This is a genomic window from Providencia sp. UF-224, assembly GCF_058245955.1.
In genome coordinates this window covers 229,523-286,643 of the sequence record NZ_JBSICC010000001.1, presented here as the reverse complement: position 1 = coordinate 286,643, position 57,121 = coordinate 229,523, and the positions used below count along the sequence as shown (strand labels likewise).

At 41.7% G+C, this 57,121-nt stretch carries 62 protein-coding genes and 1 tRNA gene (2 of these 63 cut by a window edge); 48 read left to right on the top strand and 15 right to left on the bottom strand.

The genetic code is table 11. The features are described 5' to 3' along the window. The 13 genes from AC4IFO_RS01450 to lysC all read left to right on the top strand — a co-directional run. On the top strand, positions 1-1,071 hold the 3' portion of the coding sequence (locus AC4IFO_RS01450) for a phage N-6-adenine-methyltransferase (RefSeq protein ID WP_490731236.1). It extends 1,005 nt beyond the left edge of the window; only the last 1,071 of its 2,076 coding nucleotides appear in the window; its start codon lies beyond the left edge, outside the window; it ends in the stop codon at positions 1,069-1,071. Then, complete coding sequence (locus tag AC4IFO_RS01445; protein WP_490731234.1) at positions 1,068-1,250, top strand: hypothetical protein; 183 nt, start codon at positions 1,068-1,070, stop codon at positions 1,248-1,250. The genes AC4IFO_RS01450 and AC4IFO_RS01445 overlap by 4 nt, the downstream gene beginning before the upstream one ends. Beyond that, positions 1,243-1,626 (top strand): hypothetical protein, encoded by a 384-nt coding sequence (locus AC4IFO_RS01440; protein WP_490731232.1) that lies wholly within the window; start codon positions 1,243-1,245, stop codon positions 1,624-1,626. Before AC4IFO_RS01445 ends, AC4IFO_RS01440 begins: the two co-directional genes overlap by 8 nt. After that, on the top strand, positions 1,611-1,997 hold the full coding sequence (locus tag AC4IFO_RS01435; protein ID WP_490731230.1) for a RusA family crossover junction endodeoxyribonuclease: 387 nt from the start codon (positions 1,611-1,613) through the stop codon (positions 1,995-1,997). The genes AC4IFO_RS01440 and AC4IFO_RS01435 overlap by 16 nt, the downstream gene beginning before the upstream one ends. Continuing rightward, positions 1,994-2,533 (top strand): DUF968 domain-containing protein, encoded by a 540-nt coding sequence (locus AC4IFO_RS01430; protein ID WP_490731228.1) that lies wholly within the window; start codon positions 1,994-1,996, stop codon positions 2,531-2,533. The genes AC4IFO_RS01435 and AC4IFO_RS01430 overlap by 4 nt, the downstream gene beginning before the upstream one ends. A gap of 31 nt (positions 2,534-2,564) precedes the next feature. Then, positions 2,565-3,116: a DUF1133 family protein gene (locus tag AC4IFO_RS01425; protein ID WP_490731226.1), complete on the top strand. Its 552-nt coding sequence runs from the start codon at positions 2,565-2,567 to the stop codon at positions 3,114-3,116. 948 nt (positions 3,117-4,064) lie between these two features. Then, positions 4,065-4,385, top strand: a complete 321-nt coding sequence (locus tag AC4IFO_RS01420; protein WP_490731224.1) for a hypothetical protein — start codon at positions 4,065-4,067, stop codon at positions 4,383-4,385. Positions 4,386-4,514: 129 nt separating this feature from the next. Continuing rightward, positions 4,515-5,123 (top strand): hypothetical protein, encoded by a 609-nt coding sequence (locus AC4IFO_RS01415; protein WP_490731222.1) that lies wholly within the window; start codon positions 4,515-4,517, stop codon positions 5,121-5,123. Beyond that, positions 5,120-6,268 (top strand): helix-turn-helix domain-containing protein, encoded by a 1,149-nt coding sequence (locus tag AC4IFO_RS01410; RefSeq protein WP_490731220.1) that lies wholly within the window; start codon positions 5,120-5,122, stop codon positions 6,266-6,268. The genes AC4IFO_RS01415 and AC4IFO_RS01410 overlap by 4 nt, the downstream gene beginning before the upstream one ends. 150 nt (positions 6,269-6,418) lie before the next feature. Then, on the top strand, positions 6,419-6,643 hold the full coding sequence (locus AC4IFO_RS01405) for a class II holin family protein (RefSeq protein WP_004911666.1): 225 nt from the start codon (positions 6,419-6,421) through the stop codon (positions 6,641-6,643). Continuing rightward, the gene (locus tag AC4IFO_RS01400) at positions 6,624-7,196 is read left to right on the top strand and encodes a lysozyme (protein ID WP_490731217.1); all 573 of its coding nucleotides are present in this window, start codon (positions 6,624-6,626) and stop codon (positions 7,194-7,196) included. The genes AC4IFO_RS01405 and AC4IFO_RS01400 overlap by 20 nt, the downstream gene beginning before the upstream one ends. Before the next feature lie 48 nt (positions 7,197-7,244). Beyond that, the gene (locus AC4IFO_RS01395; RefSeq protein ID WP_068907537.1) at positions 7,245-7,622 is read left to right on the top strand and encodes a hypothetical protein; all 378 of its coding nucleotides are present in this window, start codon (positions 7,245-7,247) and stop codon (positions 7,620-7,622) included. After that, complete coding sequence (gene lysC / locus AC4IFO_RS01390) at positions 7,528-7,773, top strand: Rz1-like lysis system protein LysC (protein ID WP_446000162.1); 246 nt, start codon at positions 7,528-7,530, stop codon at positions 7,771-7,773. The genes AC4IFO_RS01395 and lysC overlap by 95 nt, the downstream gene beginning before the upstream one ends. A 20-nt stretch (positions 7,774-7,793) precedes the next feature. Here the strand turns inward: lysC and AC4IFO_RS01385 are convergent, their stop codons facing one another. Next, complete coding sequence (locus AC4IFO_RS01385; RefSeq protein WP_068907535.1) at positions 7,794-8,006, bottom strand: HEAT repeat domain-containing protein; 213 nt, start codon at positions 8,004-8,006, stop codon at positions 7,794-7,796. Positions 8,007-8,816: 810 nt separating this feature from the next. Here AC4IFO_RS01385 and AC4IFO_RS01380 point away from each other — a divergent pair. From AC4IFO_RS01380 to AC4IFO_RS01275, 22 genes are all read left to right on the top strand, one after another. Then, the gene (locus AC4IFO_RS01380) at positions 8,817-9,386 is read left to right on the top strand and encodes a hypothetical protein (RefSeq protein ID WP_068907534.1); all 570 of its coding nucleotides are present in this window, start codon (positions 8,817-8,819) and stop codon (positions 9,384-9,386) included. Next, the gene (locus tag AC4IFO_RS01375) at positions 9,374-9,721 is read left to right on the top strand and encodes an HNH endonuclease signature motif containing protein (RefSeq protein ID WP_197713308.1); all 348 of its coding nucleotides are present in this window, start codon (positions 9,374-9,376) and stop codon (positions 9,719-9,721) included. The genes AC4IFO_RS01380 and AC4IFO_RS01375 overlap by 13 nt, the downstream gene beginning before the upstream one ends. Before the next feature lie 321 nt (positions 9,722-10,042). Further along, positions 10,043-10,510: a phage terminase small subunit P27 family gene (locus AC4IFO_RS01370; RefSeq protein WP_226693991.1), complete on the top strand. Its 468-nt coding sequence runs from the start codon at positions 10,043-10,045 to the stop codon at positions 10,508-10,510. Continuing rightward, positions 10,464-12,206: a terminase large subunit gene (locus AC4IFO_RS01365; RefSeq protein ID WP_490731213.1), complete on the top strand. Its 1,743-nt coding sequence runs from the start codon at positions 10,464-10,466 to the stop codon at positions 12,204-12,206. The genes AC4IFO_RS01370 and AC4IFO_RS01365 overlap by 47 nt, the downstream gene beginning before the upstream one ends. After that, a complete protein-coding gene (locus AC4IFO_RS01360) occupies positions 12,206-13,543 on the top strand; it encodes a phage portal protein (protein ID WP_490731211.1) in 1,338 nt (445 codons plus the stop codon). Before AC4IFO_RS01365 ends, AC4IFO_RS01360 begins: the two co-directional genes overlap by 1 nt. A 5-nt stretch (positions 13,544-13,548) precedes the next feature. Then, on the top strand, positions 13,549-14,403 hold the full coding sequence (locus AC4IFO_RS01355; RefSeq protein ID WP_272686087.1) for a head maturation protease, ClpP-related: 855 nt from the start codon (positions 13,549-13,551) through the stop codon (positions 14,401-14,403). Positions 14,404-14,414: 11 nt separating this feature from the next. Next, positions 14,415-15,629, top strand: coding sequence for a phage major capsid protein (locus AC4IFO_RS01350; RefSeq protein ID WP_210846983.1), 1,215 nt, complete (start codon positions 14,415-14,417; stop codon positions 15,627-15,629). 46 nt (positions 15,630-15,675) lie between these two features. Further along, complete coding sequence (locus AC4IFO_RS01345; RefSeq protein WP_490731208.1) at positions 15,676-15,933, top strand: DUF7210 family protein; 258 nt, start codon at positions 15,676-15,678, stop codon at positions 15,931-15,933. Then, the gene (locus tag AC4IFO_RS01340) at positions 15,933-16,259 is read left to right on the top strand and encodes a head-tail connector protein (RefSeq protein ID WP_490731206.1); all 327 of its coding nucleotides are present in this window, start codon (positions 15,933-15,935) and stop codon (positions 16,257-16,259) included. The genes AC4IFO_RS01345 and AC4IFO_RS01340 overlap by 1 nt, the downstream gene beginning before the upstream one ends. A 9-nt stretch (positions 16,260-16,268) precedes the next feature. Further along, positions 16,269-16,595, top strand: a complete 327-nt coding sequence (locus AC4IFO_RS01335) for a phage head closure protein (RefSeq protein ID WP_490731204.1) — start codon at positions 16,269-16,271, stop codon at positions 16,593-16,595. Continuing rightward, positions 16,588-17,037 carry an HK97-gp10 family putative phage morphogenesis protein gene (locus AC4IFO_RS01330; RefSeq protein WP_490731202.1) on the top strand — a complete coding sequence of 150 codons (450 nt, stop codon included), beginning with the start codon at positions 16,588-16,590 and terminating at the stop codon, positions 17,035-17,037. The genes AC4IFO_RS01335 and AC4IFO_RS01330 overlap by 8 nt, the downstream gene beginning before the upstream one ends. Continuing rightward, entirely contained in the window at positions 17,034-17,369 is a 336-nt protein-coding gene (locus AC4IFO_RS01325; RefSeq protein WP_490731200.1) for a hypothetical protein, read from the top strand. The genes AC4IFO_RS01330 and AC4IFO_RS01325 overlap by 4 nt, the downstream gene beginning before the upstream one ends. Positions 17,370-17,429: 60 nt before the next feature. After that, the gene (locus AC4IFO_RS01320) at positions 17,430-17,924 is read left to right on the top strand and encodes a phage tail tube protein (RefSeq protein WP_490731198.1); all 495 of its coding nucleotides are present in this window, start codon (positions 17,430-17,432) and stop codon (positions 17,922-17,924) included. Next, entirely contained in the window at positions 17,924-18,295 is a 372-nt protein-coding gene (locus AC4IFO_RS01315) for a phage tail assembly chaperone (RefSeq protein WP_490731196.1), read from the top strand. Before AC4IFO_RS01320 ends, AC4IFO_RS01315 begins: the two co-directional genes overlap by 1 nt. 23 nt (positions 18,296-18,318) lie before the next feature. Then, positions 18,319-18,597 carry a phage tail assembly protein T gene (locus AC4IFO_RS01310; protein WP_221078601.1) on the top strand — a complete coding sequence of 93 codons (279 nt, stop codon included), beginning with the start codon at positions 18,319-18,321 and terminating at the stop codon, positions 18,595-18,597. Positions 18,598-18,637: 40 nt separating this feature from the next. Beyond that, positions 18,638-19,069, top strand: a complete 432-nt coding sequence (locus AC4IFO_RS01305; protein WP_490731193.1) for a hypothetical protein — start codon at positions 18,638-18,640, stop codon at positions 19,067-19,069. A 39-nt stretch (positions 19,070-19,108) separates the two neighbouring features. After that, positions 19,109-22,543, top strand: coding sequence for a tape measure protein (locus AC4IFO_RS01300; RefSeq protein WP_490731191.1), 3,435 nt, complete (start codon positions 19,109-19,111; stop codon positions 22,541-22,543). Then, positions 22,540-23,007, top strand: a complete 468-nt coding sequence (locus tag AC4IFO_RS01295; RefSeq protein ID WP_490731189.1) for a hypothetical protein — start codon at positions 22,540-22,542, stop codon at positions 23,005-23,007. Before AC4IFO_RS01300 ends, AC4IFO_RS01295 begins: the two co-directional genes overlap by 4 nt. Beyond that, entirely contained in the window at positions 23,004-23,504 is a 501-nt protein-coding gene (locus AC4IFO_RS01290) for a DUF1833 family protein (protein ID WP_490731187.1), read from the top strand. The genes AC4IFO_RS01295 and AC4IFO_RS01290 overlap by 4 nt, the downstream gene beginning before the upstream one ends. Before the next feature lie 9 nt (positions 23,505-23,513). Then, positions 23,514-23,894 (top strand): nitrite transporter, encoded by a 381-nt coding sequence (locus AC4IFO_RS01285; protein ID WP_490731185.1) that lies wholly within the window; start codon positions 23,514-23,516, stop codon positions 23,892-23,894. Further along, positions 23,891-26,983 (top strand): host specificity factor TipJ family phage tail protein, encoded by a 3,093-nt coding sequence (locus AC4IFO_RS01280; RefSeq protein WP_490731183.1) that lies wholly within the window; start codon positions 23,891-23,893, stop codon positions 26,981-26,983. The genes AC4IFO_RS01285 and AC4IFO_RS01280 overlap by 4 nt, the downstream gene beginning before the upstream one ends. Positions 26,984-27,049: 66 nt before the next feature. Next, a complete protein-coding gene (locus AC4IFO_RS01275) occupies positions 27,050-29,446 on the top strand; it encodes an SGNH/GDSL hydrolase family protein (protein ID WP_490731181.1) in 2,397 nt (798 codons plus the stop codon). Between the two features lie 263 nt (positions 29,447-29,709). Here AC4IFO_RS01275 and AC4IFO_RS01270 read toward each other — a convergent pair. From AC4IFO_RS01270 to AC4IFO_RS01260, 3 genes are all read right to left on the bottom strand, one after another. Further along, positions 29,710-29,786, bottom strand: a tRNA-Pro gene (locus AC4IFO_RS01270). Between the two features lie 73 nt (positions 29,787-29,859). Continuing rightward, entirely contained in the window at positions 29,860-31,575 is a 1,716-nt protein-coding gene (gene yejM / locus AC4IFO_RS01265) for an LPS biosynthesis-modulating metalloenzyme YejM (protein ID WP_490731179.1), read from the bottom strand. Positions 31,576-31,596: 21 nt separating this feature from the next. Further along, entirely contained in the window at positions 31,597-31,824 is a 228-nt protein-coding gene (locus tag AC4IFO_RS01260; protein ID WP_219247299.1) for a YejL family protein, read from the bottom strand. Between the two features lie 241 nt (positions 31,825-32,065). Here AC4IFO_RS01260 and yejK point away from each other — a divergent pair, with 241 nt between their 5' ends. Next, positions 32,066-33,067, top strand: coding sequence for a nucleoid-associated protein YejK (gene yejK / locus AC4IFO_RS01255; RefSeq protein ID WP_490731177.1), 1,002 nt, complete (start codon positions 32,066-32,068; stop codon positions 33,065-33,067). 141 nt (positions 33,068-33,208) lie between these two features. Here the strand turns inward: yejK and rplY are convergent, their stop codons facing one another. Together rplY and radD are read right to left on the bottom strand one after the other, a co-directional pair. Then, complete coding sequence (gene rplY / locus AC4IFO_RS01250; RefSeq protein ID WP_219247303.1) at positions 33,209-33,490, bottom strand: 50S ribosomal protein L25; 282 nt, start codon at positions 33,488-33,490, stop codon at positions 33,209-33,211. A 166-nt stretch (positions 33,491-33,656) separates the two neighbouring features. Next, positions 33,657-35,414: a DNA repair helicase RadD gene (radD, locus tag AC4IFO_RS01245; RefSeq protein ID WP_490731174.1), complete on the bottom strand. Its 1,758-nt coding sequence runs from the start codon at positions 35,412-35,414 to the stop codon at positions 33,657-33,659. A gap of 222 nt (positions 35,415-35,636) precedes the next feature. Between radD and rsuA the strand changes: the two genes are divergently transcribed. From rsuA to AC4IFO_RS01230, 3 genes are all read left to right on the top strand, one after another. Further along, complete coding sequence (gene rsuA / locus AC4IFO_RS01240) at positions 35,637-36,344, top strand: 16S rRNA pseudouridine(516) synthase RsuA (protein WP_490731172.1); 708 nt, start codon at positions 35,637-35,639, stop codon at positions 36,342-36,344. A gap of 17 nt (positions 36,345-36,361) precedes the next feature. Next, entirely contained in the window at positions 36,362-37,546 is a 1,185-nt protein-coding gene (locus AC4IFO_RS01235) for a Bcr/CflA family multidrug efflux MFS transporter (RefSeq protein ID WP_490731170.1), read from the top strand. A gap of 664 nt (positions 37,547-38,210) precedes the next feature. Continuing rightward, positions 38,211-38,552: a YejG family protein gene (locus tag AC4IFO_RS01230; protein WP_490731168.1), complete on the top strand. Its 342-nt coding sequence runs from the start codon at positions 38,211-38,213 to the stop codon at positions 38,550-38,552. Between the two features lie 209 nt (positions 38,553-38,761). On the opposite strand, the gene mepS is transcribed toward AC4IFO_RS01230, so the two are convergent. Further along, a complete protein-coding gene (mepS, locus tag AC4IFO_RS01225) occupies positions 38,762-39,346 on the bottom strand; it encodes a bifunctional murein DD-endopeptidase/murein LD-carboxypeptidase (RefSeq protein ID WP_206082285.1) in 585 nt (194 codons plus the stop codon). Positions 39,347-40,098: 752 nt separating this feature from the next. Next, complete coding sequence (locus tag AC4IFO_RS01220; RefSeq protein ID WP_490731166.1) at positions 40,099-40,698, bottom strand: YrbL family protein; 600 nt, start codon at positions 40,696-40,698, stop codon at positions 40,099-40,101. Positions 40,699-41,029: 331 nt separating this feature from the next. Here AC4IFO_RS01220 and AC4IFO_RS01215 point away from each other — a divergent pair, with 331 nt between their 5' ends. Continuing rightward, entirely contained in the window at positions 41,030-41,374 is a 345-nt protein-coding gene (locus AC4IFO_RS01215) for a YmdA family protein (RefSeq protein ID WP_490731164.1), read from the top strand. A gap of 125 nt (positions 41,375-41,499) precedes the next feature. On the opposite strand, the gene yeiP is transcribed toward AC4IFO_RS01215, so the two are convergent. The 3 genes from yeiP to AC4IFO_RS01200 form a co-directional block, all read right to left on the bottom strand. Then, complete coding sequence (gene yeiP, locus AC4IFO_RS01210; RefSeq protein WP_219247317.1) at positions 41,500-42,072, bottom strand: elongation factor P-like protein YeiP; 573 nt, start codon at positions 42,070-42,072, stop codon at positions 41,500-41,502. A gap of 157 nt (positions 42,073-42,229) precedes the next feature. Further along, entirely contained in the window at positions 42,230-43,474 is a 1,245-nt protein-coding gene (gene mtr / locus AC4IFO_RS01205) for a tryptophan permease (protein ID WP_490731162.1), read from the bottom strand. Between the two features lie 152 nt (positions 43,475-43,626). Beyond that, positions 43,627-44,064, bottom strand: coding sequence for a nucleotide triphosphate diphosphatase NUDT15 (locus tag AC4IFO_RS01200; protein ID WP_490731160.1), 438 nt, complete (start codon positions 44,062-44,064; stop codon positions 43,627-43,629). Positions 44,065-44,229: 165 nt separating this feature from the next. Here AC4IFO_RS01200 and fruK point away from each other — a divergent pair, with 165 nt between their 5' ends. Next, entirely contained in the window at positions 44,230-45,165 is a 936-nt protein-coding gene (fruK, locus tag AC4IFO_RS01195; RefSeq protein ID WP_219249385.1) for a 1-phosphofructokinase, read from the top strand. Positions 45,166-45,218: 53 nt separating this feature from the next. Here the strand turns inward: fruK and AC4IFO_RS01190 are convergent, their stop codons facing one another. From AC4IFO_RS01190 to AC4IFO_RS01175, 4 genes are all read right to left on the bottom strand, one after another. Next, positions 45,219-45,533 carry a HigA family addiction module antitoxin gene (locus AC4IFO_RS01190; RefSeq protein WP_490731157.1) on the bottom strand — a complete coding sequence of 105 codons (315 nt, stop codon included), beginning with the start codon at positions 45,531-45,533 and terminating at the stop codon, positions 45,219-45,221. After that, on the bottom strand, positions 45,533-45,811 hold the full coding sequence (locus AC4IFO_RS01185) for a type II toxin-antitoxin system RelE/ParE family toxin (RefSeq protein ID WP_490731155.1): 279 nt from the start codon (positions 45,809-45,811) through the stop codon (positions 45,533-45,535). The genes AC4IFO_RS01190 and AC4IFO_RS01185 overlap by 1 nt, the downstream gene beginning before the upstream one ends. Before the next feature lie 116 nt (positions 45,812-45,927). Beyond that, positions 45,928-46,773 carry a deoxyribonuclease IV gene (gene nfo, locus AC4IFO_RS01180; protein WP_490731153.1) on the bottom strand — a complete coding sequence of 282 codons (846 nt, stop codon included), beginning with the start codon at positions 46,771-46,773 and terminating at the stop codon, positions 45,928-45,930. A gap of 97 nt (positions 46,774-46,870) precedes the next feature. Further along, a complete protein-coding gene (locus AC4IFO_RS01175) occupies positions 46,871-47,950 on the bottom strand; it encodes a YeiH family putative sulfate export transporter (protein ID WP_490731151.1) in 1,080 nt (359 codons plus the stop codon). Positions 47,951-48,141: 191 nt separating this feature from the next. Between AC4IFO_RS01175 and yieE the strand changes: the two genes are divergently transcribed. The 7 genes from yieE to AC4IFO_RS01140 form a co-directional block, all read left to right on the top strand. Beyond that, the gene (yieE, locus tag AC4IFO_RS01170; protein ID WP_490731149.1) at positions 48,142-49,005 is read left to right on the top strand and encodes a DNA-binding transcriptional regulator YeiE; all 864 of its coding nucleotides are present in this window, start codon (positions 48,142-48,144) and stop codon (positions 49,003-49,005) included. Positions 49,006-49,241: 236 nt separating this feature from the next. Then, a complete protein-coding gene (locus tag AC4IFO_RS01165) occupies positions 49,242-50,732 on the top strand; it encodes an amino acid permease (RefSeq protein WP_206082275.1) in 1,491 nt (496 codons plus the stop codon). Between the two features lie 246 nt (positions 50,733-50,978). Continuing rightward, positions 50,979-52,115: an ABC transporter substrate-binding protein gene (locus tag AC4IFO_RS01160; RefSeq protein ID WP_490731147.1), complete on the top strand. Its 1,137-nt coding sequence runs from the start codon at positions 50,979-50,981 to the stop codon at positions 52,113-52,115. A 19-nt stretch (positions 52,116-52,134) separates the two neighbouring features. Beyond that, positions 52,135-53,229 (top strand): FecCD family ABC transporter permease, encoded by a 1,095-nt coding sequence (locus AC4IFO_RS01155; protein ID WP_490731145.1) that lies wholly within the window; start codon positions 52,135-52,137, stop codon positions 53,227-53,229. Next, positions 53,223-54,011 carry an ABC transporter ATP-binding protein gene (locus tag AC4IFO_RS01150; protein WP_219249386.1) on the top strand — a complete coding sequence of 263 codons (789 nt, stop codon included), beginning with the start codon at positions 53,223-53,225 and terminating at the stop codon, positions 54,009-54,011. Before AC4IFO_RS01155 ends, AC4IFO_RS01150 begins: the two co-directional genes overlap by 7 nt. A 286-nt stretch (positions 54,012-54,297) precedes the next feature. After that, positions 54,298-56,319 (top strand): ligand-gated channel protein, encoded by a 2,022-nt coding sequence (locus tag AC4IFO_RS01145; protein ID WP_490731143.1) that lies wholly within the window; start codon positions 54,298-54,300, stop codon positions 56,317-56,319. Between the two features lie 601 nt (positions 56,320-56,920). Then, on the top strand, positions 56,921-57,121 hold the beginning of the coding sequence (locus AC4IFO_RS01140) for an APC family permease (RefSeq protein ID WP_219247338.1). It continues 1,182 nt past the right edge of the window; the window shows 201 of its 1,383 coding nt (coding positions 1-201); the start codon lies at positions 56,921-56,923; the stop codon falls past the right edge of the window.

The window sequence follows — 57,121 nt, the reverse complement described above, 5'->3', positions numbered from 1 at the left end:
AATAATCGAGGAGAAATTAGACTAACTAATGGCGATGGTCAAATAACTGGCCCATTAGCTTGTGGAGGTGGAAAGCCAGGGCAGGGGTATCCTGCTATAGCATTAGCTGGCAATACAATTGGTCGCAAGCCTGAAAATGGTGGCAATGGAAATGGCTACAATGAAGGCGATATATCATACACATTAACAAAAGTAGATCGCCATGGTGTTAGCATTAATAACATCGTACGTAGATTAACTCCCATTGAATGCGAACGTTTGCAAGGCTTTCCTGATAATCACACTAAAGTACCTTTTAAAGACAAATCTATTGATGATTGCCCTGATGGTCACCGTTATCGCGCCTTGGGTAATAGCATGGCAGTACCGGTTATGCGCTGGATCGGTGAGCGTATTTGCGATGCTGTAGAAAAAGCCACTCCAAAAATTGAGTATGTTAAAAAACTTAATGCGCTAAAAGCAAAGCAAGCACATGAGTTAAAAGAAGTTGGTGATCAGTGGCGTACTCCTGATGAGTTGTTTTGGGGTATTAACGCTAAATTCGGTCCACTCACAATTGATCTGTTTACGGATGGCGAAAACAGTAAGGTGCCACATTTCTACACCGTAGAAGATAATGCACTTACTCAAGACTGGTCGGAAAAGCTGAAAGAGATTGGTGGTGGCGCTGCATTTGCTAATCCACCTTACTCCCGTAGTTCTTATCACGAAAAACAAGCAGTCACTGGTGTTGGTCACATAATTAATCATGCTTTAGCGATGAGAGAAAAAGGTGGTCGATACGTCTTTTTATTGAAAGTAGCAACGAGCGAAACATGGTGGCCTGACCACGCAGATCACATTTGTTACATCAAAGGACGAATTGGTTTTGACGTTCCGAAATGGTTTAACCCAGCAGATGAAAAACAAAAGCCATCAGGTGCAATGTTTGCCGGTGCAATAATTGTTTTTGATAAAGAGTGGGGCGGCGAGAAAACAGGCAACATTCAACGTAAAGAATTAGAGCAAATAGGCAAGTTAGCTATCGAACAGGCGCAGTGGTTAGCTAAAAAAATGGGGGTGGCAGCGTGAATAACGCAATGATTGAGATTCACCCTTGCAAATGTGGCAGTGAAGATCTGCACATTTTAACTCTCGAATACCGTACTTGGTTTTATGTTTATTGTCATAGCTGTGGGGCGAAAGGCCCTGCAGTAAATGATAAGCCATCAGCAGTAGCAATTTGGAATAAGGTGGTGACAAATGGCTAGCAACAAATGCATGTTCTGTGGTGGCAATGCTGATTTGCTTTGTGATGGCGTTATTTGCTACATCGGTGAGCGAAATGATAGCGGTGTATTATCTCGATTCTCATCGGCTTACACTTGCGATGCTCCTATGTGTGCAAGTTGTTCCACTTTCCATGGAAATCTTCACTGGTGCAAGGGACGCTCAGGTGGTTGTGAATCAATTGATTATTGCCCTATTTGCGAAAGTCAGGAAATAGGCTTTGGTCGCCATTATATATTTGATGACATTGGGCAGGTTAAAATTTATCGCCAAGCTCACTATGCCAAGTTCAATTCAGCTAAAGGTAATCATTTATCTGTTATCCGTGGTGGAGGTCAAATATGTCTGGATCTTTAAGCCTTGTCCTACCTTTTCCACCAAGTGTTAATGCTTGCTGGCGGAATATCAACGGTAAAACGTTAATCAGTGCAAAAGGGCGTGCGTTCCGGGCTAGTGCAATAGCTGCTATTTATACCCAATTAAGGCCAAGACCTAGGGTAATTACTGAAAATGTATCCGTCATTGTGAAGATGTTCCCACCCACTTATCACAGAAGGGATATTGATAACTATCTAAAAGCACCATTTGACGCCATCACCCATGCCAATATTTGGAAAGACGATGAGCAAGTTAAGCATGTTGATATCACTTGGTGTGAAGTAGTAAAAGGTGGTCGATTTGAAATTGAGATAAGGCCCCTCAATGCTGAAGTGGAGAAAATGTCATGAATCACCAATGGATATTAACCCCCATCATTATTCCTGAAGTTAAGGCAGTCATGTTTAGACCAGGAGCAAGCCTAAATTTGTTTAATGACCGGATGCTGATCACAACACTGCCCGCTGAATTAAAATATCAACCGTCGGGGCTTATCTCTCTTCCTAATCAATATTTCAGCGAACAGTATAATGATGTCCGGCTATCAAAAACTGTATTAAATTTAACCATCGACCCCGAACCACCAGCAAGCGTAATGCTAAAACCAAAGCCCCAGCGCTGGACTAATGATAAATATCTGCAGTGGGTAAAATCACAGTCGTGCTGTGTCTGTGGCGCCACAGCGGATGATGCTCACCATTTAATAGGTTACGGGCAAGGTGGAACAGGCACTAAAGCCCATGACTTGTTCACTATTCCATTGTGTCGCATTCACCACAGCGAGTTGCATAAGGATCCAAACGGATGGGAAAGGGAGCACGGTAGCCAGTTAATTTTTTTAATTCGATTCCTAGACCGTTCAGCGGCACTAGGTGTTTTCGGTTAACGTAGGGTGCGGCGTACTAAAGAGGTATTAAGTGATTTATCCATTAACGACAGGTAAAGGCGAAGAGCATTTTAAATTACGTACATTGGAAAGCGTGTGGATCCGTGGACGTTTAAAAATGTGGGGAAGATGGGCGGCATTTAGCAAAGTACCAGATGCAGCTGGTATGTTTAATCAGTTATTAGAAGAACCAACAATTACCAAAAAAGCCTTAAAAGATGCAATGAAGAGAATGCGCACATCAGGGCTATCTAAAGAAACATTATTAATGTTCTTGGAAGAGTTTAAGGATAAAAAAGCACTCAGTAGCATGTGGTTCTGTTCGGATGCTGAAGGTGGCAAAATGGACAAGGTTATTTGTGAGGTGATGAATGCTGATGCTGGATTACTTGATGTTTTGAAGGAGCGATACGTTTATAAAAAGTCTAATTTCTACATAGCTCATGAAATGCGTGATAGACATCCTAGTTTATCTTTATCTACTTGTAGGCGCAGAGTTGATGCATGGCTATCGGTGGCTGAATTTATGCTTTATCGACCAATGTGTGATGAATTTGGCAGGGACTATCATTATGACAAATGATTTATTGACTTTTTGAGCAATAAAGTTATAGTTTTCGTATATGCTGCGCGAAGCTGTACACGCAAGGCAGGAAACGAATTCAAGACCTCGCAATGCGGGGTTTTTTTATGGCCAAAATAAACATAAGACTTGCTGTTCCCACCTGTCAGAGTTACATGTGTAGTTATACTCAGATATCATCAAGCCCTCTTGTGAGAGTTAATAAAGCGTTACAATTATTAATTGCAAGTTAGGTGCTCGTAGCATACCCTGTGGGAGCTATGGATATCAGGGATGATTAACAGGTCTCTATAGCGGAACCCGTCAGTAATGGCGGGTTTTTTCTTTCTCAATGAGAAATATTTTACAATTCGAAAAATACGACTATTTTTATATAACAAGTGATTAATTAATTGCTGATTATAAAGGGATTGTATTTATGGGGATCGTTAATGCATTACAGGTAGTAGTAGCTGCACTGGTATTAGTTCTTCTATTTGTCGCTATTCCACACTGGGTAAAGTAATTAGTAGCTGAAGAGTTGAGCTTGCACAATTTCAACAGTGAACTATATTTAAATTGCGAACTACATCAGAATAGAATCATTACCCAAATCAAACCCGTCAGCAATGACGGGTTTTTTGCCTTCTAATTTCTCTTATTTTTATATGGATTTTGGTGGGTTGATTGGTTATAATTTGTTCGTTAGTTCATGTGAAAAAGTAGGGGTATGTGAAAGCAGTTAATCGTTTTTTAGGTTTTATGGTTGGAATGCAATATTTAGTGGTGATTTTTGTCGTTTCATTGCTGGTCTTGTTTGTGGAAAATTGGGTACAACATTAACCACAAATAATTTTTTCGGATAGATGAATAGTACCGCGTACACAGTGTTGCTAGTGCAGAGTGGTTAAACTACATAATTATTAAGAGGTCGCCTAGTGCGGCTTTTTTGTTTTCTGAGGCCTAATAATGCAAATACCTACTGAATTAGTGTTCAGACCAGCCAGTGAATTACCAACTGAAGATTTAGATGGCAAAGAGGTTGTTGTACTTAATCCGTGCGATGGTTGGCACATCGGCTATATTCAAGTCGATAAAGATGAAGATGATTGTTTTATCGGAATTTACTATTCACCCGGTGAGATAATGAGCCCTCATAGTTTTTATGTTGCGTGGGCGCTTTTGCCTGATGGTATAGCCTTGAGTGATAAATTTGAGGGCGAGCAATACATGAATCGCCATTGTTGCGTGTGTGAGCGGCGAGACCATTCAACGGCAGAGCACAAATAAGCGCTTACTTAGATATTCCCTTGTAACTAACTATTAGATACCTACCTTTAAATACCAATTTATTTTGGTTGACAAAAATAACCTATTTTGTAAAATCAGTTGACTTGATGTGAATGGAATAGGTATTGCATGAATAATTACTCAAAACAATTAGCTTCTGCTTTCGATATGGAATGTCGTAAAGAGTTATCAATGTCCTTATCAAAGGCTTATTTATTGTCTTTTCAAGGGGCTAAAGAGTTTGGATCTTTTTGGCGTCAAGCTCAATCATATTTGAAGTGGCTGTATTCAGATATGCTTATAGAGAAAGCGGCTAATAGCCTGAAAATTCAATGTGATATTTCTTTAAATGCAGCTAAAAACTCTCGTCATCCAACTTTACACTCTAAAGGCTGGGCGTTAACGGCTCATAGTGTAGAGAGCAAAGGAGTATTACCAAGAAATGCTAAATACAGGTCCATCTATTCTTCATTGAACCGCGATTTATTCGAAGAAATTGAACATATTGAGCAAATCAATCAATCAGGTGGGCATGTTTATTTATTGCACAGTGGTAAAAACCAAGCTATTTCAACTCTGAACTTGACTATACCAACCCCAGATAGCTCAGGGATTATTTATACTGAAACTATGGCAATCTACTCTCCAAATGAGGTAGAAATAGAGAAAGTTGATGATGAGTTGGATGATAAATTTAAAATATTGACTGAGACGCTTCTTAAGCAGAACGAAAAATGACAAGCACACTAGTTTCAACTTTGCATACCGAACGTAGTATTAACCCAAATCGCTTAACAGAGGCGAGGGAGGCTAAAGGTTTGACAATGGCTGAGTTGGCAAGAGTTCTTGATATTTCACGACAGGCAATATCATCATTTGAAAAAGGTTTAAAAAATCCATCGCCAGATACGCTTTCAATGATAAGTAAAGTCCTTGGATTTCCTGAAAGATTTTTCCTTAGCAATGAAGGCTCTCCTGAGATTGAAGGGGCTGTGCATTTTAGGAGCAGAAGCACTGCGACGAAAAAGGAAAGAATTAAAGGGAAGACAAAAGGAAGATGGGTTTCATTAATCGTTCGAGAATGTATGAAGTACGTGCAGTTGCCTGATGTGGAATTACCTCCTATAGATATTCCAGACTTTGAAATACTGGAAGATGCTGATATTGAAGAAATAGCAACTAAAGTAAGAAGATACTGGAATATGGGTGATGGCCCCATTTCAAACCTTACCCGACTCTTGGAAAACAAAGGTATTATTGTTTCAAATCTTCACGCTGCAGAAAAGGTTGATGCTTTTTCTTTTTGGGTTAACGATAGACCAATAATAATAACTGATAATACCAGAACAGCTGTGAGAACTCGTTTTAGTATTGCGCATGAGTTAGGACATTTGATCCTCCATCGTTCAGTTGAGGATGATTATATTGATGATAAATATTTATTTGAAAAAGTAGAAGGTCAAGCAAATTATTTTGCTAGCTGTTTTTTGTTACCAGCAAAAACTTTTAGTCGTGAATATTATTCGCCTAGCTTGCCAGCCCTTGAAAAACTAAAAGAAAGATGGATTGTTTCATTGCAGTGCATGACAAATCGATCCAATAGCTTAGGGTTAATGAGTGATAACCAAAAAGGATACGTTTATAGGCAACTTGCTCCCTACAGGAAAAAAGAGCCGTTAGATGATGTAATTCCTCGAGAGGAACCGGTGTTTATTAACAAATTGATAAATTTACTGGATTCTCATTCTATTCTTTTAAAGAGCGAGCTACTGGATTTATTTCCGTTACCAATACAAGATATTATGTATATAACAAAACTAAAAGAAAATGAGCTGTTAAGAGATGATAGTGTATTGCCGTTTACCTTGAAAAAGAAAGCTTAACTATCATAACTATTTTTTCAAAAGCCACTATTTAAACAATGGTGGCTTTTTTTATTGCCTAAATATCAACTGAATTCATTAACCCACACTAGCTTCTGTAGCTGGTGGCTTTCTATTAACTAATTTCGGGCACTCCGTAGGGGGTGGTATATGCGTATGGATAAATTAACAACTGGCGCCTCCTATGCTGCCTCTACGGGTTCAACATTCTATTGGCTAAAACAATTGTTAGATGGTTTCTCATCTGAGCAGTGGGCAGCGATTGGGGTATTAGGAAGCCTGCTTTTAGGTGTAGCGACATTTCTGACAAATTTATATTTCAAACGAAAAGAAGATAAGCGCAAAGAGGCGGCTCATGCCAAAGATACCAAATAAAATAAAAATGGCCGCTGCAGCTGGTGGATTGATGACATTAACTGTTGCAATGGTTACTGAGTTTGAGGGGTATGACCCTAACCCTTATCTTGACCCCATTGGAGTACTCACGGTGTGTTATGGGCACACAGGCCCCGACATTATCCCCACAAAAACTTATACGAAAGCCGAGTGTGAAGCGCTGTTAGAAAAAGACTTGGCAATTGTCGCTAAGGCCGTGAACCCTTTAATTAAGGTTGATATCCCTGATTACACAAGGGCTGCACTGTACTCATTTACATATAACGTCGGAACAGGTGCTTTCTCGCGTTCTACGTTACTTAAAAAACTTAATGCTGGTGACCAAGCTGGCGCATGTAATGAACTTAAACGTTGGATATATGCTGGGGGTATCAAATGGAAAGGGTTAATGACAAGACGAGAAGTAGAAAAAGCCGTATGCCTTGGCGAGTTCGCTTATGCATATCCGCTTTCATTATCGGAATCCCCATCCACTTGGCAACTGGCGTATACGTACTCAGAGACGATACCTGTGGTGGCACTGACAAGATGAGTTTAGAAAAACGCTGTCAAAGTGCGGTTAATTACAATAAGGGGAAGCATGTCAATTTTTGAAAAAATAGCATCACTGATTATTGTGCTTCTCATTATTTGGTCTGGTTGGTTGATGCTTTCACTCGAGAGAATAAATAATGCGAATGAAAAACTAACGGCTTTAAATTCAACACAACACATTATCCTATCCACTGTTCTACAGATCTCGGTAACGTTTAATGAAATCTCACGAAATAACCTTAGGGAACGCGACACGGCAGCAGTGGCTTCTGAAACGGTTAAAACTATTATCAAAACCGTTATTGTGGGTGATAAGTGTGCTGCTATTGATGCTCCTAGTGATGCTACTATCGAGCTGCACAACCACGCGAATAGAATACGTTCAAACGCCATCAGTACCCATTCCAGTACACTTACTCAATGATTGCTTGCCTGAATACATCCCTGAGACATTTTCTTGGGGTGATTCGCTATTACTCAATGAGTCGTTATTAACAGTCATTGAACAGTGCAACTTGGACAAGAAAGCTATTCGAGAGGCTGACGCGGCTAGGAATAATTCAAAATTATACTAGAGCGGAGATCTTTAGGTAAATCAAAAGAATTCGGAAAGTTTACTTAATGATCTTATGGCTGAAATTGCAACATCCCTGTTGGGGTCTTTGCACAGCGCAAGAAGTCTAGAAATAGCAGCTTGCTGCTCAACGGTAGCTTTATAATCACCAAGTGCAGTAATAGCCGCTATTTTAACATCATCATTACTTCTATTTGTTAACTCAATAAGGGTGAGTATTATATTATTTTCCATATTACTTTTAATTCTTTATTTTATTTTTATTAAAAGTAAATTTTAGCGAAAAAGCAAAAGGATTATTGTTTGTTATTGTTTTTTAACTGGAACTAAACACTATCTTAACTCTAAAAACGGTTGCGAGCTAAATTAAGTCATTAGGCGCTTAGCTTAATAGGCAAAAAAATAGCCCACAGAGATTTGGGCTAAAAAGAACAGCATTAATACTTAATATGATATCCATGTAAAGCATAGTAAGTAATTTTAAATATGCAAGTAGAGTTAATGATAATGAGAGGTATGAAGGAATTATGATTTAAAGAGCAAAAAAAAGCCCATAACGGAATGGGCTAAAAGATTGCACATATTGTTTATGAATAACCCAAATGTCGTATGGGTGCGTAAATAATATCAGTAAAAACCAATCAATCTATTAATAAATTGTTACTAAATACGAAAAAGAATATACGAATCAGAGTATTGGTTGCGAGCGAGGCGCGGCGTTGTCGCTGTCTCATATGTTAGCTGTGACCTGCAACCTCAACGCAGTGAGCGCATATTGAGAGTCAAAAACAACGAATCCAAGTGTGGATATACTCATGCGGTAGAAACGTCAGCCACCGGAGAAGAAACGGCGTGACTTATGGAGAGACATAATTTTATTTAATTCTACAAATGCTATTCATTGAGTGGCATTGATAGAGTTTTATATATGTTTTGAATGCTGGTAGTCACTCGGCACCAGGCAGTTATATAAATTCATCTAGAAGAATATTCTAAATAGCCATCAGCTAATCACTGGTGGCTTTTTCATTTATGGAGACAGTCATGTCAGATAAAAAAGAAATAGCCACCCTATCTATAAAAATATCAGTCGATAGCACTGACTTAGATAAGCTGGAAGCGCAGCTAAAGCGTATTGAAGGGCTAATGGTTAGTGTAGGGCTGAAACAGCCAACAAGCGTTGGTTTTAGTGCTGATAAGTTCTTTGTTACAAGCGGTCAGGTGTTTATTGATGAGTCATGCATTGATAAAGCAACGATTGGTAAAATAGTAATCCAGTCGCCCACAACAACAATAAGAGCTGGCGAGAAGCAACAGTCAGCTCGCGCTCAGCTTGAAACGAGTGACGCTGGTAAAGTGCTAGAGCAATTAAATGAAGCATTCTCTAAATCAACTAAGGGAAGTGCTATGGCGCAAACCATCAGAATTAATACTGCTGTTGATAATGGTGGGCTCGAAGAATTTAAACGGCAGTTTGAGTATAAACTCTCTCAGCTTAGCGCGATGATAACCCGCACACAGCAAGCAATAGAAAATTCAGACAAGGCATTTGCAGCTTCTATCGAACGGGTTTGCGCTGATATTCAATCTGCTAAGTCTGGATGGTTGCAGTGAAAAAGCCCAATGTCTACGGTGGTCGATGGGCAAAGGTAAGGCTCAGCTTTCTTAATGAATATCCCTTGTGCGTTATGTGCAAAGAGCAAGGCCGCATTACTGCAGCTACAGTTGTAGACCACATCACACCACACAGGCTTAGGGATGCTCTGGCATCAGGTGACACCGTGCAAATAGCCAAAGCCCAGAGGCTGTTCTGGGATAAGAAGAACTTCCAAAGCCTATGTGATCCCCATCACAACTCAACTAAGCAACGTATGGAGAAGAGTGGTGTCGTCGTTGGTTGTAGTGTAGACGGCATACCGCTTGACCCTAATTCACATTGGAATAAATAGCATGACAGAAACAAAGCAAGTAAAGCTATCTAAGTTGTTCAAGCATGGTAAACAGATTGGCTACTGTCTCACCGTTGATGGTCAGATGTTGTCTGGTCAAAAGCAGTTAAGTATTAACACATATCCATTAGATACTTCTGTTCATGTTGAATTCGCGTGGCATGAACCAATGGTCACAGATGCACCCGATATTCATTTGAAGTCATAGCAATATGATAGGGGGGGGCGGGGTAAAAGTTTAAAACCTTTGCCTTAAATTACCGACCGTAGTCATTCGTGTGCACAACCGCGAAATGAAAAGTTTTTTTCTGGGAGGTTCCGATGGCAGGAAGACGCCCGAAACCGACCCACTTGAAAGTGGTAACGGGTAATCCGGGGAAACGAAAACTCAACGATAAAGAACCCAAACCTCGGCGTGAAATTCCAAGCCCACCCGAACACTTAACGGATTGGGGAAAAATCGCATGGGCAAAATTAACATTGCTGCTTGATGGCATGGGCGTTTTAACTATTGCTGATTCTTTGGCTTTGGAAAGGCTTTGCGATATCTACGCTGATATTCTTCAGCTACGCGACACGATAGCGATTGAAGGTCGCACTTATACAACGAAAACCCAATTAGGCGATTTTCTGATTAAAGCACATCCAGCAGTAGCAATGTTAGCTGATGCGGATCGCCGTTTTAAAAGTTATTTAGTCGAGTTCGGTTTGACCCCGGCTGCTCGCTCAAAGGTGAAAATCGATGGTGGAGAAGAAGAGGAAGACCCGCTCAACGCGTTCTTCGGGTGACCCTGCAACGCAGTATGCGCAGGACGTCAACGAAGGCAAAATTCTTGCTGGCCCTGATATCCGAAGTGCTTGCGCAAGACACCTTAAAGATCTGAACGAAGCAAAACAAAAAGGCTTGGTATGGGACGTTGAAGCCGCCCAGCGGTCTATAGACTTCTTTGCAAAAGTGCTAAAACTCAATGGCGGAGAGCACGAGGGTAAACCTTTTATTTTGCTACCGTGGCAATGTTTTGTTGTTGGTTCGATTTTTGGTTGGAAAATGGAAGATGGCACTCGCCGATTTCGCATGGTGTATGTTGAATCGGGCAAGGGGTCAGGAAAATCACCTTTAGCAGCTGGAGTAGGCCTTTACTGCTTAATGGCTGATGGTGAGCCTCGTGCTGAAGTTTATGCCGCGGCCACCAAAAAAGACCAGGCAATGATTTTATTTCGTGATGCGGTTGCAATGGTCGACCAATCACCGGCACTCAGCCAGCGGATCATGAAGTCAGGTGGTGCAGGGAAAGAATGGAACCTCGCTTTTTTAAAGGCTGGCTCGTTTTTTAGACCAATTAGCGCTGATGATGGGCAGTCTGGACCTCGTCCTCACTGTGCGCTCATTGATGAGATTCATGAGCATAAAAATAACAATGTCGTTGAAATGATGCGTGCCGGGACTAAAGGGCGACGACAAGCATTGATATTTATGATCACCAACAGTGGCCATGATAAAACCAGTGTGTGCTATGACTACCATGAATACGGTCGAAAAGTCGCTGAAGGTTCAGTTGAAGATGACAGTTTCTTTTCTTATATCTGTTCACTTGATGAGGGGGACGACCCCTTTAAAGATGAATCGTGCTGGGGGAAAGCCAACCCCTCTTTAGGTTATACCTTTACTGACCGTTATTTACGGGAGCAAGTTACACAAGCCCAAGGCATGCCAGCAAAAGAAAGCATTGTCCGTCGGCTTAATTTCTGCCAGTGGGTGGATGCAGATAATCCGTGGATCAATGGTGATACATGGATGAGCTGTGAGAAAGAGTTCACATTAGAGGACTTGCAAGGTGAGGAGTGTTACGGCGGGTTGGATTTGTCAGGAACACGAGATTTAACCTCGTTAGCGCTTTATTTCCCTCGAATTAAACACCTTTATGTCGAATTCTGGACACCGAAAGACACTCTAATGGATAGGGCTAAAACTGACCGTGTTCCTTATGATGCGTGGGCTAGAAAAGGCTTTATTCACACTCCACCCGGCAATGCAGTTAAATATGAGTTTGTTGCTGAGCGGATTGCTGAAATAACAACGCATGTGAATTTGCTCGCGATTGCATTTGACCAATACAGAATCAAATACTTAGAGCCTAAATTAGATGAGGCTGCAGTCACGGTACCCTTAGTTCCTCACGGACAAGGTTATTACAAGGCAAAAGATTCTGGCTTGTGGATGCCTCACTCAATTGAATTATTTGAAGGGTTAATTGATGACCAGACCATCATTATCCATGCTAATCCATGTTTACGGTGGAATGCAGCATCAGCAGTGACAGAGGCGGATCAAAAGGAAAACCGCATATTTGCGAAAAGGAAAAGTACAGGGCGCATTGATGGTGTTGTTGCTTCAGCAATGGCAATTGGTGCATCTGAAGAAGAATATGAAAATGATGGAGATATTGAAGGTTTCTTTGATAATCCAATTATGGTGGGGTTCTAATGGCCAGACGGAAATCACAACGCAAAGCGCAGCGGTTGAATGCTAGTCAGCAAAATCCCCCTGCAGGGATTGAGACTCAAGATTTATTGAAAGCGCTAGGCGGGTTAAGCAGCAGTGGAAAATCCGTATCAACAGATAAGGCGCTACAGCTCTCTGCTGTATGGTCATGCGTTCGTTTGTTGAGCGAATCCATTTCAACGCTGCCCTTAAAAATTTACCAGTACCAGACTGACGGCTCTCGAGTGATAGCGAAAGATCATCCCGCTTATCGCGTGCTATGTCGACGGCCCAATGCAGAAATGACCCCTTCACGATTTATGTTGATGGTGGTTGCCAGTATTTGTTTGCAAGGGAACGCTTATGTTGAAAAGCAGTATATCGGCTCAAAGTTAGTTTCCCTGCAGCCGTTATTGCCGCAATCAGTGACAGTAAAACGGCTCGATAATGGGCTATTGGACTATCAATACACAGGGCAGGGCGGTAAAAATCGACCAATCCCCGTAAAAAACATGATGCACATTCGTGGATTTGGGCTAGATGGTGTGGTTGGACTCACGCCCATTCAGATGGGGCGTAATATTTTAGGCTCGGCGATTGCTACCGATGAAACCGCCGCCAAGATTTTCCGCAATGGCTTGCTGGCATCAGGCTTCTTATCCTCAAAAACGGCACTGACAAAAGAGCAACGTGAAAAGCTGCGCGGCTACTTGAATGCGTTCATTAGTTCTGAAAATGCGGGTAAGTTGATGATCTTGGAAAATGACCTGAGCTATAACGGTATTTCCATGAATCCCGAAGATGCGCAGTTGTTACAAAGCCGCTCATGGAGTATTGAGGAAATTTGTCGCTGGTTTCGTGTGCCGCCTTTTATGGTCGGTCATGCGGATAAACAGAGCAGCTGGGCGTCGAGTGTGGAAGGCATGAATATGCAGTTTCTGACCAATACACTGCGCCCGCTCCTGGTCAATATTGAGCAAGAAATCAGTCGTTGCCTACTCGACAGCGATGATGAATATTATGCGGAGTTTTCGGTTGAAGGCTTATTGCGTGCCGACAGTGCGGGGCGTTCAGCTTATTATACTACCGCGCTGCAAAACGGCTGGATGAGTCGTAATGATGTGAGGCGACTTGAGAACCTTCCGCCAATTGACGGGGGCGATATTTACACCGTTCAACTCAACCTCACGCCGATTGACCAACTTGGTAAAGATAGCGCGGGTAATGAAGCCGAGAAACTGAAGGCGCAATTGAGTAGCTGGTTATTCCCTGAAGGCAATCCATCAGCTCAAGCTAACAACCCTTCCCCAGAATCTAACAAACCTCATTCCGAGGAGTAAATTGAATGAAAAAAAGTCATTTGCCAGTTGCGCTGGAGGATCGCCCTTGCGCATCGATTAGCTATGAACTCAAGCCTAAAGCGCTGGATAAGTGGAATAGTGGTATTCGTGCCGCCAGTTCGGACAATACCATTTCTGTATTAGACGTAATTGGTGAAGATTTTTGGGGTGAGGGCGTCACCGCCAAGCGTATTTCTGCTGCACTCCGAGCCATTGGGAATAATGATGTTGTTGTCAATATCAATAGCCCGGGTGGTGACATGTTTGAAGGGCTAGCCATTTATAACTTACTTCGTGCTCATAGTGGCAAAGTCACCGTTAACATTTTAGGTATTGCGGCTTCAGCGGCTTCCATTATTGCCATGGCGGGTGACGAAATTCAAATGGGGCGCGGTGCCTTTTTGATGATCCACAACTGTTGGGCTGTCGGTATTGGTAATCGCCATGATTTCGCCAAACTGGCAAATGACCTTGCTCCTTTTGATAAATCGATGGCGGATATCTATGTAGCGCGAAGCGGTCAATCCGATGAAACCGTTAGCCAGATGATGGATAACGAAACTTACATTGGTGCCAGTGATGCGATTGAAAAAGGCTTTGCGGATAGCTTGCTAGCGGTCGATGCTGTTGACGATGGTGACGAAAGCCCACAAGCTGCTATTCGTAAATTAGATGCATTATTGGCTAAGTCTAAAACCCCGCGCTCTGAGCGTCGAAAACTCATTAGTGCTTTAACACGAAGTATGCCGAGCGCTACTTCAGATCCCGACGGTACGCCAAGCGCTACCCCCAATATTAACCCTGAATCCCTTTCGGAACTGGAGAAGGCCATTGATGCCTTCGCTAACCTATCAAAATAATTGGAGACATTATGTCTGAAGCAAATGAATTGTTAAAAAACCTGTCGGCTAAAATTGAAAAAGCTACCGGTGAGTTTAATGCGAAAGCCGAAGAAGCATTAAAAGAAGCCCAAAGAGTAGGGGGCTTAAGTGATGAAACGAAAGCCTCTGTCGATAAAATGATGACAGAGCTCAACGCACTACGTGAGTCTGAAAAAACACTGAAAGCTTCCTTAGGTGAGTTGGAGCAACATGTTGCTCAAATGCCGTTAGGTAACGCGGTTCAGGCTGCAAAAAGTATCGGTCAGCAAGTCATTTCAGCCGACGTGTTGAAAGATATTAATTCCAGCATTCAAGCCAGCAAGCGCATTTCGGTTCCCGTTCAGGCCGCGCTTACCTCTGTTGATGTGGCTGAGGGCGTGGTCGAGCCACATCGCTTACCGGGGATTGATGTTGCACCAAAACAACGCTTGTTCATCCGTGATTTAATTGCCCCCGGGAAAACGACCTCACCGGCTATTTTCTGGGTACAGCAAACCGGATTTACTAACGCGGCTGCGGTGGTACCAGAAAATACGACCAAGCCGTACAGCAACATCCAGTTTGCAACAAAAATCACGCCAGTTACCACCATTGCACATATGTTCAAGGCTTCTAAGCAGATTTTAGATGACTTCGCACAACTGCAATCATTGGTTGACGCTGAAATGCGTTACGGTTTGAAGTTTGTCGAAGAGCAAGAAATTTTGTTCGGCGACGGCTCAGGCGCGCATTTGCACGGTATCATCCCGCAGGCGTCTAAGTTCAAGGCGGAGTTTGAAGTCGATAAACAAAACGGCATTGATGATTTGCGTTTGGCTATGCTGCAAGCACAGTTAGCGCGTTTCCCAGCAACGGGGCACGTTCTGCACTTCATCGACTGGGCGAAGATTGAACTGCTGAAAGATTCACTGGGCCGTTACATTCTGGCGAATCCGTCTGCATTAACAGGTCCAACGTTATGGGGTTTACCGATTGTTGTCACTGAAACTGCAGCATTCAAAGGTAAGTTCTTGACTGGGGCCTTCAATGCGGGTGCGCAGCTGTTTGACCGCGAAGAAACCAATGTGGTGATTTCTACCGAAAACGCCGACGACTTTGAGAAAAACATGATCTCGATTCGTTGTGAAGAGCGTCTGGCGTTAGCGTTAAAACGTCCAGAAGCCTTTGTTTACGGTGACTTCACAGCGCCTACCTCGGGCGAATAATCAATCTAAGCGGTCGATAAGGCCGCTTTTTCTTTTGGGGTGAAACATGAAACTCTTGATCTTACGTGCGATTTACTTTGGCGGTAAAGTGGTCACAGAAGGTGACGAAATTGAAACACTGGAACTGCATGGGCGCGAGCTTATTCAAAAAGGCTATGCATCTGAAATAGTGAGCAATCATGCTGCTGAACAGCAGGAACAGCAGGAACAGCAGGAACAGCAGGAACAGCAGGAACAGCAGGAACAGCAGGAACAGCAGGAACAGCAGGAAACAAAGCAAACTAAGGCGAAAAAGGAGAAGTAATGCTCTCTCTTGAATTAGTTAAAGCGCATTGCAATATCGAGGCTGATTTTACTGATGATGATAAGTTACTGGTAATTTATACAGGGTCTGCCGTGAAGTATGTCGAAAACTACACGCGGCGGAAATTGTATGAGAGCGAATCATCAGACGGTTTTCAGGACGATCCTGAGCCGTTGTTGCTAAGTGATGATGTCAAAAATGCGATGCTGTTATTGATTGGTCAGTGGTATGAAAACCGCGAAGCCACCAATATTGGTAATATCACCTCAGCATTGCCATTTTCGACAGAGGCGCTACTTCAACCCTATCGTATTTATGGGTTGTAAGGAGGCTTTATGCAAGCAGGGCGATTGCGTCACAAGGTGACCTTTCAGCGTAAGGAGCTGGTTAAATTACCCTCGGGTGCTCGTGAAAATCAGTGGGTTGATATTGCTACAACGCGCGCAGAAGTTAAACCTATCTCAGGTCGTGAGCTTCTTGCGTCTGGTGCCGAAATGTCAGAAATCACCGTACGTGTTTGGATGCGTTATCGATCTGATATCAACTCAACCTGCCGCATGGTATTTAATGGGATGAACTATGATATTCAGTCCGTTATTCCTGATGTGAAAAATACCCGGCTTGAATTGCTGTGTAAACAGGGGGTCAAGGCTGATGGATGATTTTAATATTGATTTCAGCGGCTTTCTTGATGTGAGTAAAGAGCTTGAAGAACTCAGCAAAGCAGAAAGCACCAAAGTACTGCGACAAGCCACTTATGCAGGTGCGGCTGTTTTACGTGATGAAGTGAGAGCAAAAGCACCAAGACGCACTGGAAAGCTAGCCAGAAATATTATGGCCAGCAGTCAGCGTAGTCGCAAAGATGGTGAAGTCTCAGCGGGTGTGTATGTGCGCGGCAGTAATAAAGAGGGTACCAATAGCGATAATTCCATGAAAGCTAAGGATCCGCGCAATGCTTATTACTGGCGATTTTTGGAAGAAGGCACCTCTAAAATGCCACCCGTACCTTTTATTCGTCCCGCGTTCGATAGCAAAGCCGATGAAGCCGCGAATGCAGCAATTGAAAGGCTCAATAGAGCCATAGATGAGGGGCTCAAAAAATGACTGAAAATGATTTGCTTGCACTCCTTGAGCCCGTTGCCCCAGATAAAGTTTTTCTATCTGTTGTGCCTTTAGACTCTCCACCGATCAGCGCGCCATGGGTGATATTTTCATTCTATGAAATTGACGGGGATGTGTTCTCGGGTCAGGCAGAAACTATGACCAACATTCAAATCGATGTTTATGCTAAAGATCCGAGTGTAGCGTCTGAAATACGGGATAAAGCGTACAAGGCAATCAAAGTATTATTGCCGACAAATGTGTCACGAAAGTCCGACTATGAAGCTGATACCACGCTGTATCGCAGAACCTTAGAATTCCAAGTCTGGAATTAAACTTAAAATCACACCATCAGCCACCTACGGGTGGTTTTTTTATGTCTATAGGAAACTAATATGTCATCTAAATTTGAAAGATCGCAAGATACTAAAATTTCCATTTCCTCACTACCTGCGGAAGAAGTTAATCCAACTTCAGCAATTTTTATTGCTCTGGGTTGTTCATTAAAAGAGATTAGTTTTACAGGTGGTCAAAAAACGGATATTGACATAACCACCTTCTGCTCAAAAGAGCAAGAGATGATCAATGGGTTACCGTCACCTGCCGAAGTGACATTTAATGCTAACTTTTCGCCCGACGATGAAGGGCAGGAGGTGTTGAGAAAAGCCTATGACGAAGATACAACGCATTCCTTTAAGGTTATTCTACCATCTGGTAGTGGCTTTGCGTTCCTTGCTGAAGTTCGCCAGCACACATGGTCAGCACAGACTAACGGTGTAGTAGCTGCAACATTTACACTGCGCTTGAAGGGCAAAACGGTGCCGATTAAAGGTGGTGAAATTGTTCAAGTAGCGGGTCGCATGGCACCAACAACAGAAGGTAAAAAATAATGTCAAAGCCAAATTTACGCAATCTGGCATTAAGTGCCAACCAAGCTTACCGCACTAAAAAAGTGATGGTACCCGAATGGGGTAATGTTGAAGTTCTGATCCGCGAGCCTTCCATTCAGGCTCGTCTTAAATGCTCGGAATTAGTGAGCGACAAGGAAGGTGAAGAGTTAACTTCTACCCAAAAGGCACTACGCAACATTGAAGGTGATGTCATTTTGTTTATGGATATCATCTTAGAAGATGATGGATCCCCAGCATTAACCGAAGCTGATAAGCCAGGTCTTATGGAATCCTATGGTCCAACGCATGCCCGCCTTTTAGCTGAAGCATTCTCTCTCACTATTTCTGCTGCAGAAGCTGAAAAAAAGTAAGAGAACCGGAAACATTCTTTTTAATGACACTGGCGCTCAGGCTGGGTAAAACCCTAGCGGAATTAACCTCCAGTCTGGACGTCAGCGAACTTCGAATGTGGATGGCATACGACAAAATGAGTCCAATTAGTGACCGTCGTGGTGATATCAATACAGCAATGATTGCTTCAGCGGTGCTCAATGCGGCTGGTGCTAAAGTGTCTGTTAGTGAGTTGGTGCCAATTTGGGATCAGGATGCAGCTAACGAAGAGGCTGAAAGTAACGATCCGTTTGAGGCATGGTTGAGTGGTATGTCTGAATAGTTATATAGTAGGCCCATTATTTATTAATGGGATTACTTAAATGAAAAAGCTATTAATTGCAGCCGCCCTTGCTACTACCACTTTGTTATTTGGGTGTGATGATTCGACACAAAGTACTATTGATAGAATTACCGCCGAACTAGCAAAAAATAAAAATATGCAGCCATTCAATGTTGAATTTAAAAACTTAACATTTCACGCATATTCATCCAAAAACAAAAATACAGGTACTCTTTGCGGTGAAATTAAATTAAGCAGAAAACACAACGAGCTCCCTAAAAACTCACCAACATTAATTTATTTTTTTGAGGGTAATGATGCTCAGCAAATAATCGGTGATGCTGAATATTCCAAATTTTTATATGAGGTTATTAGTGACTCAATAGGTGAAAATGATTTCATTAAATTAGAGGTTCTTCCAGCTTATAACTCAGAACTAACGAATAACTGGGAAATATATTGTAGAAGGTAATAATGACCGCTTTATGCGGTCTTTTTTTTGGAGACCGCAATGTCTAAGTTACGTGAATTAATTTTAAAGATCACTGCTAACTCCTCGGGTTTTCAGTCTGAGATCAGTAAAGCCTCTCGAATTAGTAATGATTTTTATAGAAATGCGGCGGGCGGTAGCCGCCAGTTGCGTCAAGAGCTCGCTCAGCAGAAAAAAACACTCTCAGAAATTAACAGCCAGTTATCCAGTGTCGCCATAACAGCGAAAGGCATGGCTGGCGCGATGGCGGGATTTTTTTCAGCTTCCGCCATTATCTCAACAGTTGATGATTGGGGGCAGTATGCGGCGCGAATTAAGTCAGCGCTAAAATCTGTTGAGGGTGATACGAAGCAATACGACAACCTCCAAAACCGATTTTTAGAAATCAGTAATCGCAATGGTAAAGCTATTGAGATCACCCAAGATTTGTATATTGGTGCTGCTAAATCCATGCAAGAATTGGGTTATAGCACAACTCAAACTGTTGATTATATTGAATCGCTTTCATCATCATTAACCGCAAATTCAACCAGTTCGTTAAAAACGGATTCAGCTATTAATGCGCTAGGTAAATCCATGCTTGTCGGTAAAGTGGCGGGTGATAACTTTAAGGCTGTCATGGAGGCAATGCCTTCGTTATTGGATAGCTTAGCTGCTCAGATTGAAAAGACAAATGGCGGGATAAAAGTTACTACAAACCAAGTAAAGGAGATGGGATTAAGTGGGCAGATATCTTTTAAAATGCTAGCAGATGCGGCCATTGCGTCTAAAGATGCAAATAATGCCTTGGCTAACTCTATGGATAATACTGTCGCTGATGGGTTTACTCGTATCGCTAACTCGGCTAAGAAAACGTTTGGCGAGTTAAATAGCGGTATGGGGATCACTAAAACAATGGCAGAAACCCTTGCACTGGTAAGCGATAACTTTGATAAAGTTGCCATTGCTGGTGGGTTGTTAATCGGTGTTGGTCTTTCTCGTTATCTTGGTAATTTGACGATCAGCACAAAAAACTTAGCAAAAGAAACGGTTACGGGCTACATATCTCAAATCAATCACACAAAAGAACAAGTTCGTAGCCTTGAAGTCACGAAAATGCGCATCAAAGATGAGAAGCAATTACTTATTGATACGCGTCAATCCTTAGTGACAAAAAGAATGGTGGCAGCAACGGATAAAGAGCGAGCCGTGATTGATGGTCAATTAGCCAAAAACACCAAGGCGCTTATTGCTGTTAACAATCAAGAAATTGCAACCAATGAAAGGCTATTAGTGTCACGCAGGGCACTAAACAGATTTCGCATGGTTGGCAGCACAATGCTAACGGGGGCTAGGGGGTTGCTATCTCTAGTTGGTGGGCTACCAGGACTCACAATGCTTATTGCAGGAAGTTGGTTTGCCGTTAAGCAGCAGCAAGAAGCGGCGCATCAGTCTGCCCTTGAATATGCAAGTACTCTTAAGGATATAGCTGCAAACTCTAAAAATATGACTTTGCCTCAAGCTTCTGATGAGGTGAGTAAAGCAAAGGAAGCTTTAGAAGCACAGTCAAAAGAAATAGATAAAATACAAAATAAGATTAACAGGTACACCGAGTCCTCCGCTAAATATGTCATATCATCCATGGATTTTAGCTTATCGGATGATAATCGTGCAAAAATGCTTCAGTTTGCAATTAAAAACACTGAAATGTTGCAAGTTGAAGAAGTGAGATTAAGAGAGGAGCAGGAGAAAAGGCTATCCATTGAAAACTCCTTAAACCAACTCACTGAACGGGCTAATGAATTACGTCAGCAAGAAAATAGCAATAAGCGCATTAAAATTGAGACGATGGCACAAGAGCTTGCTCAGGAGTCAGAGTTTAATAGATTGCTTTCGCTAGGTAACAATTTATTGTCTAGCCGTCAGCTATTAACTCAAGCGCCAATGCTAGCGGGTAATCGCCCAGAATTAAATGATAAACAAAGACAGATGCTATGGGGTGCTGAGCAGGAGCGTATTCTTGCCAGCATGAAGCAGCGCGATCAGGTTGAACAGCGAGCCCTTTGGGAGGCAGAAAGTACATTTACTAATGATGATCATAAGAAACAATATGTTAACGACAAATTAAAGGCTTATGATGATCGCGAAAAAATGAATAATTCGCTTAAATCGGGTAATTCTTTAACGAAAGAAGCGGAGCGAGTCACCGAGCGTTACAAGGACAAAATGGCTGACCTCAGTGTTGCCATGGAAGTTCAAAAAATACGGGCACTGCAAGGTGAGAAAGCGGCAGCACTGTATGCAGCTGGTAATGAAACGGGTGCTAAATGGACGGATGAACAGCGAAAAGCGATCCAATCTTCTTCTGTTCAGCTGGCGGAATGGACACAGCGAGCCGATGAAGCGGTGCGCAAACAGCGTGAAATGGCGGATGCATTAAAGGACTTAAAGGAAGCCACTAAGAAATTTAATGATGATGCAGCCCTCAACCGTGAAACGCGTGGCATGAGCAAGCGCCAAACTAACTTTTATGAAGAAGCGATGCAAGTTGATCGCGTATTCAATAAAACGGACAAAGGTGCGGATGCCATTGCCGCCAAGCAAGCAGCACTGGAAGCACTTAACACTAAGTACCAGGAGTCTAAAGCGGCTGAATTGGATTGGCTGGCGGGTACCAGTTCAGCGTTAGCGGATTGGATGGAAGAAGCTCAAAACTATAGCCAGATGGCTTACGACTCGGTCACCAGTATTGCTAATGCCACAACCAGTTCTATCAGTAGCAATTTAAAAGACTTGGTTAATGGCACGCAAACCCTCGGTGGCACCATCAGTTCTATTGTCAGTGATATGGGGCAATCCGTTGTTGGCGCTCTTGCTGAAATGACGGCTAAGTGGCTGGTTTATCAGGCGGTGCAATTGGCTGTCGGTAAAACCACCCAAGCTTCAGCAGGTACCGCTTTGTTCACCAATGCGCAAGCCATGGCGAAGTTAGCGGCATTAAACGCCTACGCATCAACAGCAGCTATCCCGCTGGTGGGTCCTGCAATGGCTCCGATTGCGGCGGCGAGTGCATCGGCATTTGCTGAACCTATGGCTGCAGGTATCGGTGCATTGTCATTATCTGGTATGGCGCATGATGGTGTAGATAAAGTGCCCGAAACAGGGACGTGGTTACTGCAAAAAGGGGAGCGTGTTGTTACCTCTCAAACCTCGGCAAAACTCGATGCAACATTAGAGCGTGTACGTAATGAGCGTAACGAGCAACAGGCGATGCAAGGTAGCATTAACCCTGAAATCAATATTCATAACTCGTTTTCTGGCAAACCTGATGACGCCACAATGCAAGCTATTGAAGCCAGTAATAAACAGTTAACGAAGCAGATCATTGATGGGTTAACCAGCGAAATCATTAAGCCACAAAATAAGTTTGGGAATACGCTTCGTTACATGTACCCAAATCGGAGCTCCATCAAATGAGTGAAATCTATTATCCTCACGAGTATTTGCCATTGCCTTTAGCGGAGGGGTACGGGTTTAAACCCGTATCACCACTTCGTAGAACGCAACTCAGTTCAGGTCGAGCAAGACAGCGGCGAATTTACACATCAACCCCGACGAATACCTCAGTGCAATGGTTATTTCCTAAACCACAACAGGCGCAATTATTTGAAGCGTGGTACCGCGATGCGCTCACGGATGGTGCTGCATGGTTCATGATGAAACTGAAAAGCCCACTCGGGTGTGATGAATGGGTTAAGTGCCGGTTCATTGATATCTATGATGGTCCTCACTTGGAAATGCCGAAATATTGGCGTTTCTCTGCAACGTTAGAGTTGTGGGAAAAACCCCTGTTACCCAAAGATTACGGCTTATTCCCCGATATCGTTGTTAATTCCGATATATTAGATATTGCCTTAAATCGGGAGTGGCCAGAAGCATGACTATATTAAATCGGTTGTATGCCTCTGGTGGCTCAGAGGTGCCTATTGAAACTTTGCAAATCAGGGTCGATGGCGAAGATCATTGGTTAACCAAGGGATGGGATGATATTGAGGCAAAATTAGAAGATGGGCGGCTGGTAACGTTTATTGCGTGCGGGATGGACATTGCGCTACCGGCACGCAATGAAGATGGCACCCAAGATCTAAAATTTGCCATCAGTAATATTGACGGGATTGTGTCTGGCGCGATACGTGAAGCGATTGACAAGTTCAATGAAAACCCTAACGGTACGCTCGCAGAAGTCACATATCGTCAATACCTTGATGTTGATCTCACCGCCCCCAGTAAGCCGCCATTTACATTAACCGTAAAATCAGGCCAATGGACATGGGCTGATGTACAAATCACCGCAGGTTACATGAATATTCTCGATACTGCATGGCCTCGTCACCGTTATAACCTCGCTGAGCATTCAGGGCTTCGCTACCTCTCCTAAGGGCATTCTATGTTTAACATTGATAAATACCGTTCTGTCACTTGGCAGAAGGGCGGACGCGCTTATCCCCATTTAGACTGTTACGGTATCGTTCACGAAATTCGGCAGGATTTGGGTTTGCCAACATGGCCAGTTTTCGAGGGTGTGACAAAAGACGATAACGGGCTGGATAAAGAGGCCAAGTTGCTGGCGAAAACCGTCAACCGTTGCGATCCGGTACAAGGGGCAGTCGCTGCTTGTTATACCAGCAGCATGATCACCCATGTGGCAATCATCGTAAATATTAACGGATTGCTGCATGCAGTTGAGTGTAACCCAAAATCCAATGTCACCGTCTTGCCCTTATCCCGATTTGAGCGGCGTTTTTCTCATGTGGAGTATTACCAGTGACAATTCGTATATATCCCTCGCGTCTGCAAGGTGAGCCGTTAGAAACGCATCAACACGGCAATATAACTGTGCACCATTGGTTAGCGGAGACGGTGAACGGGTATCATAATGAAGATACTCAACCGATCAGTATTGACGTTAATGGAACCCGTATTCATCCGAGCGATTGGCCACTCACTTTTATTCGCGCTGAAGATGATGTAAAAATTTATCCCGTTCCATTTGGTCTTGAAGCTGCAACTATCGGCTGGATTGCAGTGGGGATCGCTGTGGCGACTGCCGCGTATTCTATCTTCATGATGCGCAATATTGACGTGGGTGGTTATTCTTCATCGGGCAACGGTGACCAGCTCGAGCTAAACCCCGCGAAAGCCAACAGTGCTAAACTGGGGGATCCTATTCGTGAGGTGTTTGGACGGTTTCGGGTGTTCCCTGATTATTTAGTTCAACCGATTAGTCGATTTGATAAAGCTGACCCGAAAATATATCGTACGCAAATGTTTCTGTGTGTGGGGCGTGGCAATTTTGCGATTAATGCGTCTAACATCAAAATCGGCAATACCCCGATTTCCTCCTTCGGCAATGACGTTAACTATGCGATTTATCAGCCGGGTGTTGATATCACTGGGGATGTTCGCACAGAAAATTGGTATAACTCCACGGAAGTCGGTACCACCACAGCAGGTACCACGGGACTTGATTTGAGCTCTAGCGCGCCAAAAAGTGTCAGCGTGAATGCCGAGGCGGTAGCCGTTTCGGGTTCGTCGATTTCGATGATCAACACCGAGTCGAGCGACGAAGAAACGCCTCATGATTCGACCATCCCCGCTTCATGGAAAGTCGGAACCATTATCACCATTGAAGCGCCCGACACGTTTACCGTAAAAACGGAAAATAGCCATAGCGTGATTTATGGCGATATGAGTGAGTTAGTCCCATATGTAGGCCAGCCGATCACCTTGGTATTTAACGATAATCACTATGATTTATTTGTAAAAAGTTACACACCTCGTCAACCTGCAGTACCGGGTGTTGGGGGTATTGCAGCTTCTATTGAAGCGAGTGAATCACCACGGACTTATGATTTTACGCTTGAGCCTGAAACCTTTGCGATTAGCTGGCAAGGTGCAGTGTATTACATTTCGCTATTAACTGATTACGTCACCATGAGCGGCTTAGTCAATGCCATCACAACTCAGCTTGTTGGGTCGGGTTTGGTTGCGTGGGATGTATCAGGGCGCATTGTTGTGACCGAAGAGTCAAGCCCTTATATTGGTGGCAATATTCTAGCATCCTCATTGCCCGACTCGGTATTCGGTGCCGAACCGCGCTTTAATGGTGGTGTTCCGTCATCGGGTGGTACACCTGCGATAGAAGCACATATTTCACTGGCCTATAACAGTGCGACAGGCTCTGCTTTTTCAGGCTTACCCGAGGGCACTCAACGCCTTAGCCTTGGCCTTAAAGGTAATCAGTACAAAATCACGGAAATTGATGGCCTCACTCTCAGCGTTGAACGCTTCACCATTGAAAAAGACGAATCGGGTAACGATATCACTGTAATTGATACCAATTGGCAGGGGTTCCGTGAGCGCACGTTGTTGGATTTCAGTATTACCGGCATTAATGATGAACAAAACTGGATAGGGCCATTTTTAGCTTGTCCGAACGGCGAAACGACCAATCGCATAGAGCTCAATATTGTTTTTCCTGCAGGGCTGGCGTCTTATGATAAAAAAGGGCGTCGTGGTTCGCGTGAAGTGAAAATCGCCGTTCAGTATCGGGGGGTCAATGACACGGAGTGGGTCACAAAAGAGTTTCGTTATAGCCGCAGCACCGAAGACCAAATCGGCTTCACAGAAGTATTTGAGTTGCCTCAGCAAGCGCAGTATGAAGTGCGTGTTAGACGTGTGTCGGATGTGGGTGGTGGCAGTACGCGTGACCAATGCCACTGGCAAGCATTGCGTGCATTATTAACCTCAAGGCCAACGCATTACGAAGGGCTAACAACGATTGCATTGACTGTGAGGACAGGGAACCGATTAGCGGCGCAATCCGACCGCCGTATTAATGTAGTCGCTACACGGTTGTATGGCAATCATCCCTCACGCAGTATCAAAGGGGCGTTTTACCATGTGTTGAATAGCCTCGGCATGAATAATGCGCAAATTGATAATAGGGCCATTGATGAACTACACAAGACCTATTGGTCGCCTCGCAATGAGTTGTTTGATTGGTCATCGGAAAGTAGTAGTGAATCCGCATTAAAGGTACTACAGCGAATTTGCAAGGCAGGGATGGGGGAGTTTTTATTAACGGAAGGACTGGCCTCAGCATACCGAGAGGGGATTAAGCCGTGGACGGGGATCATCAGCCCACAGGAAACCACAGAGGATTTGCAAACGGGCTTTACTGCACCTTCGGAGGATGATTACGATGGTGTGGACGTCACTTATATCAATGGCGTGACATGGGCTGAGGAAACTATCCAGTGTCGCACCAAAGAGAATCCGACACCGAAAAAGGTCGAAGATTATCAAGCCGATGGCGTGTTAAATCCTACCATTGCGTATCGTATTGGCATGCGGCGACTCATGAAACACTTACACCAACGGCTTAGTTATTCAACCGCCACGGAACTGGATGCGCTTTGTTACAACGTTGGGGATCGCATTGTCTTTACCGATGATATCCCGAGCAATAAAACCATCAGCTGTTTAGTGATGAATATGAGCCATGACCAGGAGCAAATTAAACTTACTGTCAATGAACCGCTTGATTGGTCGTTTGAACAACCACGCTGTTTAATTCGCTTGCAAGATGGTAGTGCATCACGCCTTTTAGTGCCCACGCAGATAGATGAATATACGCTCTCTATTCCGTTCTCCAGCGAGTTGGAGATTGATTCGTGGATAATGAACGACCCGTACATTGAGCCACCACGGTTAATATTTTGTTCATCTAAATACGTTGGCTATGACGGAATTATGCAGGAAATTACGCCTAACTCAGACGGCACCTGCCAAGTGGTCGCCAAAGAGTATAAAGCGATTTTTTATCAATATGATGACGCGGAATACTCAGCGTAATTAACTCATAACATTAATCATGAACCTCGCCACTGTGCGGGGTTTTTTCATTTATAGGTATCTTGAATGACGACATATAACACAAAAGATCCCCTTGGGTCTGCATCAGTAAAAAATCTGTATGACAACAGTGAGAACCTTGATAGAGCAGTCAATGATCGTGAAAGTGAAACTTGGACTGATAGACTCGACAATGAACGCATCAGCTGGCATGGGATGGAGATGCAGAATGGGCGATTAATTGAGAAGTTTAATCAAGATATGCTCAATGCTATTTTGGCGGCAGGTTATGCGCCAATTGGCACCTTTAAAGAGGGCGCTGAAGTTAAGCAACGTAATGAGGTTGTACTCTGGGAAAAGCCTGACGGAGATGGCGAATATTATCGTTGCGATGGGGAGCTACCTAAATTAGTGCCTGAGAATTCGACACCCGAAACAACGGGAGGAATAAAATCTGAAAGTAACCCCAATGGTATTTGGGTCGGCGTGGGAGATGCAAGCTTACGCGGTGACCTGAAAACAGAAAAAGGCGCGGCATTGGTTGGTTTGTCGCAAACAGAAAACTATCCCTCTGGAAGCGTCGGCGATGCGATTAAATCTATTCGTGTTAATATCAGTTCGCTAGGGCTGTCTGATCGACTAGAAGATGAGAATAAAAACGCAGTATTGCTTAATGAAAAGTTAAGTGAGTTATACCAGCGCGGTGTGACTGAGATTTACATGGATAAATCACCTCCGGTCAATCCTGGTTATAACTACCAAACTTATGTGTATGAACGGCGCGTGACACACATGACTGACTTTAAATTTTACGGCCCCGGTCAGTTCATAAGCTCCACCCCTTATAATGGCCTCTATAATGCACACATTGAAGATAAACTTTGCAGTGAGCCAATTTTAACAAACACATCAAACATCAAGATAAACAAGCTAAAAAAGAAAGATATTAAAGTTGTCGTCATGGGCGATTCTATTAGTTTAGATTGGGCTGATTCATTAACACTTGGAGTCTGTCAGTGGTCGATTATTAAATCTGCATTACAAGCGCAAAATCCAGAGCATACCTTTACTTTTATTAATCGTGCAATTGGAGGGCAGACATGGGCGAATGCGAATACAAAACCGACATCATTTAGGTCGCCTTGGTACACTGATCCTGCCAGAAACTGGACTGACTATATCGTTGATACTGATGCTGATATTGTACTGTTTGCTTTCGGGATGAATGATCGTAATAGCTTTAACGCTGGTACGATGATTTCGACTATCAATAAAGTACGCGCAGGATTACCATACGCTCACTTTGTTTTGTGTACTTGCTTAGTGCCATCCCGCGGCAGCACATACAACAACGGCTCCAGTTTTGATGGCCTTCGATTCCAAGAGGGTAGAAACTTTGCCGCTGGTTTCGAGAGAACTTATGGGCGATGGGCTGGCTTCTCTGTTTTTGACTTCAATCGTTATTTTGTTCAAGCTCGAGATGGTAAAGACCAAGTTGCATGTGAGTTGCAAGAAATCCCTAATCAAGAGCCAGTTAACGGGGCCTATACCGCCGATGCTTGCGTCGATTTTGCATTTGAATCTTTAATTTCCAACTGGGATAAAAGCAAGGTTATTTATATTAATAGCGGAGGAGATAGCTCAGAGGATTGGATCTATATTGGTGTCGATGCGTCGAATAACTTTGTTATTACTGGAAGAACCGAATATATGAATGCTTATTACAGCAAGAAAACTGATATTCAAGTTCCTTCGGGTGATTTCTGGCTAGTTGTTACAGTTATCAATAATGAGTGTAACATCTATATAGGCTTAGACCCCACGCAAGAACCGAAAGATGGCACGAATAATGTATACGTTACCTCATTCTATATGGTGCGACATGGCGGTACTGTTAGGCCAAAAATCGGCATGGGTGGCATTCAGTCTGGTAACATTTCAAAAATTCGCGTGATGTTAGGACAGCCAACACAGCGTAAGAAAATCATCACAGACCGAGAAATGTGGGGATTAGGAAATAATCTAGCAGATAGAAAAATTCCTTATGGCGGTAATGGTATCAACCATCCGAGCGGGCAGGGGTTAGCAAAAATCATCACACCAGTGATGCAATCACAGGATTTAAGGATAAAGTTCTCTCAGTTAGAATTACCCATTGTTCGGCAACCCAATGTTAACCCTTATATGGATAATTATCCGTCTGCTGTTGTTATTGACGGTATGATATATCTCAGTGGTGCTGTGTATGGCTCGGGAGCATCTCAGGGGGCAACGATATTCAATATCAGTCGCTATTCAGAATTTAATAAACCAACTCGATTAGTTCAAGCATTCGGTAACGGAGGTGGATCTGGGTGGGGCACAAGAATACTGCGAATTGAACCAAATGGAGATGTCAAAATAGAAGTTGGTGACAGCTCTCAGGGTTTACTGCTAGATAGTATTAGCTTTAACTTAATTTAAGCAAGCTGAAGCTGAGAGACTCGCTAAGATAGAAGCAGGGCGATTAGCGCAAGAAGAAGCTAAACGTGCAGCAGAGGAAGCGGAAAGGGCAGAGCAGGAAGCTGCGGAAAGTCAGTCACTGGATGATAAATCCTAAGAAAAAGAGGGGTAAAAGTCAGTGTAACCATGTCGGACTTTTACCCGACTTTTACCCGACTTTTACCCACCCCAAATTCATCACATAAAAAAACCAACCTTAAGCGGTTGGTTTCTCTATAAAAAGTTGGTCGGCATGATAGGATTTGAACCTACGACCCCCGACACCCCATGACGGTGCGCTACCAAGCTGCGCTACATGCCGAACTGCGATTTATACTACTCAATCTGATCTTAAAATCAAGAGGCTGCTATCGAGACTGGTTGATAATTAAGCACTAATTTTCATTAAAGCGTTTTAACTCAGTGAATATTTTCAGAAGCTCCGTCAAATTAGGTTTATCATCTTTTACCATAACACCTTGTTTATCATAAATATTAAACTGGCCATTGTGATCCATATACAGAGTTTGCGTATCAGTGGTAATGACCACATCATCATTATCCCCAGTAATCACCCAAGGATATGTACGTTGGTTGCTAAACAGATCCTCACCTTGGCTATAATCATCTGTTTGATTATTAACATGTAATAACCGTTGCATTAAGGTGGTCATGATATCTTGATGGCTAGTTAGCTTATTTATTTGTTGTGCAGGAGTATTTGGCCAGTAAATAAATAGCGGAACTTGCATTTTATCTCGATTAAACTGCTTGCCATCAAGCCAGTTATCCTCTTGTTTACCTTGGTTGTTATAATTCGCAGTGATAATTACGATAGTGTTCTCTAATCGGTTATCGCGTTTTAATGCTTCAATGACGCGATCAATTTGCTCATTAGTTTTAGCACTACCTGGCGTTCCTTTTATATTTAAAAAAGAGAACCAAGGAGAATCATGTTTGAGGTTATCTAGCCAGCTGGTCCATTGAGTAATCGTTAAGCCATCATTATCCGCTGTTTTAGCAGGTAATGAGTAATCCGATAAAATAGCTTGGCGGAATAATGGTGAGTTAAAGCCATCTGTTGAGAATAAACCAAATTGGTAACCTTGATGCTGTAATGCTTCTATCAAGACTGATGGGTGGCGTCCATTGAGAATATTATCAAGGTAAGTTGATGAAATTCCATAGAAAAGCCCAAATAAAGCAGTGTCGTCACGTAAACCCGTAGTATAGTGATTGGTAAACTGCGTACTCATTTTTTTGAAGTTGTTAAGAGCACTCATTGACGTTTGTTGGGCTTCATCACCCAAATCATCAACTACAAGTAACAGCAAATTGTACCCTGTACCTTGACTGTAGTAGCTCAACGGTTTGAGTGGGTAGTTAAGTTTTAGAGCTGTAGGGCTACCTTGCTGGAATACACGGTTTTGGTGTTCAGTCAGGTCAAGCAAACCATATTTATCCAATAACTTACGTGCAGTCATTGGTTGGGAGAGCGGATAGTTATAACGCTGCATGGTGATAGGACGGTAAAAATTCGCATCGGCCCACGCATACATTAAGTGCGTCATAATAAAAGTTACAATGAAAATACCCGCTAGAGGCTTACCAAAGGTTTGGCGATTTAAGCTGCGTAACTTTTGCCAGCTCCATGTTGCAAATAGCATTTCAACTAAGAAAATAATGGGAATACTGATAAACATCAGCTGCCATTCACGGGCCATTTCCCCTTTAGCGGGGTTGATAACTAAATCCCAGACTTGTGGTGTCAAATGAAGGCCAAACTGGCTAAAGACACGAATATCAAAGATAAGAAGCGTAATACCTGCCGTAGCAAGTGCAACGCAGATTAGCCTCAGCAGCCGCTGAGACATCACAATAAAGGTCAGTGGAAAAATAATGAGTAGGTATGCGGCAAAGACCACAAAACTAAAATGACCTAACCAACTGACGAAAGCATAGATGCGGCCAGTTAACGTGTCTGGCCAATCAAAAATAAACAGGTAACTACTACTCAGCACGAGGCTAAGCAGTATATTGAATAGTGCAAACCAGTGCCCCCAACCAATCATGTTAGAGACTTTGTCACGGTAGCGCTGATGGGTGACCATACTGTTTATTTCATTAATCAGTTAGTGTGATTTATCTTCTTTTACAGAAGAAAGTAATGCATTGGCAAACGATTCTGCAATCATTTTACGTTGTGCAGGAGCAACTGACGTATTGAGCAGGTTTGTTACCATATTACCTAACACCATCAGGGAAAGGTCAACAGGGGTATGGTTTTTTTCTAACACACTTACGAGGTCAGAGAGTAAACCTTCAACTTTGTCATCACTATAGCGAGATGATTGTGGCATAAATTGAGACATCCTAAATTAATGAAAGCTCCATATCATAGCGTATAGCCGCATGATTTTCTTCTTTCTTCGCAACAAATTTTTGTTTAAGTGATAATAATGCTTATTCAGATTCAAAAAGTGTGTATTAGTTCAGCATTTGGTGATGAAAAATGAGGCAAATGATAGTTTCTATTGCAGCGCATAGATATCAATGTTTGAATACGCGCGATAATATTTCTGCTAGAAGAAGGAGCCAACAATGAGTCTGGAAATTACCCAGATAGCTTTACATCAGTTGATTAAGCGAGATGAACAAACCTTAGAGGTGATGTTACGGGATTCTTTATTGACGGCGGATGATGTCGTACAGGACATGATGGCAGAATTGCACCGTGTTTATAGCGCAAAAAGTAAAGCCTTTGGTGAATTCAATGAAGAAAGTGAATTAGCTGATGCATTAAAGCTCTTGCGCAAGGGTGAAGAAGAATTTTTAGGTTTTAGCCGTGCGATGACGGTTCGTTTAAAGGATGAGCTAGCGAAATACCCGTTTGCGGAAGGTGGGATTGTTCTTTTCTGCCAATATCGTTACCTTGCCGTCGAATATTTATTGATTTCCGTTCTCAATAGCTGCGACAGCATGTTTGTCACGGATACATTAGATTTGGGGACAACACACTATTTGGATATCCCACACGCAGATATCGTTGCCCGAATTGATTTAACCGAGTGGGAAACCAATCCAGAGTCGAAGCGCTACTTAACATTCCTAAAAGGTCGAGTAGGGCGAAAAGTTTCTGATTTCTTTATGGATTTCTTGGCTGCATCTGAAGGCTTGAATGCAAAAGTGCAGAACAAAGGTTTAGTCCAAGCGTTGGACGACTTTTGCGATAATGCGCAGATGGATAAAAATACCCGCCAAGCGTATCGCCAACAAGTGCATAGCTACTGCACAGAGCAATTGCAATCTGGCGAAGAAATTGAATTACAAGCGTTGGCGAAAGAGCTGCCGATGGTAGAAGAACAAAGTTTTGATGATTTTGCTCGCCAAAATGACTACCAGTTGGAAGAGAGTTTCCCAGCAGATAGAGGGACACTTAAACAATTGACTAAATTTTCGGGTAGTGGCGGGGGAATTACCATTAGTTTTGATGCCATGTTGATGGGGGAACGTATTTTTTGGGATCCTGTGACAGATACATTAACGATTCGTGGTACACCACCAAACTTACGTGACCAGTTGCAACGTCGTGGTAGCAAATAAAATTCTTAGAGTAATTGGCTTCGTGTATTGATGGTTTGAGATTGGTGCACAAAATAATATCTTAGAAATAAATAACGCCGCAATTGCGGCGTTATTTACTCGGCGTCCCGAAAATTTCTAAAGCTCGGCTGTGGGCTTTAATTAAGCGCGCAGGAAGTCAATGTGCGTCACTTTTGGCTTAAATGGGTGACGTTGAACAGCCTGAACTTTTACTTTTGTTTCTTTACCATCGATAACCAGAGACAGAACTTCGTAAAATTCTGCTTTGCTTTCTTGGTTAATCACTTCATCGTGGTTCAGAGTGATAGAGATAGGCTCTTGGTTGCCACCGTAAACGATAGCTGGAAGCTGGTTATCTCTGCGCAGGCGGCGGCTCGCACCCTTACCCTGCTCTTTACGTTCAATTGCATTGATAGTTAACATTACTATTTCTCTATAAAAAGAAAATATAAATTCCTGCTACAGGCGACCCAGCAGCAGGTTCGAGATTTGGCCTAGGAATAACTCATTACAAGAAAGAGATATTTGAAGGCGGCGGCATTTTATCGAAAAAACCACCATCCAGCAATCATTAAGATCATTTATTGCGTTAGGAAAGGGCGTCTGAGATGCGAAATCGCCCTTGATAATCAAAAATTTTTTCTCTTATTTCCCAGAAACGGTCTTTTTTTCGAGCAACAATAAATTGAGGGTAACGTAATAATGATTGTTGTAAAATAATATCGTTTGCATCATTCCATTTAAATGGAACACCTGGCGCGCGTTGGTGTTCACGTAAAAAACGGTATTCAAACACACGGCGTTGGGCGGGGGTTGTTAAGCGATAACGCTCTGAAACACAAGTTCCATCTTCATCGAAATAGTTAATTTTAATCCACTCTCCTTTTGCATCACTGCCACTGATAAATTGCATACCACCGCATCGAATGATCAGCGCATCTTTTAATTTTAATGCGGCTTTAAGCATATCATCAGGATCAGTAAGCACTTCTTGGCATTTTTGACAACGACGAGCAGCGATATCATTTTCTGCACCACAGTGGGGACATTGCTTAAAGCGAAAGCGAAATTCACATTGTTGTTTCTGACCATTCTCATCTTCTTCCCAGCCTTGGCATCGGCGGCCATAGTGCTCAATAACTTGCCCATCAGAGGTACATTTACCCCAAAACACATTGGCAAATTGGCAAAGAGGGCAAAAAACTTGCACAGGGACACTGGATGAGTTTGGTTTGCTGCTACCGACTTCGGGGCGATATAAATCATGAGGGTTACCTGCATAATCTAAAATTAGGCATTGGGTTTTTCCTTCGCAAAGTCGTAAACCACGGCCCACAATTTGCTGATATAAGCTGACTGATTCCGTCGGGCGTAAAATTGCAATCACGTCAACATGGGGCGCATCAAAACCAGTTGTTAGAACAGATACATTGACGAGGTAATGTAATTCTCGCTTTTTAAATTGATTAATAATAGATTGCCTATCTGCGGCAGGAGTTTCGGCTGTGACTAAGGCCGCAGATTGTTCAGGTAAATAGCCTAAAACCTCTTTTGCGTGCTCGACAGTAGCTGCAAAAATCATACAGCCTTGCAATGGCATTGCATATTCTACAATCTGGGCAACGATTTTAGGGGTAATACGTTGCTGCTTTTTTAGTGAAAGATTAAGTTCTTGCTCACTAAAAATTCCCGCAGAGGTTAACGAAACTTGGCTAAAATCGTACTGTAGAACAGGCATATCTAGGCGTTCAGGGGGGACAAGAAACTTATTTTTGATCATATAATGCAGCGGTAATTCATAAATGCAATCACGAAAAAAACAGTTTTCATCACCACGAACGATACCATGGTAATGATATTGATAAATCCATCCGCTGCCTAAACGGTAAGGGGTCGCGGTTAAGCCTAAGATCCGCAACGCTGCATTACTTTTTTGTAAATGTTGAATAATTTGCTGGTACTGGCTTTTATCATTCAAACTGATACGGTGACATTCATCGATAATCACTAACGAAAACTGCCCATCAAAAGCAGCAAGATTACGTGCAACCGACTGTACACTGCCAAAAACCACTTTACTATGTGACTCTTTTCGGTTTAGTCCAGCAGCAAAAATATCTGCTTCAAGGCCATAAGCGAGGTATTTACTATGATTTTGCTCGACTAATTCTTTTACATGAGCCAAAACCAACACTCGCCCACGAGCAAGACGAGCTAATTCAGCAATCACCAAACTTTTTCCTGCGCCTGTAGGTAGCACAATAACGGCGGGCTGCGTGTGTTTGCGAAAGTAATGGATCGTCGCATCGACGGCTTCTTGTTGGTATGGACGTAAGGAAAAAGACATATTGCTCAATATTAGTTAAAAAAACAGGTGAATGAGGTTAAATTTAATTTAAAACAATGACTCTGTCTAAAGATACAGGTTGTTTCATGGAAACTATCCCTTAACTAGGGTTATTGTTATAATGAATTATGTGATAGCAATCACAGCAACCTTTCATTTATTATTCTGACAGTTGAGCGCTATTGTACGCTTCGCTGGCATTCCATCAAGTTAAGAGAATCTATGCGACTGGATAAATTTTTGTCCCAGCAATTAGGGATAAGCCGGAGTTTGGTAGCACGTGAGCTGCGTGCAGGTCTTGTGACGATTGACGGTGACGTTGTTAAATCGGGGTCATTTCAAGTCACGCTTGACCATGAAGTTGCTTATGATGGCAATGCGCTAGTGCAAGTTACCGGGCCTCGCTATTTTATGTTACATAAGCCACAAGGCTACATCTGTTCTACTGATGACCCAACTCACCCAACTATTCTCTATTTTATTGATGAACCCCTGGCGCAAAAATTACATTCTGCGGGGCGCTTAGATATTGATACAACAGGATTAGTTCTACTTACTGATGATGGGCAGTGGTCGCATCGCATTACATCGCCAAAACACCATTGTGAAAAAACCTATCGTGTTCAATTAAGTGAAGATATCGGCTCCGATGTTGCGAAGCAATTTGAGCAAGGTGTCATGTTAAACGGCGAAAAGTACCCAACAAAACCCGCTCAACTGGAAATTATAACGCCTCGTGATGTTCGCTTAACTATTAGTGAAGGCCGTTATCATCAAGTTAAACGGATGTTTGCTGCGGTAGGAAATCATGTTTGTGGATTACACCGTGAGCGAGTCGGGGATATTCACTTGGATGAAACCTTAGAGCAGGGCGAGTATCGCCCACTGACAGATGAAGAAATTAATAGCATAACTGTACCACGTAAATAAAAGCAGGAGTTTATAGAGTGCAACAGCAGCGTTCATCCTATTTGGGGCTGATTTTAATATTAGGCTTGTTGTCTATGCTAATGCCATTAGCCATCGACATGTACCTACCTAGCTTTCCGACGATGATGCATTATTTTAATGTAGATGAAGGGCGTATTCAGATGACGCTCAACAGCTACATTTTTGGTTTTGCGATTGGGCAACTTTTTTACGGGCCTATGGCTGACAGTATCGGTCGTAAACCAGTAATTTTAGGGGGAGTGGTTGTATTTGCTTTAGCATCAGCCGCTTGTGCAGTCACTGAATCAATTGATTCTCTTATTTGGCTACGTTTTTTGCATGGCTTTGCGGCAGCGGCAGCCAGTGTGGTGATCAATGCATTAATGCGCGATATGTTCACACGTGATGAATTCTCTAGAAGTATGTCATTTGTCGTCTTGGTGATGACTATTGCGCCATTATTAGCCCCGATTTTAGGCGGCGAATTGATGCGTTGGTTCTCATGGCATGCGATTTTCTGGAGCATTGCAATTGCGGCTGTGATTGCTGTGATCTTAGTGAGCTTTTTTGTGCGTGAAACACTCCCTGTGGCAAAAAGGCAAAAGTTTCATGTGGGAACGACGCTACGTCAATTTGCGACCTTATTTAGAGCAAAACAAGTGTTGTTCTATATCCTTGCCAGCTCATTTTCATTTGCAGGCATGTTTTCATTCTTAAATGCCGGAGCATTCGTTTATATCGACTTAAATGGTGTTTCCCCACAACATTTTGGCTACTATTTTGGCATTAACATTGTCTTCTTATTCATTATGACAACCATTAATAGCCGCTATGTTAGGCATTTTGGCGCGGAAAAAATGCTCTATTTTGGCATTATCATCCAATTTATTATGGGTATCTGGCTATTAGCGACAACAGCGTTTAACCTTGATTTTTGGACGTTAGTCATTGGTGTCGCTATTTATGTCAGTGGCATCGCGATGATTACATCTAATGCAATGGCAGTGATCCTCGATAACTACCCTCATATTGCGGGAACGGTTTCATCTTTAGCGGGAACCATTCGTTTTTCAATTGGTGCACTAGTCGGAACATTATTATCATTGATCCCCGCTAAGAATGCGTGGCCGATGGTTGGTTCGATGGTAGCTTGCGTTGCTTTATCAATGCTCTTTGTTTTATTAGCCAAAAAGGCAAAATAATCTTTAAGTTATCAGCTTCATGGATGAAACTGATAACTCCGTTCTTAGGTTTCACTTCCCTGATTATTCTTATTTTTCCTTAAGTTATCTTTTATCATTCACATTAAGTTGAGTTTTCTCGGCTCTATTGCTCGGTAATTACGATTAGTTTATCTATGGTATTAAAATACAAGATGAAAAATGATCTAAATCAATTATCATTATTGCGCTTTTTGTTAAATTTATGTTTTATCTGTCACTCGAAATAAGGGTGATTAAGTTAACTGAAAAGTCACGCCACATCAAAAATCTGAATGAATATTACTAATTTAATTTGGCAAATGTAAAAAACAGTTGATTGAATTATTGTTGGTGTTGATAAAAATCGTCAAAAATAATTTAATTTTTAATATTTTTAGCAGAAAAATGCACATGCAATGATTTGTGTCACAAAAATTTAACGACACACCATAATTTTAATGTTATATTTAGCTTCTAATTTTTAACATTATCGTTACTTTTTTATGTGCTAAATCTTCGGTTTGAACGAGTAATTTTTGAAAGCAAGAACTTAACTTTCAAAAAAAGGCACTAGCGATAGAGTAGTTGACTTAGTGTTAGGTAAGTATGCGGGGCTCTTCCCTGTAATTAGGCAAAATACCAATTGTTTTTATAGGATATTTTTGTGGAAAAATTAGGTCTTTCGGTGGTGCACAGGCTACCGCAAAGCTACCGCTGGTTATCAGGGAAAATAGGGACAGACGTTGAAGTTGTTCCTATGAATGATGCTGATAGCGATAACCTTGTGGGGCTAAAATTGCTTAGTCATGACTGTGCAACAGATTGTATAGCGATGCAGCAGTTGTCTGAATCGTTATCTGATATGCAAATTTCAAGTTCCATTTTAGAATGGCAGAAAGAGGTTTGCCTATTTATTCATGCAAATGATGAATTAGCGGCTATGTGTCGTTTGAAGGCTACGGGTGTGGCAATCGCGGAATTATCCTCAGGTTTTTATTGCGCTTAGTTAGCGCAAACAGTGGTATCTTTAATGAGTGAATACAATATTTACTCATTTTATGGTGGTTAGTGAGGGTTGCTGTCTATACCAGATTTCAATAGATTGGCTTGGTAATAATGCTGTGCTAGTTTTTTACCTAACAACAAGATTACCAATAAAAAAGCTTCCAAATTTGGAAGCTTTTTTATTGGTAAGGGAGGGAGGTTTACTGATGATTACGAGCCATTAATAATACGGCGGCTTGCGTAATATCTTTTACTCCAGTAACTGTTAGACATTTCAGAGACAATAACACCACTGCTAGTTGATGCATGAACAAACTTCTCATCACCAATGTAAATGCCAACATGTTTCATTGTGCGACCTGTTTTAAATAAAACAATGTCACCCACTTTTAAATTATTGCGTTTTACGCTTTTACCGGAAGACTCTTGTTCTGAAGTAGTACGGGGTAATTCAACACCGAATTGTTCAAAAAAGGTACGTTGAACGAAGCTTGAACAATCAATGCCGCTTTTCGTTGTTCCACCTAATCGGTAAGCAACGCCTTTCCAGCTTGCGTATTGATTCATGATTTTAGATTTAGTGTCAACACTTTGTACTAATTCTTCAAATTCGTCTTGGGATGCCATTGTTAAAGAGTCGCCTGCAGCACCATTTAACATACGAACATCTGATTTAGCGGTATATTGAGTATTTTTTGTCGACTTCGGGTTAGTACATGCTGTGAGTGTAACGGCAATAGCAACTGCCGGAACAATGCGCCAAGCATAGCGCTTAAGTTTTTCAGAGGTTAACATTCTTATATATATCCCTTACCATTTTCTTTATCGCATTATTGTGTAAAGAGACACAACAAAACTAAACTTTTCCCTGTGAAAAACGCATTAATGATAACAGTGTGTTTTTCGCAGAAAGTGTTTATCACATTACCTAAATCTAAACTGATTTAGAGGTTCTAACGACCTTATTGAGTATAGATTAAAGCTCAATATTTGCTAATTCAGTTATGCTTGAATTTAGTACCGTAACAGCCCGAATACCAAACCTTAAAGAGCATACATAAACAAAGCCGAAATGGCGAGGTAATAGGGGGATAATTTACAAAACATTAGATAAAAGTGCATATTCTCCATTGGTTTATGTGATTATCGTCATATATAGCGTACTTATGCGTGTAAGCACGACGATTATTAATAATAAAATATGATCTTTCTCACATTTATTATTAGTGCGTTTCAGTTTATTTACTTAATAAGCGCTCTTTAACGTCCGAATGTAAAGAAGTTTAAGTTTTTGTCTGAAGAATTTGAAATATTGAGGAATTAGCTGATTAGAAAATGATGATTTATTGTCCGCTGGTGATTTGTTGACCAATAATAAATTGTAGATTCAATTACTACTGTATATTTATCAGTAATTGTTGTGATGCAGGATAGAAATATAAGAAAAAGGAATAATATATAATTACTCCTGAATTATAAAAACTATTCAAATTATCGAATAAGTATTAAATAAAAATGACAGTTCGAAAATTATAGAAAATTGATATTTATAATTTGACATGAAAATCTTTGTATAGTCGTTTTTCAAAATCAGAGAAACGACGGTTTAAAGTCGAGCGTGCAATAGTGGATGAAAAATAATCGAGGGGGATTAAATTAGATGAGCCTAGATTGTCGATAATTAAAAACTTTCCGTGGGGTTTATAACCTAATTGATAGACAATGTTGTAGGTTTTTAACGCCATGGTTGCAATGGCTTCTTTATAAATTGTTTTTTTGAATTCCCTATAAGCAATTTTCATGTTTTGTTGGTGTTTTAGATATGCATTTTTATTTTTAAGATAATAATCTAAAGTATGGGATACATTCCCTGTTTTATCCTTAATTAATTGAAACACGTAACCTAGCCCAAGATTGGTTTCTTGAGTGCCAAAGTAGTGAGAAATGGTTGTTGCTTGCTCTCCCTTTCGGTAAAGGCGTTTATAGTAGCGTACTTCTCTTAGTGTTTCTTTGTCATCACGGCCTTTTAGATGAATTTTGATGCAAAGCTCATCATCGTCAGGGTGCTGATAGCAGGCCCTTTGCCGTCCAGACGCAATCAAATTGGTAGGTAATAAATTAATTTTGTAGTTGAGTTTTTTTTTCATATTGAACAACACTATTTTTATCACATTGAATACAGATAAATAAAGAAAACGTTAATTTCGACGTTTATTATTACATTTTCGACTCATTTTAATAGATTGAATTTTCTGTGTGTAGCAATACGTGTGGTAATAAAAAGTGTGATCCAGTCTAATAATTTTATATTGGATATAATTCAATATGAAAAATAAAAAACTGCGGCCATAAGTGAAATCTCTCGCTATTTATTAAGAATAAGATGTCGTCCTCATTCAGTTGAACTGAATTATTCATTTTAAGAGTAAATAAATTACTAAAAATGACGATAACTTAATTTTAAGAGGAAATTTTTCCATGAATAGCTTAGTAAAAAAAATCACAGCATCTTTTTTGGCCTCAATGGTATTAACAACTAGCTTTTCTGTATTGGCTTCACAAAACAGCGACCAAAAGCGCTCTAACTCTGCTGTTATCCGCTTTACTGGGGCAATAGTGGCTGCTCCATGTGTTATTGGAACGAATGACAACTTTATTGAAACAAAGTGTTGGAGTGACACAGGAAAGGAAAAAACAAAGTCAGTTGATATTTCCAAGTTGAAAACAACCGAACAGGTATTGCCTAATTTGAAGGGTACACAACAATTTAACTGGATTAATAAAGAAAAAACGATGGGTATTTACACCGTTAAGTATGATTGATTCCAATAAATACATGGAATAAGGAAGTAGTCGGCTAGGAGAGTGCCATGTTCAATAAAAATGTATGCCTATGAGTATGTTATTCATAGGCATAAGAATATAGATGTTATTTTGCTGAAATGTGATTAGTCACAACGGCCCATATAGCGGCGCTCAGGGATATGAATACGAATTTTTTCACCGCTGGTGAGGTATTCAGGAACCTGAACGGTCAAGCCCGTTGCCATCGTTGCCGGTTTAGTACGAGCACTGGCAGAGGCACCTTTAATGCCAGGTGTTGTTTCAACAATAACCATATCAACAGTTTGTGGTAATTCTAGCGCTAAAACTTGCCCATCCATCGTTAGAACTTGCATACCCGGTAATCCCTCTTCAGGGATAAACAGCAGTTCATCTTCAATATCTGCTTTTTTGAAAATATACGGCGTGTAGTCTTCGTTATCCATGAAAACATATTCATCACCATCAATATAAGAAAAGCTAACACCACGGCGAGTTAACGAAATCGTTTCTAAAATGTCATCGCCTTTAAAACGCTCTTCAACTTTTTGGCCTGTTTTGATATCAGTAAAGCGCATTTTGTATAATGTACTGGCTCCACGAGCACTAGGTGCTTGAATATCAATATCTTTAACCAGCAATAATTTGCCATTATAGTTGATCGCTAAACCACGTTTGATTTCGTTGGCCTTGGCCATAAATAACCTTCTTCGGTATTGTCAAAAAGAGTGCGACAAAATTACTCGCACAAACGCGATTAGGCAAGATGTTGAGGTCAATTTTCAGTGAAAATTTTTTGAAAAAATACAGATGGGAAATAATATAGCCCCGTAGGGCTATATTAAGAACGGCAAATTAGTAAATAGGGAGTAGGCCAGCCAAAGACATGATGTGTGCAACGGCGTTGATCAAACCAAATAGAATGACAAAACCGATAACTAATATGCCACCAGGTGCTTTGTAACTGTTGTTTGGATAACGTTTCCGGCTTGCTTTTGCCATTAATGCAGGGACAATCACAGCCCATATTGTTGCTGCTAACCCAGCAAAACCAATCGCGTAAATAAAGCCATTAGGGAAAATTAATGCCAAAACTGTTGGCGGGATAAAGGTGATTAAAATAGATTTCAAACGCCCTTGCTTGTCATCTGCGAATTTGAAGAAGTCAGCAATAAAATCAAATAAACCTAGTGACACACCTAAGAAAGAACTTGCCAATGCCATATACGAAAACAGATTCAAAAATTGGGAAATAAAGCTACTTTGTGTAGAAATATTCATCTGAGTCAGTAATGCATCGATATTGTTACCGTTTTCTCTGATTTCGATAAACGATGAACGAGGGATATTTCCTTGGATCGCATACTGCCATAAAATGTAAATAACAACCGTAATAATGGCACCGTAAGTTAAGCTTTTAACTACACTACGGCTGTCTTTATTATAGTATTTTACTAGTCCAGGTACGTTACCGTGGTAGCCAAATGAAGTTAACAGGTAAGGCAGTGCGGCTAAGGCATAAGGTAAATATTGTGTGTCGTTTTGTTCTACTTGGTTAAATAAAATGGCAGGTGAAGCGGTTGTGATCATCCCACCGATAGACATGATAAATGTAATAACCATCCCGCCAATTAAAATAGTGCTTAGTCTATCCACTGCACGTGTCGATAACCAAACGAAAAATGCAACAATAAACGCAAAAACCAAACCTGCCCCAGCTTGTGGAATTTGAATATGTTCTGCTAAGTTTGCGGTAATTATAGAACTGCCCGCAGAAATATAAGCATAAGTTAGAATATACAGAACAAAAGTCACCGATAAACTGTTGATAGTATTCCAACCGGTACCCAATAAATCTTTTACCATGGTATGAAAGCTAGCGCCTGCTGGGTAATTCATATTCGCTTCTAAAATCATTAGCCCAGAAAGTAACATACAAATAAAGGTATAAATTAACAGGATAATAGAGCCTGAAAACCATACGCCTGAAGTCACCATTGGAATTGAAAACATGCCTGCACCAACTGCGGTACCTGCAATGATCATTGCGCCCCCTAATATAGAAGGGCTTTTTGGTTGTGTTGTCCCATTAACGGCCATGGTGGCTCCTAATAAATTGTTTCACTGTACTAGCTAAATGATACGGTAGTGGCAAAGTATTGTAAATAAGGAAAATAAAATAAACTGAACAATTTGAAAGAGATGGTGAAGAAACATACAAATTAATTTAATTTGTATGTTTTATATGGGAGTTAAATAGATTGGTTGTAAAAGCGCTGATTTAACCAAAGGTTGATGGCATTACGGCTTGCCTCAAAATGGGGTTCTGGCAGAGAATCAGGAAATACCCATATAAGGCTTTCGCATTTATCGTCTTCCATAATTTGCGGTTGCTTGTCGCCGTTATATTCGACATGCAGACAAATGGAAACGGTATGCTTGCCTTCTTGCTGATAAGTTTGCAAGTTATTGCTGATACCAAATACACGAGGTGCTGCGATATCAATGCCAATTTCTTCTTTTATTTCTCGGATAGCACAGGCTTCAAATGTTTCCCCCGGGTCGACGTGCCCACCAAAAATAGACCAGTAGGGGGCGTGTTTGCTGCTACGCTTACCCAATAAAACCTGCCCTTGTTTGTTGGTAATGATAACGCCGACGCCAACAACGACGTTTATTGGCTGAGACATATTCTCTCCTTTTTCTTTTTATTTTCAGCGCGAAGATTTTGCCATGGGATAGGCGAAAAACAAGCAGGAAAAAGTATAAATAGCACTGAAAACAACACGTTTTAATGTTATAACTATGGCATACATCTAATGATATGATAATCATGATAAGGGAGATTAGTGGTTATGACTCGCCGGGTTGCTACAATTACATTAAATCCTGCTTACGACCTTGTAGGGTTGTGCTCGTCTATTGAAGTGGGTGAAGTTAACTTAGTCAAAACCGCTAGCCTGAATGCCGGAGGAAAAGGAGTCAACGTAGCGAAAGTGCTGCGTGATCTGGGCATTGATATTACCGTTAGTGGTTTTATGGGAAAAGACAATCAAGAAGAATTCCAACATTTCTTCAGTGAAAATGGCATGGCAAACCGTTTTAGTATGGTGCCTGGGCGAACACGTATTAATGTCAAACTCACTGAAAATAATGGGAAATCAACCGATTTTAATTTTTCTGGTTTTGATGTGAGCAAAGAAGACTGGAACCGTTTTTCAACGGAATCATTAAATTGGTTAGGTCACTTTGATATGGTGGTGGTGAGTGGAAGCTTGCCTAACGGTATTGATCCAGAAGAATTTACCCGTTGGATGACTCGCTTACGTCAATTGTGCCCATGTATCATTTTCGACAGTAGCCGTGAAGCATTGAAAGCGGGCTTAAAATCCTCGCCTTGGTTGGTAAAACCGAATCGTCATGAATTAGAAAGTTGGGTTGGGCGCAAACTACCGGATTTAAAAGATGTGATTGCAGCGGCACATGAGCTAAGAGATAAAGGCATTTCTCATGTCGTCATTTCATTGGGTGAGGAAGGGGCATTGTGGGTTAATGCTTCAGGCTCTTGGTTAGCTAAGCCGCCACATTGTGAAGTCATCAGTACAGTCGGAGCGGGCGACTCGATGGTTGCCGGCCTTGCTTACGGACTCCTCAATGGTGAATCAAGCGAGCACACATTGCGCATGGCCACTGCAATTTCGGCGTTATCAGTTTCACAAGCAGATGTCGGTTTAAAGAACCGCAGTAAGTTAGCCGACATGATGGCTAAGATTGAAATGAAGTCGCTGTAATTACTGATTGTTTGAAAAGAAACCCCGCGTTATTTATTACGTGGGGTTTTTTGTTAGTATTCAGACGTTGGTTGTTGTGGTTGCTGCAAATTTTCGTATAAAACTATCCCAGAAATATCGATTTTATCTTCGAGTAAGCGTAAATCGTAATGAGTTTGTAGCCGTAGCCAAAACTCGGGGTTACTACCTAAAGCCGCTGAAATACGGATCGCGAGAGCAGGGGTTAAGGCTGTTTTTCCCGAAAGAAAGCGGGAAACGGTTGCGGGTGTGACACCAATATTTCTGGCAAATTGCCGAACACCAATGCCTAAGTCATCTAAAATATTTGCAACCATAATGCCGGGATAGGTAACAATGGCCTGTTTCATTAGTGGTAGTCCTCTAAATTTAAAATGTAAGCATCGCCATTAATGAACTCAAATGTAATACGCCAATTTGCACGAACAGTAATTGACCAAATATTAACTCGCTCACCTTTTAATTGATGAAGGTTAAATGTGAAAATATCTAAATCATCAATAAAGTTGGCGGAATCAATAGCCTGAAGCCTATCATTTATACGTGAAGCATTTTTAGGGAAAACACCTGAAAGTGTTCCTTTTTCAAATAGTTGCTTTAATCCTTTGTGTTTAAATGATTTAATCATATCACCTTCCGTTACGTGACTTGTAACACCTTATCAGGGTGTTACAAGTCGTGCAACAAAAAGATGGCATGAGCAAATAGAAATGAATCCTAAATTTTAATAGGGCTCTATCAATGTTAGCTATTTTGTTGGGATTTCAGCCAGGCAATTTCTTGCGGCCAGATATCTGGGTTGATTGTTTCTAAAATCAGCGGGATCCCATCAAATCGGCTGTCTTGCATAATATATGTAAACGGCGCGAAACCAATATTCCCTTCACCCAAGCTGTGGTGACGGTCAACGCGGCTGGCAAATTCACTTTTAGCATCATTCAGATGCATGCCTTTTAGAAACTCAAAACCGACAATCTCTGAAAATTGGGTGAATGTTTTATCGCAATCTTCAATTGTGCGTAAATCATAACCTGCGGCGAAGGCATGGCAGGTATCGATACAAACACCCACACGGCTTTTATCTTTTACACCCTCGATGATTTTCGCGAGGTGTATAAAATCAAAGCCTAAGTTAGTGCCTTGCCCTGCGGTATTTTCGATGACAGCAGTGACACCTTCGGTTTCGGCTAACGCAATATTAATGGACTCAGCAATACGTGCTAAGCAATCATCCACTTCAATTTGTTTTAAATGACTACCGGGGTGAAAGTTTAATAAATCAATGCCAAGCTGTTCACAACGTTGCATTTCATCAATAAAGGCAACTCGTGATTTTTCTAGGGCTTCAAACTCAGGGTGACCTAAATTAATTAAATAGCTGTCATGGGGCAGGATTTGGTGTTTCCCATAACCGTATTTTGCACAGTTAGTTTTAAACTTTTGAATAACTTCTTCACTCAATGGCGCGGCTTTCCATTGGCGTTGGTTTTTGGTGAATAATGCAAAGGCAGTGGCATTAATCTCATGGGCGCGAATAACGGCTTGGTCAACGCCACCAGAGGCGCTGACGTGTGCTCCAACAAATTTCATTTTTGACTCCTTTTTATTGAAGTATGCCATTAATAAGCTCATAAATGAAATCAACAAAAAAGCCGCTTAATTAAGCGGCTAAAGTCGGAGGCACACATTAAAAGATATTTTGTATTAAGAGATTAATTAATAAACCACCAACGATTAACCAAGCAAATAAAATCAATGCCATTAATAATGGTTTAATACCCGCTTGTCGGATTGCACTGACATGAGTAGTTAAACCTAATGCTACCATTGCCATCGCAAGTAAAACCGTATCTAACACGATGATTTGTTGGACTAACGCTTGTGGCAATAAATGTAATGAGTTAAACCCTGCTACTAAGATAAAGAATACAGCAAACCAAGGGATGGTAATTTTGCTTTTTTCCGCTGAATGACCATTTTTTGCCGCCGCTTTACGGCTTAAAAAAGCAGATAAAATAATTAAAAATGGCGCTAGCATCATAACTCTGATCATTTTCGCAATAACAGACGCATTTTCTGCATCAGTACCAATGGTATGGCCTGCGGCAACCACTTGCGCGACTTCATGCACGGTTGACCCAATGTAAATACCGAATGTTTCTTGGGTTGCTGTAAACCAACCAAAGTGTGCATTTAATTGGTAAATCCAAGGGTAAACGAAGATACAAATTGTCCCGAAAATAACGACAGTAGAAACGGCAACTGCGACTTTACTCGCTGAAGCTTTTACTACGGGCTCTGTTGCCATGACGGCTGCTGCACCACAAATACTGCTGCCTGCACCGATCAAGATGGTCGTTTCATCATCTAGGCCAAAGACTTTTTTTCCTAACCAGTAGGCTAATAAGAAAGTCGATGTTAGGGTCAATGCATCGATAATAACCCCAGTAGCACCCACATCAGTAATTTGTTGGAACGTTAAACGAAAGCCGTAAAGGATGATCCCTGCACGTAAAAAGTAGTGTTTAGCGAATTTGACGCCTGCATCACAAGACTTACTTGCGGCTGGGTAAAAGGTATTTCCCACAACAATCCCCAATAAAATGGCGAGTGTTAATGCACCTAAACCAATATCCATAAACCATGATTGGTCACCAAGGTAGATGGCGATGGCCGTTAAAATACCGGCTAATAGGAGTCCCGGTAATAATTTCAAAATAGGGTGAAAGCTATTTTGATTTAGGGTGTGAATGTCGCTTTTATCCATGATAATGCTCTTTATTGCTGCTTATATGATTTGGTAATAAGCATATAATAAAAAGTATAATAATTTAAATTGATTGTTTGTATATAATCTATCTAAAAAAGTGGTTTTAAGTTTCTTCTGGAATATTGCCAATAAATCATTAATATTAACAATATTATTACAAGTAATAAAAACACGTTGGGGCGACCTTTATGCGAATAACACTTAGGCAACTTGAGGTTTTTACAGAAGTATTGAAAAGTGGCTCCACGACGCAAGCATCTCAATTATTAGCACTGTCCCAATCTGCGGTCAGTGCGTCGCTAACGGATTTAGAAGGTCAACTTGGTGTTCAGCTTTTTGACCGTGTGGGTAAACGTCTTGTTACAAACGAGCATGGAAGGCTTCTTTATCCCAAAGCATTAGCCTTATTAGAGCAAGGGGCGGAAGTCGAGCAACTATTCAAAAAAGAGATGGGTGCTGTGCGTCTGGCAGCGAGTACCACGATCGGTAACTACATGTTGCCTGAGATATTAGCGGGTTACCGTCATGATCACCCTGATATCCCTTTAGAGCTTTTTATTAGCAATACAGAGGAAGTCATTAAGGCGGTGATGGAGTTTCGGGTGGATGTGGGGTTAATCGAAGGAGTTTGTCATAGCCCTGAGCTGATTTCGAAACCTTGGTTAAAAGATGAGCTGGTGGTGTTTGCTTCACCGCAAAACCCGTTAGCAAATAAAAAGGTGTCATTAAAAGAGCTTAGAGATGCTCCGTGGATTTTACGCGAGCGGGGCTCAGGTACGCGAGATGTCCTTGACCAACTGCTTTTTGCCCATCTCCCTGGCTTTCATATTTTAATGGAATTAGGTAATTCAGAGGCCATTAAACATGCGGTTCGTTTTGGTATGGGGATAAGCTGTCTATCAAGGCGAGTAATCGCAGAGCAACTGGACAATGGTACTCTAGTTGAGCTTGAAGTAGACGAACTTCAATTGGAAAGAACGCTGTATTTGATTTACCACCGTCAAAAGCACCTTTCGAATGCGATTACTAATTTGCTAGCCTACTGTAATTAAAAATCCTCGTTATCTTTTAACTTGCCGCCTAGCGGCAAGCCAAAATCTTTAGAGGGTTCGACAGCGTATTTCCTGATTAAAAGCGGATGCTTAATTTTTTGGCGATAACGCGTTTTACTTATAATTCTGCGTGAATTATGAAGGTATCTTATAACAGTGAAGAGTTGCTTAGTTCTCACAGCCTATTTTGCTAGAATTCACGCGATATTGGCTGAATAATAAAATACAGGGAACAAATGTCAGAACAACATACCAATACTATCACGCAAGACCGACCACAAAAGTTGCGCCGTGAATTAAAAGCGCGTCACCTTGCGATGATTGCTATCGGTGGCTCTATCGGTACCGGTTTATTTGTAGCATCGGGTGCAACCGTTGCGCAAGCAGGCCCCGGAGGGGCACTACTCTCTTATGCCATCATCGGCTTAATGGTCTACTTTTTAATGACGAGCTTGGGCGAGTTAGCTGCCTATATGCCAGTTTCAGGCTCATTCGCCACTTATGGCGCAAAATATGTTGATGAAGGTTTTGGTTTCGCATTAGGTTGGAACTACTGGTACAACTGGGCGGTTACTATTGCGGTTGACTTAGTTGCGGCACAATTAGTGATGACTTATTGGTTCCCTGATACGCCGGGTTGGATTTGGAGTGCCATCTTCCTTGCCATCATCTTCTTACTGAACTTCATATCTGTTAAAGGCTTTGGTGAGGCAGAATACTGGTTCTCACTGATCAAAGTCACCACGGTAATTATTTTTATTGTTGTTGGTGTCCTGATGATTTTTGGCATCATGAATGGTGCGGAAAATGCGGGTTGGCATAACTGGGAAATTGGTGATGCGCCATTTGCAGGTGGCTTCTCTGCCATGATTGGTGTGGCCATGATTGTCGGGTTCTCTTTCCAAGGAACTGAATTAATTGGTATTGCAGCGGGTGAATCAAAAGACCCTGCTAAAAATATACCTAAAGCCGTACGTAAAGTATTCTGGCGTATCCTGTTGTTCTATATCTTTGCCATCTTAATTATTAGTTTGATCATTCCTTATACTGATCCTAACTTGCTGCGTAACGATGTGAAAGATATCAGCGTGAGTCCATTTACCTTAGTATTTGAAAACGCAGGGCTATTATCAGCAGCGGCGGTGATGAATGCGGTTATCTTGACGGCGGTATTGTCTGCAGGTAACTCTGGAATGTATGCATCAACCCGTATGCTGTACACCTTAGCGCGTGAAGGCAAAGCACCACGCATATTTGCGCGTTTATCGAAAGGCGGCGTACCACGTTATGCGTTATTAGCCACGACGGTCGTCGCGGGTCTGTGCTTCTTAAGTTCTATGTTCGGCAACCAAACGGTCTATCTATGGTTATTGAATACCTCAGGGATGACAGGGTTTATTGCATGGTTAGGTATTGCCATCAGCCATTACCGCTTCCGTAGAGGCTATATCGCTCAAGGTAAAGATTTAAACGACTTGCCGTATCGCTCTGGATTCTTCCCAATTGGGCCAATTTTTGCCTTTATTTTGTGTTTGACAATCACACTGGGCCAGAATTACCAAGCCTTCTTGGAAGATAATATTGATTGGATTGGTGTTACAGCGACGTATATTGGTCTCCCGCTCTTTTTAGCCATTTGGTTTGGTTATAAAATTGCTAAGAAAACAACCTTTATTCGCTATAAAGATATGAGTTTTCCAAGCTACCGCGAGAATTTAAATAAATAATCCATCATTATTTATGTATTGAATAACAGCATCCTTTATAGGGTGCTGTTTTTTTGTATATAGCGCAATAAACCCGCGATTTGCTCGTTAGTTCTTCTAAATGTTTTGCTTTTCGAGGCAGCTCACATAATTCCATTCATATAACCCATTATTAAATCAATAATCGTATTGATAAGTATTCTTATTTGCTTTATTGTTATCGCATTAAAATGTAAGTCAATAAGGTTAATGGTGGAGCTTAATACTATGTCGTCGGTAGCCAAGAAGTCAGTAGCTAGGTCGGTAGTAAAGGGAATAGGTTTAGCGTTATTAGCGAGTGCCAGTTTGAGTGCGTGGTCAGCAACAGTGACTGACATGGCAGGAAGAACCGTTGAAGTGCCCGATAATGTTAACCGTATTTTACTTGGTGAAGGCCGCTTATTCAGTGCGGTTGCTCTACTCGAAGGTGATAAACCCATTGTTCGCATCGTAGGGTGGCAAGGGGACTTACGCAAATTAGATCCACAAACTTATGCCGCTTATAAAGCTAAATTCCCTGCGATTGACAATATCCCCTTGATTGGAAACACCAGTGCAGACAGCGTTAGTTCTGAAAAAGTCCTCACGTTGAACCCTGATATTGCTATTTTTGGCCTATCGGGCCATGGGCCGGGTAAAAATAGCGAACTAGTCAATCAATTAGAAAAGGCGGGAGTGCCCGTTGTATTTGTCGATTTTAGGGACAATCCATTAAAAAATACGCTGCCAAGTATGCGTTTGTTAGGTAAAGCATTAAACCGCGAGCAAGTCGCAAACAAATATGTGGATTTCTATGAAAGAAATCAAAAGCTTGTTACGGATATCACGTCAAAAATCCCTGAAGACAAAAAGCCCAGTGTTTTTATTGAGCTGAGAGCGGGCGCTTTTGAAGATTGTTGTGGCACCGCGGGTGACGGCAACATGGGGAATTTTATTGATTTAGCAGGCGGCAAAAATATCGCGAAAGGGGTTTTACCCGGCGCATTGGGCACCATGAATTTAGAAAAAATAATTGCGGCCGACCCGAGTATTTATATTGCAACTGGCGCAAAAGCGCCGGGCAGTAAAGATGCTGGTGTACAATTAGGCGCGCAAAGCACAGTGAACGACGCCAAAGATAGCCTGAAAAAGATAACAGATCGCAAAGGTATTAGCTCATTATCGGCCATTAAAGATAAGCAAGATTATGCTATCTGGCACAATTACTATAATTCGCCTTACAACGTCATTGCGACACAAGTTTTCGCCAAGTGGTTCTACCCTGAGCAGTTTTCAGGCCTTGATCCACAAAAAACACTGGAAGAACTGCACAGAGAGTTTCTTGCTGTCGAGCCAACTGGTGTATATTGGGTCAGCGAAAAGTAATGAGAGTAGGTAAGAATTAATGAGTATTACAAGCGAGCCACTAACGGCGGTGGAACAAGCCGCTAAACAGGCTGATGATGGTGTAAAACAACATTACCAAAGTATGTTGCGCCGTCGTTTTACATGGATTGTGGTAATTATTGCGGCAATTTTATTGTCGCTAGTTATTGATTTTACATTAGGGCCATCGGGTTTATCGCTAGAGCGATTATGGCAAACCTTGATGACGCCTGAAGCGGTTGATGCAGGAACCCGTGTGATTGTGTGGGATATCCGTTTACCTTACGCCTTGATGGCGGTGGTCATTGGTATGTCTCTGGGGTTAGCTGGCGCAGAAATGCAGACTATATTGAATAACCCATTAGCGAGCCCGTTTACACTTGGGGTTTCTAATGCGGCTGCATTTGGTGCTGCACTCGCGATTGTGTCGGGGATTGCAATTCCGGGCGTCCCTGATCAGTGGGTAATTTCTGCGAACGCATTTATTTTTGCCTTATTAGCGGCATTAATGTTGGATGCGGTCACCCGTTGGACGCGCGTTGCAACATCTGGCGTGGTTTTATTTGGTATCGCGTTAGTGTTTACCTTTAATGCGCTGGTTTCGATGATGCAATTCATTGCCACAGAAGACACGTTACAAGGCCTTGTATTCTGGACGATGGGAAGCTTGTCAAAAGCAACGTGGGTGAAATTAGGTGTGATGGCACTGGTTTTTGCATTGATTTTCCCAATTGCCATGATGAGCTCTTGGAAATTGACGGCATTAAGGCTGGGCGAAGACAGGGCGATTAGTTTTGGTATTGATGTTCGCCGCTTAAGACTGACGACCTTATTACGGATCAGTATCTTATCTGCGTTAGCGGTGGCATTTGTTGGGCCGATAGCGTTTATTGGTTTAGTCGCACCGCACATTGCACGTTTAATTTTTGGCGAAGATCACCGCTTTTATTTACCTGCAAGTGCATTAATTGGTGCGTTGATATTATCGATGGCTTCAATTGCCTCGAAGAACATTATCCCTGGCGTGATTATTCCTGTGGGTATTGTGACCTCATTAGTGGGCGTCCCGTTCTTCTTAAGTATTATTTTGCGTCATCGAGGTAACGTATCATGAGTGGCCTGATTATTAACCAATTTAATGCGGGCTACCCAAAACGCGCAGTGATTGAGAACTTGACAACGGATGTACTGCCAAGGGGAAAAATCACTGTATTGCTTGGTCCAAATGGCAGTGGTAAATCGACGTTATTGCGCTCGTTAGCGGGGCTGAATAAAGCCACGGGGCAATTATTGTTGGATGGTTTGGACTTAACGCAGCAAAATTTTGCCCAGCGTGCGCAGAATGTGGTGTATTTACCCCAAACTTTGCCTGCGGGTGTGCATCTGTATGTTTTAGAGTCGGTGATTGTTGCACAACGCGCTTCTGGCGGTTTAAGCAATGAAAACAATAAAGACGAAGTGATGCACTTATTGCGCCAATTAGGTATTGAGCATCTGGCATTGAGTTATTTAGACCAGCTTTCAGGTGGACAAAAACAATTAGTAGGTTTGGCTCAATCATTAATTCGCCAACCCAACTTATTATTATTGGATGAGCCACTGAGCGCGCTGGATTTAAATTATCAATATCATGTTATGGATTTAGTGGCGAAAGAAACGAAACGGCGAAATATTATTACGGTCGTCGTGGTTCACGATATTAATATCGCATTGAAACACGCGGAACATGTATTGATGTTAAAACAAGGCAAATTAATTGCCCAAGGTGAACCCGCCGAAGTGATTACGCCAGAAAGCCTTGCCGAGGTCTATGGTGTAAGGGGGCGCATTGAACGCTGCTCTCAAGGTGTACCGCAAGTGTTGATTGACGGGCTGGTGGACAAACTCGCGAGTTAATTTGTAATTAATAATAAATGTGCTTGTTATCCTGCAAGCACATTTATTAAATATTAAGGAGATGAAATAGAAAAAGATTATTAAATACTTACTCACAGAGATTAATTAATAAAGATTAATTACCCACAGGAAATTTACTTGTATTAGGAAATGGTTTTTACCATAAATTTCCTATGGGTATTTATTATCCAAATAATAAAAATAATCATAATTATTAGGTTCAAAGAAACCAATGTTGAGCATATCAATTCATATATAAAACAGAATATCTCTTGGAGAGTTGGGAATGGTTGTTTTTAATAAAAGAAAAGTGGCGATTAGCATTATTGCCGCCATCGCTGCGTCACCTGCATTTGCTGATGATAGTAAAGATAAAATCTATGTAACAACAGCGTCAGGTTACCAACAGCAAATTGAAGATGCACCAGCATCAATTTCTGTTGTGACGCGCGAACAACTTGAAAATAAAGCTTACCGTGATGTGACTGATGCACTGAAAGACCTTCCTGGAGTCCAAGTGACAGGTGGTGGAAGCAAGGCAGATATTAGTATTCGTGGTATGGATGCAAAATACACCATGATTATGGTTGATGGTAAGCGTATCGATTCACGTAGCACTCGTCCAAACAGTGATGGCTCAGGGATTGAGCAGGGATGGTTGCCGCCATTGCCAGCGATTGAACGTATTGAAGTGGTACGTGGACCAATGTCCTCCCTCTATGGTTCAGATGCGATGGGCGGGGTAATTAATATTATCACGCGTAAAGTTGGCAAAGAATGGAATGGTTCTTTACGTGCAGATACAACGATTAATGCCCATAGAGATTCAGGTAATGAAGGACAAGGCAGTTTTTATGCATCTGGTCCTTTAGTGGATGGTCTGCTGGGAATGAAAGTAAATGGAATTTACTCCAAGCGTTGGGAAGATAAATTTGTCGGTGGGTACAATGAGCAGAAAGTAGGTGCTATTGGTACAACGCTGACACTAACACCGGATGAATTCAATACCTTTGATTTTGATTTCAAGCATGATGAGCAAGAAAGAAATACGACGGCAGGGAAATCAGGTAACCTGATGTGTACAACAGGCAAAGGAGCTAGCAAAGTCACTAAACGTTGTGAAGACTCTAATGTCACATACCGTAAAAATAATTATGCAGTAACACATAACGGTATTTATGATTGGGGTGCAATAGAAACATTTGTGCAACGTGATGAAACAAAAAACCCTAGCCGTAAAATGGAATATAACGATACCTTAGTTAAAAACCAAACGGTATTTAACCTCGGTGACCACACTTTGAGTATTGGCGGTCAATATCGTTATGAAGACCTCCGTGATAAAGGAAATCAATTAGCTTCAGCTGCTGATGTCGATAAATTAACTCGTTATAGTTGGGCATTATTTGCTGAAGACGAATGGATGATGACCAATGACTTCGCTTTAACGGGTGGTGTTCGTATGGATAAAGATGAAAACTTCGGTTCTCATTGGACTCCTCGTCTATATGGTGTTTGGCATACCTCAGATGAATGGATCATCAAGGGCGGGATCTCAACAGGATATCGTTCCCCAGAGTTAAGACAAGTTGCTCCAAATTGGGGACAAGTTACGGGTGGAGGCGGCGATCCCGCAATTATTGTTGGTAACCCAGACCTAAAACCTGAAAAAAGTGTTACACAAGAGCTTGGGTTTATTTGGAATAATCAAGATAACCTGAATGTTGGTGTCACATTCTTTAATACAGAATTTAAAGATAAAATTATGGAGATTCGCAGATGTACAGATAATACAGCGAATCCTCCTGGTTCTGTGGCTGGCGGCGGTTGTATATACGATGGTACAGCATATAAATTTATTAGTGAAAGGGAAAACGTAGATAAAGCAAATCTTCGTGGTGCTGAACTGACATTTAACTGGGATATCACAACGGATCTCGTATTTGCTGCTAACTATACCTATTCTGATTCTGAGCAAAAAAGTGGTAAGTTCAAAGGTAAACCTTTAAGCCGTACACCGAAACATATGGCAAATGGTTCTTTAACTTGGCAAACCACAGAAGATCTACAGTTATGGAATCGCGTTAACTTTAATGGAAAAAGTAGTTCATACCTTTCAAGAACAAGTATGAGTAAAGAAAGACCTTCTTATACCTTTGTTGATATCGGTGCTAGCTACCAAGTTGATAAAAATATTAATTTAGTTGCAGGTATGTATAACATATTTGATAAACGTTTAACGGAAGAATCAAACGACAAAGTTTTAGATGGTCGCCGTTATAACTTTGGCATCAACTATAATTTCTAATACAACTATTTACTGTTGTTAATCAAAACCCTTTGGTTTATGCCAAAGGGTTTTTTTTATCTCTCGCCAAATACAGCCATTAAAATAAATAAAAAGTGGTTTTTGGGGTGAGAAAATGACGGGAAAAACACTGTTATTAGTTACCTCGCCAAAATAGGCCAAACCATCAAAATTTCTCATCGGAAATAGGGTGGTTTGTTAACAATTTAACTTGCTATTTAAGGTTATGGCGTGCAAAATGCGCGAACTAAAAAATAACTGATGCTCAATAAACTTAAGCATCGGTTTTTTTGTTTTTAGGAACGTTCATTCTAGCGGGGCCGGACATAGAGCCGGAGAGATAATTTTAATATTTACGTGTAGCAAACATTTTACGCTACCGATTTGAGGAATGCTTTTATGGCTTACTTTTTCGCTATCGCAGCAGGGCCAAGCGGCCGTCGTTGCCGCATCGATGACTACGGAGCTCTGCGCAGCTTCGCACACACTCTTCTGAGCTCCTCCACGTTTTTTTCTGCCTATAGGCAGATGCAAAGTCTTCCCAGTAACTGTCGATTGAGCCGAAGTAGCTCACAATCGAAAGTTATGGGAGGGCTTAGACATGCCAAATAATTCAATACCTTTATCCATCGGTCCAAACCAAACTGGCGCCAATAACCGCGTACAACTTGCGAAAACCTTAACCTTGGTGCAAGTCGTGATGATCGGTCTGGCATACATCCAGCCAATGACTATCTTTGATACATTCGGCATGGTATCGGACAAAACAGGTGGACACGTCCCGACTTCATACATTATTGCA

What these genes read in the sequence shown, in the direction of transcription:
- AC4IFO_RS01440 (WP_490731232.1), top strand. Translation starts at nt 1,243, where the DNA reads ATGGCTAGCAACAAATGCATGTTCTGTGGTGGCAATGCTGATTTGCTT.
- AC4IFO_RS01435 (WP_490731230.1), top strand. Translation starts at nt 1,611, where the DNA reads ATGTCTGGATCTTTAAGCCTTGTCCTACCTTTTCCACCAAGTGTTAAT.
- AC4IFO_RS01430 (WP_490731228.1), top strand. Translation starts at nt 1,994, where the DNA reads ATGAATCACCAATGGATATTAACCCCCATCATTATTCCTGAAGTTAAG.
- AC4IFO_RS01420 (WP_490731224.1), top strand. Translation starts at nt 4,065, where the DNA reads ATGCAAATACCTACTGAATTAGTGTTCAGACCAGCCAGTGAATTACCA.
- AC4IFO_RS01415 (WP_490731222.1), top strand. Translation starts at nt 4,515, where the DNA reads ATGAATAATTACTCAAAACAATTAGCTTCTGCTTTCGATATGGAATGT.
- AC4IFO_RS01410 (WP_490731220.1), top strand. Translation starts at nt 5,120, where the DNA reads ATGACAAGCACACTAGTTTCAACTTTGCATACCGAACGTAGTATTAAC.
- AC4IFO_RS01405 (WP_004911666.1), top strand. Translation starts at nt 6,419, where the DNA reads ATGCGTATGGATAAATTAACAACTGGCGCCTCCTATGCTGCCTCTACG.
- AC4IFO_RS01400 (WP_490731217.1), top strand. Translation starts at nt 6,624, where the DNA reads ATGCCAAAGATACCAAATAAAATAAAAATGGCCGCTGCAGCTGGTGGA.
- AC4IFO_RS01395 (WP_068907537.1), top strand. Translation starts at nt 7,245, where the DNA reads ATGTCAATTTTTGAAAAAATAGCATCACTGATTATTGTGCTTCTCATT.
- lysC (WP_446000162.1), top strand. Translation starts at nt 7,528, where the DNA reads ATGCTCCTAGTGATGCTACTATCGAGCTGCACAACCACGCGAATAGAA.
- AC4IFO_RS01385 (WP_068907535.1), bottom strand. Translation starts at nt 8,006, where the DNA reads ATGGAAAATAATATAATACTCACCCTTATTGAGTTAACAAATAGAAGT.
- AC4IFO_RS01380 (WP_068907534.1), top strand. Translation starts at nt 8,817, where the DNA reads ATGTCAGATAAAAAAGAAATAGCCACCCTATCTATAAAAATATCAGTC.
- AC4IFO_RS01375 (WP_197713308.1), top strand. Translation starts at nt 9,374, where the DNA reads ATGGTTGCAGTGAAAAAGCCCAATGTCTACGGTGGTCGATGGGCAAAG.
- AC4IFO_RS01370 (WP_226693991.1), top strand. Translation starts at nt 10,043, where the DNA reads ATGGCAGGAAGACGCCCGAAACCGACCCACTTGAAAGTGGTAACGGGT.
- AC4IFO_RS01365 (WP_490731213.1), top strand. Translation starts at nt 10,464, where the DNA reads ATGGTGGAGAAGAAGAGGAAGACCCGCTCAACGCGTTCTTCGGGTGAC.
- AC4IFO_RS01360 (WP_490731211.1), top strand. Translation starts at nt 12,206, where the DNA reads ATGGCCAGACGGAAATCACAACGCAAAGCGCAGCGGTTGAATGCTAGT.
- AC4IFO_RS01355 (WP_272686087.1), top strand. Translation starts at nt 13,549, where the DNA reads ATGAAAAAAAGTCATTTGCCAGTTGCGCTGGAGGATCGCCCTTGCGCA.
- AC4IFO_RS01350 (WP_210846983.1), top strand. Translation starts at nt 14,415, where the DNA reads ATGTCTGAAGCAAATGAATTGTTAAAAAACCTGTCGGCTAAAATTGAA.
- AC4IFO_RS01345 (WP_490731208.1), top strand. Translation starts at nt 15,676, where the DNA reads ATGAAACTCTTGATCTTACGTGCGATTTACTTTGGCGGTAAAGTGGTC.
- AC4IFO_RS01340 (WP_490731206.1), top strand. Translation starts at nt 15,933, where the DNA reads ATGCTCTCTCTTGAATTAGTTAAAGCGCATTGCAATATCGAGGCTGAT.
- AC4IFO_RS01335 (WP_490731204.1), top strand. Translation starts at nt 16,269, where the DNA reads ATGCAAGCAGGGCGATTGCGTCACAAGGTGACCTTTCAGCGTAAGGAG.
- AC4IFO_RS01330 (WP_490731202.1), top strand. Translation starts at nt 16,588, where the DNA reads ATGGATGATTTTAATATTGATTTCAGCGGCTTTCTTGATGTGAGTAAA.
- AC4IFO_RS01325 (WP_490731200.1), top strand. Translation starts at nt 17,034, where the DNA reads ATGACTGAAAATGATTTGCTTGCACTCCTTGAGCCCGTTGCCCCAGAT.
- AC4IFO_RS01320 (WP_490731198.1), top strand. Translation starts at nt 17,430, where the DNA reads ATGTCATCTAAATTTGAAAGATCGCAAGATACTAAAATTTCCATTTCC.
- AC4IFO_RS01315 (WP_490731196.1), top strand. Translation starts at nt 17,924, where the DNA reads ATGTCAAAGCCAAATTTACGCAATCTGGCATTAAGTGCCAACCAAGCT.
- AC4IFO_RS01310 (WP_221078601.1), top strand. Translation starts at nt 18,319, where the DNA reads ATGACACTGGCGCTCAGGCTGGGTAAAACCCTAGCGGAATTAACCTCC.
- AC4IFO_RS01305 (WP_490731193.1), top strand. Translation starts at nt 18,638, where the DNA reads ATGAAAAAGCTATTAATTGCAGCCGCCCTTGCTACTACCACTTTGTTA.
- AC4IFO_RS01300 (WP_490731191.1), top strand. Translation starts at nt 19,109, where the DNA reads ATGTCTAAGTTACGTGAATTAATTTTAAAGATCACTGCTAACTCCTCG.
- AC4IFO_RS01295 (WP_490731189.1), top strand. Translation starts at nt 22,540, where the DNA reads ATGAGTGAAATCTATTATCCTCACGAGTATTTGCCATTGCCTTTAGCG.
- AC4IFO_RS01290 (WP_490731187.1), top strand. Translation starts at nt 23,004, where the DNA reads ATGACTATATTAAATCGGTTGTATGCCTCTGGTGGCTCAGAGGTGCCT.
- AC4IFO_RS01285 (WP_490731185.1), top strand. Translation starts at nt 23,514, where the DNA reads ATGTTTAACATTGATAAATACCGTTCTGTCACTTGGCAGAAGGGCGGA.
- AC4IFO_RS01275 (WP_490731181.1), top strand. Translation starts at nt 27,050, where the DNA reads ATGACGACATATAACACAAAAGATCCCCTTGGGTCTGCATCAGTAAAA.
- yejM (WP_490731179.1), bottom strand. Translation starts at nt 31,575, where the DNA reads ATGGTCACCCATCAGCGCTACCGTGACAAAGTCTCTAACATGATTGGT.
- AC4IFO_RS01260 (WP_219247299.1), bottom strand. Translation starts at nt 31,824, where the DNA reads ATGCCACAATCATCTCGCTATAGTGATGACAAAGTTGAAGGTTTACTC.
- yejK (WP_490731177.1), top strand. Translation starts at nt 32,066, where the DNA reads ATGAGTCTGGAAATTACCCAGATAGCTTTACATCAGTTGATTAAGCGA.
- rplY (WP_219247303.1), bottom strand. Translation starts at nt 33,490, where the DNA reads ATGTTAACTATCAATGCAATTGAACGTAAAGAGCAGGGTAAGGGTGCG.
- radD (WP_490731174.1), bottom strand. Translation starts at nt 35,414, where the DNA reads ATGTCTTTTTCCTTACGTCCATACCAACAAGAAGCCGTCGATGCGACG.
- rsuA (WP_490731172.1), top strand. Translation starts at nt 35,637, where the DNA reads ATGCGACTGGATAAATTTTTGTCCCAGCAATTAGGGATAAGCCGGAGT.
- mepS (WP_206082285.1), bottom strand. Translation starts at nt 39,346, where the DNA reads ATGTTAACCTCTGAAAAACTTAAGCGCTATGCTTGGCGCATTGTTCCG.
- AC4IFO_RS01220 (WP_490731166.1), bottom strand. Translation starts at nt 40,698, where the DNA reads ATGAAAAAAAAACTCAACTACAAAATTAATTTATTACCTACCAATTTG.
- AC4IFO_RS01215 (WP_490731164.1), top strand. Translation starts at nt 41,030, where the DNA reads ATGAATAGCTTAGTAAAAAAAATCACAGCATCTTTTTTGGCCTCAATG.
- yeiP (WP_219247317.1), bottom strand. Translation starts at nt 42,072, where the DNA reads ATGGCCAAGGCCAACGAAATCAAACGTGGTTTAGCGATCAACTATAAT.
- mtr (WP_490731162.1), bottom strand. Translation starts at nt 43,474, where the DNA reads ATGGCCGTTAATGGGACAACACAACCAAAAAGCCCTTCTATATTAGGG.
- AC4IFO_RS01200 (WP_490731160.1), bottom strand. Translation starts at nt 44,064, where the DNA reads ATGTCTCAGCCAATAAACGTCGTTGTTGGCGTCGGCGTTATCATTACC.
- fruK (WP_219249385.1), top strand. Translation starts at nt 44,230, where the DNA reads ATGACTCGCCGGGTTGCTACAATTACATTAAATCCTGCTTACGACCTT.
- AC4IFO_RS01190 (WP_490731157.1), bottom strand. Translation starts at nt 45,533, where the DNA reads ATGAAACAGGCCATTGTTACCTATCCCGGCATTATGGTTGCAAATATT.
- AC4IFO_RS01185 (WP_490731155.1), bottom strand. Translation starts at nt 45,811, where the DNA reads ATGATTAAATCATTTAAACACAAAGGATTAAAGCAACTATTTGAAAAA.
- nfo (WP_490731153.1), bottom strand. Translation starts at nt 46,773, where the DNA reads ATGAAATTTGTTGGAGCACACGTCAGCGCCTCTGGTGGCGTTGACCAA.
- AC4IFO_RS01175 (WP_490731151.1), bottom strand. Translation starts at nt 47,950, where the DNA reads ATGGATAAAAGCGACATTCACACCCTAAATCAAAATAGCTTTCACCCT.
- yieE (WP_490731149.1), top strand. Translation starts at nt 48,142, where the DNA reads ATGCGAATAACACTTAGGCAACTTGAGGTTTTTACAGAAGTATTGAAA.
- AC4IFO_RS01165 (WP_206082275.1), top strand. Translation starts at nt 49,242, where the DNA reads ATGTCAGAACAACATACCAATACTATCACGCAAGACCGACCACAAAAG.
- AC4IFO_RS01160 (WP_490731147.1), top strand. Translation starts at nt 50,979, where the DNA reads ATGTCGTCGGTAGCCAAGAAGTCAGTAGCTAGGTCGGTAGTAAAGGGA.
- AC4IFO_RS01155 (WP_490731145.1), top strand. Translation starts at nt 52,135, where the DNA reads ATGAGTATTACAAGCGAGCCACTAACGGCGGTGGAACAAGCCGCTAAA.
- AC4IFO_RS01145 (WP_490731143.1), top strand. Translation starts at nt 54,298, where the DNA reads ATGGTTGTTTTTAATAAAAGAAAAGTGGCGATTAGCATTATTGCCGCC.